Source organism: Neobacillus sp. PVCKKU3 (genome assembly GCF_058323225.1).
In genome coordinates this window covers 1-57,671 of sequence record NZ_JBLVQN010000038.1, presented here as the reverse complement: position 1 = coordinate 57,671, position 57,671 = coordinate 1, and the positions used below count along the sequence as shown (strand labels likewise).

Annotated in this window: 54 protein-coding genes, 2 pseudogenes and 3 riboswitches (1 of these 59 running past the window's edge); of the genes and pseudogenes, 34 read left to right on the top strand and 22 right to left on the bottom strand. The window is 38.9% G+C overall.

The window, feature by feature from the left end:
- Positions 1–470, bottom strand: partial view of an NADH:flavin oxidoreductase gene (locus ACNQGS_RS22105; protein ID WP_491489222.1) — the 5' portion only. 655 nt of this gene lie to the left of the window's left edge; 470 of the gene's 1,125 nt are visible here — the first part of the coding sequence; its start codon is at positions 468–470; its stop codon lies off the left edge, out of view.
- 591 nt (positions 471–1,061) lie between these two features.
- Between ACNQGS_RS22105 and ACNQGS_RS22100 the strand changes: the two genes are divergently transcribed.
- Together ACNQGS_RS22100 and ACNQGS_RS22095 are read left to right on the top strand one after the other, a co-directional pair.
- Positions 1,062–1,709 (top strand): DsbA family oxidoreductase, encoded by a 648-nt coding sequence (locus ACNQGS_RS22100; RefSeq protein ID WP_491489221.1) that lies wholly within the window; start codon positions 1,062–1,064, stop codon positions 1,707–1,709.
- A 387-nt stretch (positions 1,710–2,096) separates the two neighbouring features.
- The gene (locus ACNQGS_RS22095) at positions 2,097–2,744 is read left to right on the top strand and encodes an aspartate/glutamate racemase family protein (protein WP_491489231.1); all 648 of its coding nucleotides are present in this window, start codon (positions 2,097–2,099) and stop codon (positions 2,742–2,744) included.
- Positions 2,745–3,658: 914 nt separating this feature from the next.
- Here the strand turns inward: ACNQGS_RS22095 and ACNQGS_RS22090 are convergent.
- Entirely contained in the window at positions 3,659–3,964 is a 306-nt protein-coding gene (locus ACNQGS_RS22090) for a monooxygenase (RefSeq protein WP_491489220.1), read from the bottom strand.
- Between the two features lie 12 nt (positions 3,965–3,976).
- Positions 3,977–4,891, bottom strand: a complete 915-nt coding sequence (locus ACNQGS_RS22085; protein WP_491489230.1) for a DsbA family protein — start codon at positions 4,889–4,891, stop codon at positions 3,977–3,979.
- Positions 4,892–5,098: 207 nt separating this feature from the next.
- Here ACNQGS_RS22085 and ACNQGS_RS22080 point away from each other — a divergent pair, with 207 nt between their 5' ends.
- On the top strand, positions 5,099–5,668 hold the full coding sequence (locus tag ACNQGS_RS22080) for a TetR/AcrR family transcriptional regulator (RefSeq protein ID WP_491489219.1): 570 nt from the start codon (positions 5,099–5,101) through the stop codon (positions 5,666–5,668).
- Between the two features lie 295 nt (positions 5,669–5,963).
- On the opposite strand, the gene ACNQGS_RS22075 is transcribed toward ACNQGS_RS22080, so the two are convergent.
- The gene (locus tag ACNQGS_RS22075; RefSeq protein WP_491489218.1) at positions 5,964–6,776 is read right to left on the bottom strand and encodes an IclR family transcriptional regulator; all 813 of its coding nucleotides are present in this window, start codon (positions 6,774–6,776) and stop codon (positions 5,964–5,966) included.
- 459 nt (positions 6,777–7,235) lie between these two features.
- Between ACNQGS_RS22075 and ACNQGS_RS22070 the strand changes: the two genes are divergently transcribed.
- From ACNQGS_RS22070 to ACNQGS_RS22045, 6 genes and pseudogenes are all read left to right on the top strand, one after another.
- Positions 7,236–8,384, top strand: coding sequence for an acyl-CoA dehydrogenase family protein (locus ACNQGS_RS22070; RefSeq protein ID WP_491489229.1), 1,149 nt, complete (start codon positions 7,236–7,238; stop codon positions 8,382–8,384).
- Positions 8,385–8,407: 23 nt separating this feature from the next.
- The gene (locus tag ACNQGS_RS22065) at positions 8,408–9,685 is read left to right on the top strand and encodes an MFS transporter (protein WP_491489217.1); all 1,278 of its coding nucleotides are present in this window, start codon (positions 8,408–8,410) and stop codon (positions 9,683–9,685) included.
- Between the two features lie 21 nt (positions 9,686–9,706).
- The gene (locus ACNQGS_RS22060; protein ID WP_491489216.1) at positions 9,707–10,891 is read left to right on the top strand and encodes a thiolase family protein; all 1,185 of its coding nucleotides are present in this window, start codon (positions 9,707–9,709) and stop codon (positions 10,889–10,891) included.
- Positions 10,892–11,240: 349 nt separating this feature from the next.
- Positions 11,241–11,675, top strand: a complete 435-nt coding sequence (locus tag ACNQGS_RS22055) for an ester cyclase (protein ID WP_491489215.1) — start codon at positions 11,241–11,243, stop codon at positions 11,673–11,675.
- A gap of 88 nt (positions 11,676–11,763) precedes the next feature.
- The gene (locus ACNQGS_RS22050) at positions 11,764–12,456 is read left to right on the top strand and encodes an aspartate/glutamate racemase family protein (RefSeq protein WP_491489214.1); all 693 of its coding nucleotides are present in this window, start codon (positions 11,764–11,766) and stop codon (positions 12,454–12,456) included.
- Between the two features lie 28 nt (positions 12,457–12,484).
- A pseudogene (locus tag ACNQGS_RS22045) lies at positions 12,485–12,718 on the top strand (cytidine deaminase family protein); the annotation flags it as partial.
- An 86-nt stretch (positions 12,719–12,804) separates the two neighbouring features.
- On the opposite strand, the gene ACNQGS_RS22040 reads toward ACNQGS_RS22045, so the two are convergent.
- The 3 genes from ACNQGS_RS22040 to ACNQGS_RS22030 all read right to left on the bottom strand — a co-directional run bounded on the left by ACNQGS_RS22040 (position 12,805) and on the right by ACNQGS_RS22030 (position 14,696).
- Positions 12,805–13,296, bottom strand: a complete 492-nt coding sequence (locus tag ACNQGS_RS22040; RefSeq protein ID WP_491489213.1) for a CBO0543 family protein — start codon at positions 13,294–13,296, stop codon at positions 12,805–12,807.
- A gap of 134 nt (positions 13,297–13,430) precedes the next feature.
- A complete protein-coding gene (locus tag ACNQGS_RS22035) occupies positions 13,431–14,132 on the bottom strand; it encodes a hypothetical protein (protein ID WP_491489212.1) in 702 nt (233 codons plus the stop codon).
- 177 nt (positions 14,133–14,309) lie between these two features.
- Positions 14,310–14,696, bottom strand: a complete 387-nt coding sequence (locus ACNQGS_RS22030) for an ABC transporter ATP-binding protein (RefSeq protein ID WP_491489211.1) — start codon at positions 14,694–14,696, stop codon at positions 14,310–14,312.
- A 247-nt stretch (positions 14,697–14,943) separates the two neighbouring features.
- Here ACNQGS_RS22030 and ACNQGS_RS22025 point away from each other — a divergent pair, with 247 nt between their 5' ends.
- Positions 14,944–16,851: a 3'-5' exonuclease gene (locus tag ACNQGS_RS22025; RefSeq protein WP_491489228.1), complete on the top strand. Its 1,908-nt coding sequence runs from the start codon at positions 14,944–14,946 to the stop codon at positions 16,849–16,851.
- Positions 16,852–16,927: 76 nt separating this feature from the next.
- Here the strand turns inward: ACNQGS_RS22025 and ACNQGS_RS22020 are convergent, their stop codons facing one another.
- The 3 genes from ACNQGS_RS22020 to ACNQGS_RS22010 all read right to left on the bottom strand — a co-directional run bounded on the left by ACNQGS_RS22020 (position 16,928) and on the right by ACNQGS_RS22010 (position 20,620).
- On the bottom strand, positions 16,928–18,028 hold the full coding sequence (locus ACNQGS_RS22020) for a DUF4236 domain-containing protein (protein WP_491489210.1): 1,101 nt from the start codon (positions 18,026–18,028) through the stop codon (positions 16,928–16,930).
- A gap of 431 nt (positions 18,029–18,459) precedes the next feature.
- On the bottom strand, positions 18,460–19,914 hold the full coding sequence (gene cls, locus ACNQGS_RS22015; RefSeq protein ID WP_491489227.1) for a cardiolipin synthase: 1,455 nt from the start codon (positions 19,912–19,914) through the stop codon (positions 18,460–18,462).
- A 139-nt stretch (positions 19,915–20,053) separates the two neighbouring features.
- Positions 20,054–20,620, bottom strand: a complete 567-nt coding sequence (locus ACNQGS_RS22010) for an acetylglutamate kinase (protein ID WP_491489209.1) — start codon at positions 20,618–20,620, stop codon at positions 20,054–20,056.
- A gap of 301 nt (positions 20,621–20,921) precedes the next feature.
- Here ACNQGS_RS22010 and ACNQGS_RS22005 point away from each other — a divergent pair, with 301 nt between their 5' ends.
- The 8 genes from ACNQGS_RS22005 (at position 20,922) to ACNQGS_RS21970 (ending at position 31,207) form a co-directional block, all read left to right on the top strand.
- Entirely contained in the window at positions 20,922–21,413 is a 492-nt protein-coding gene (locus ACNQGS_RS22005; protein WP_491489208.1) for a GNAT family N-acetyltransferase, read from the top strand.
- Between the two features lie 118 nt (positions 21,414–21,531).
- Positions 21,532–22,710: a macrolide family glycosyltransferase gene (locus ACNQGS_RS22000; protein ID WP_491489207.1), complete on the top strand. Its 1,179-nt coding sequence runs from the start codon at positions 21,532–21,534 to the stop codon at positions 22,708–22,710.
- A gap of 89 nt (positions 22,711–22,799) precedes the next feature.
- Positions 22,800–25,106 carry an RNA polymerase recycling motor HelD gene (gene helD / locus ACNQGS_RS21995; protein WP_491489206.1) on the top strand — a complete coding sequence of 769 codons (2,307 nt, stop codon included), beginning with the start codon at positions 22,800–22,802 and terminating at the stop codon, positions 25,104–25,106.
- Between the two features lie 197 nt (positions 25,107–25,303).
- Entirely contained in the window at positions 25,304–26,365 is a 1,062-nt protein-coding gene (locus ACNQGS_RS21990; RefSeq protein ID WP_491489205.1) for an alpha/beta fold hydrolase, read from the top strand.
- Between the two features lie 39 nt (positions 26,366–26,404).
- Positions 26,405–26,869 (top strand): DinB family protein, encoded by a 465-nt coding sequence (locus ACNQGS_RS21985; protein ID WP_491489204.1) that lies wholly within the window; start codon positions 26,405–26,407, stop codon positions 26,867–26,869.
- Positions 26,870–27,480: 611 nt separating this feature from the next.
- The gene (locus tag ACNQGS_RS21980; protein WP_491489203.1) at positions 27,481–29,154 is read left to right on the top strand and encodes a thiamine pyrophosphate-binding protein; all 1,674 of its coding nucleotides are present in this window, start codon (positions 27,481–27,483) and stop codon (positions 29,152–29,154) included.
- A gap of 178 nt (positions 29,155–29,332) precedes the next feature.
- A complete protein-coding gene (locus ACNQGS_RS21975) occupies positions 29,333–29,731 on the top strand; it encodes a hypothetical protein (protein WP_491489202.1) in 399 nt (132 codons plus the stop codon).
- A 156-nt stretch (positions 29,732–29,887) separates the two neighbouring features.
- Entirely contained in the window at positions 29,888–31,207 is a 1,320-nt protein-coding gene (locus tag ACNQGS_RS21970) for an alkyl/aryl-sulfatase (protein WP_491489201.1), read from the top strand.
- Positions 31,208–31,289: 82 nt separating this feature from the next.
- Here the strand turns inward: ACNQGS_RS21970 and ACNQGS_RS21965 are convergent, their stop codons facing one another.
- Positions 31,290–31,916, bottom strand: coding sequence for a DUF2238 domain-containing protein (locus ACNQGS_RS21965; RefSeq protein ID WP_491489200.1), 627 nt, complete (start codon positions 31,914–31,916; stop codon positions 31,290–31,292).
- Positions 31,917–31,986: 70 nt separating this feature from the next.
- The gene (locus ACNQGS_RS21960) at positions 31,987–32,265 is read right to left on the bottom strand and encodes a hypothetical protein (RefSeq protein ID WP_213145971.1); all 279 of its coding nucleotides are present in this window, start codon (positions 32,263–32,265) and stop codon (positions 31,987–31,989) included.
- A gap of 270 nt (positions 32,266–32,535) precedes the next feature.
- Between ACNQGS_RS21960 and ACNQGS_RS21955 the strand changes: the two genes are divergently transcribed.
- The gene (locus ACNQGS_RS21955) at positions 32,536–32,769 is read left to right on the top strand and encodes a hypothetical protein (RefSeq protein ID WP_491489199.1); all 234 of its coding nucleotides are present in this window, start codon (positions 32,536–32,538) and stop codon (positions 32,767–32,769) included.
- A 106-nt stretch (positions 32,770–32,875) separates the two neighbouring features.
- Here the strand turns inward: ACNQGS_RS21955 and ACNQGS_RS21950 are convergent, their stop codons facing one another.
- Positions 32,876–33,187: a hypothetical protein gene (locus ACNQGS_RS21950; RefSeq protein WP_213145973.1), complete on the bottom strand. Its 312-nt coding sequence runs from the start codon at positions 33,185–33,187 to the stop codon at positions 32,876–32,878.
- A gap of 256 nt (positions 33,188–33,443) precedes the next feature.
- Here ACNQGS_RS21950 and ACNQGS_RS21945 point away from each other — a divergent pair, with 256 nt between their 5' ends.
- Entirely contained in the window at positions 33,444–33,827 is a 384-nt protein-coding gene (locus ACNQGS_RS21945; protein ID WP_491489198.1) for a VOC family protein, read from the top strand.
- Positions 33,828–34,051: 224 nt separating this feature from the next.
- The gene (locus tag ACNQGS_RS21940) at positions 34,052–34,816 is read left to right on the top strand and encodes an SDR family NAD(P)-dependent oxidoreductase (protein WP_491489197.1); all 765 of its coding nucleotides are present in this window, start codon (positions 34,052–34,054) and stop codon (positions 34,814–34,816) included.
- 73 nt (positions 34,817–34,889) lie between these two features.
- Here the strand turns inward: ACNQGS_RS21940 and ACNQGS_RS21935 are convergent, their stop codons facing one another.
- A complete protein-coding gene (locus ACNQGS_RS21935) occupies positions 34,890–35,330 on the bottom strand; it encodes a GNAT family N-acetyltransferase (RefSeq protein WP_491489196.1) in 441 nt (146 codons plus the stop codon).
- 329 nt (positions 35,331–35,659) lie between these two features.
- On the opposite strand from ACNQGS_RS21935, the gene ACNQGS_RS21930 reads away from it, so the two are divergent.
- Together ACNQGS_RS21930 and ACNQGS_RS21925 are read left to right on the top strand one after the other, a co-directional pair.
- Positions 35,660–36,586, top strand: coding sequence for an alpha/beta hydrolase family protein (locus tag ACNQGS_RS21930; protein ID WP_491489195.1), 927 nt, complete (start codon positions 35,660–35,662; stop codon positions 36,584–36,586).
- 151 nt (positions 36,587–36,737) lie between these two features.
- A complete protein-coding gene (locus ACNQGS_RS21925; RefSeq protein ID WP_491489194.1) occupies positions 36,738–37,304 on the top strand; it encodes a hypothetical protein in 567 nt (188 codons plus the stop codon).
- 415 nt (positions 37,305–37,719) lie between these two features.
- Here ACNQGS_RS21925 and ACNQGS_RS21920 read toward each other — a convergent pair whose 3' ends face one another.
- Positions 37,720–37,899, bottom strand: coding sequence for a small, acid-soluble spore protein, H family (locus ACNQGS_RS21920; RefSeq protein WP_491489193.1), 180 nt, complete (start codon positions 37,897–37,899; stop codon positions 37,720–37,722).
- Positions 37,900–38,034: 135 nt separating this feature from the next.
- Positions 38,035–38,799, bottom strand: coding sequence for a DUF3891 family protein (locus ACNQGS_RS21915; protein WP_491489192.1), 765 nt, complete (start codon positions 38,797–38,799; stop codon positions 38,035–38,037).
- A 138-nt stretch (positions 38,800–38,937) separates the two neighbouring features.
- Here ACNQGS_RS21915 and ACNQGS_RS21910 point away from each other — a divergent pair, with 138 nt between their 5' ends.
- Entirely contained in the window at positions 38,938–39,663 is a 726-nt protein-coding gene (locus tag ACNQGS_RS21910; RefSeq protein WP_491489191.1) for a hypothetical protein, read from the top strand.
- Positions 39,664–39,700: 37 nt separating this feature from the next.
- Here the strand turns inward: ACNQGS_RS21910 and ACNQGS_RS21905 are convergent, their stop codons facing one another.
- Both ACNQGS_RS21905 and ACNQGS_RS21900 read right to left on the bottom strand, forming a co-directional pair.
- A complete protein-coding gene (locus tag ACNQGS_RS21905) occupies positions 39,701–40,504 on the bottom strand; it encodes a metallophosphoesterase (protein WP_491489190.1) in 804 nt (267 codons plus the stop codon).
- A gap of 126 nt (positions 40,505–40,630) precedes the next feature.
- Complete coding sequence (locus tag ACNQGS_RS21900; RefSeq protein ID WP_491489189.1) at positions 40,631–41,434, bottom strand: alpha/beta hydrolase; 804 nt, start codon at positions 41,432–41,434, stop codon at positions 40,631–40,633.
- 198 nt (positions 41,435–41,632) lie between these two features.
- Between ACNQGS_RS21900 and ACNQGS_RS21895 the strand changes: the two genes are divergently transcribed.
- Positions 41,633–42,043 carry a hypothetical protein gene (locus ACNQGS_RS21895; protein ID WP_491489188.1) on the top strand — a complete coding sequence of 137 codons (411 nt, stop codon included), beginning with the start codon at positions 41,633–41,635 and terminating at the stop codon, positions 42,041–42,043.
- Between the two features lie 152 nt (positions 42,044–42,195).
- Here ACNQGS_RS21895 and ACNQGS_RS21890 read toward each other — a convergent pair whose 3' ends face one another.
- Complete coding sequence (locus tag ACNQGS_RS21890; RefSeq protein ID WP_213145988.1) at positions 42,196–42,501, bottom strand: DUF4257 domain-containing protein; 306 nt, start codon at positions 42,499–42,501, stop codon at positions 42,196–42,198.
- A 259-nt stretch (positions 42,502–42,760) separates the two neighbouring features.
- Between ACNQGS_RS21890 and ACNQGS_RS21885 the strand changes: the two genes are divergently transcribed.
- Positions 42,761–44,464, top strand: a complete 1,704-nt coding sequence (locus tag ACNQGS_RS21885) for an NAD-dependent malic enzyme (RefSeq protein WP_491489187.1) — start codon at positions 42,761–42,763, stop codon at positions 44,462–44,464.
- A 160-nt stretch (positions 44,465–44,624) separates the two neighbouring features.
- Here the strand turns inward: ACNQGS_RS21885 and ACNQGS_RS21880 are convergent, their stop codons facing one another.
- Positions 44,625–45,404 (bottom strand): alpha/beta fold hydrolase, encoded by a 780-nt coding sequence (locus tag ACNQGS_RS21880; protein ID WP_491489186.1) that lies wholly within the window; start codon positions 45,402–45,404, stop codon positions 44,625–44,627.
- A gap of 398 nt (positions 45,405–45,802) precedes the next feature.
- On the opposite strand from ACNQGS_RS21880, the pseudogene ACNQGS_RS21875 reads away from it, so the two are divergent.
- From ACNQGS_RS21875 to ACNQGS_RS21860, 4 genes and pseudogenes are all read left to right on the top strand, one after another.
- Positions 45,803–46,444 (top strand): annotated as a pseudogene (locus ACNQGS_RS21875) (flavin-containing monooxygenase); the annotation flags it as partial.
- A 1,020-nt stretch (positions 46,445–47,464) separates the two neighbouring features.
- Complete coding sequence (lipP1, locus tag ACNQGS_RS21870; RefSeq protein ID WP_491489226.1) at positions 47,465–48,406, top strand: LipP1 family hormone-sensitive lipase; 942 nt, start codon at positions 47,465–47,467, stop codon at positions 48,404–48,406.
- Positions 48,407–48,739: 333 nt separating this feature from the next.
- On the top strand, positions 48,740–49,957 hold the full coding sequence (locus ACNQGS_RS21865; protein ID WP_491489185.1) for a metallophosphoesterase family protein: 1,218 nt from the start codon (positions 48,740–48,742) through the stop codon (positions 49,955–49,957).
- 152 nt (positions 49,958–50,109) lie between these two features.
- Positions 50,110–50,193: riboswitch (cyclic di-GMP riboswitch) on the top strand.
- A 29-nt stretch (positions 50,194–50,222) separates the two neighbouring features.
- Positions 50,223–50,438, top strand: a complete 216-nt coding sequence (locus ACNQGS_RS21860) for a hypothetical protein (RefSeq protein WP_491489184.1) — start codon at positions 50,223–50,225, stop codon at positions 50,436–50,438.
- Between the two features lie 89 nt (positions 50,439–50,527).
- On the opposite strand, the gene ACNQGS_RS21855 is transcribed toward ACNQGS_RS21860, so the two are convergent.
- Positions 50,528–51,394 (bottom strand): TIGR03943 family putative permease subunit, encoded by an 867-nt coding sequence (locus ACNQGS_RS21855; protein ID WP_491489183.1) that lies wholly within the window; start codon positions 51,392–51,394, stop codon positions 50,528–50,530.
- A 13-nt stretch (positions 51,395–51,407) separates the two neighbouring features.
- Complete coding sequence (locus ACNQGS_RS21850) at positions 51,408–52,301, bottom strand: permease (RefSeq protein ID WP_491489225.1); 894 nt, start codon at positions 52,299–52,301, stop codon at positions 51,408–51,410.
- Between the two features lie 201 nt (positions 52,302–52,502).
- On the opposite strand from ACNQGS_RS21850, the gene ACNQGS_RS21845 reads away from it, so the two are divergent.
- From ACNQGS_RS21845 to ACNQGS_RS21830, 4 genes are all read left to right on the top strand, one after another.
- Positions 52,503–53,180, top strand: a complete 678-nt coding sequence (locus ACNQGS_RS21845) for a potassium channel family protein (protein WP_491489182.1) — start codon at positions 52,503–52,505, stop codon at positions 53,178–53,180.
- Positions 53,181–53,349: 169 nt separating this feature from the next.
- Positions 53,350–54,531: a methyltransferase domain-containing protein gene (locus ACNQGS_RS21840; protein ID WP_491489181.1), complete on the top strand. Its 1,182-nt coding sequence runs from the start codon at positions 53,350–53,352 to the stop codon at positions 54,529–54,531.
- A gap of 32 nt (positions 54,532–54,563) precedes the next feature.
- Positions 54,564–55,343: a hypothetical protein gene (locus ACNQGS_RS21835; protein WP_491489180.1), complete on the top strand. Its 780-nt coding sequence runs from the start codon at positions 54,564–54,566 to the stop codon at positions 55,341–55,343.
- A 174-nt stretch (positions 55,344–55,517) separates the two neighbouring features.
- Positions 55,518–55,618: riboswitch (glycine riboswitch) on the top strand.
- A 2-nt stretch (positions 55,619–55,620) separates the two neighbouring features.
- A riboswitch (glycine riboswitch) is annotated at positions 55,621–55,680 on the top strand.
- A gap of 168 nt (positions 55,681–55,848) precedes the next feature.
- Positions 55,849–57,237 (top strand): amino acid permease, encoded by a 1,389-nt coding sequence (locus tag ACNQGS_RS21830; protein ID WP_491489179.1) that lies wholly within the window; start codon positions 55,849–55,851, stop codon positions 57,235–57,237.
- The last annotated feature ends 434 nt before the right edge of the window (positions 57,238–57,671 follow it).

Here is a 57,671-nt window from a genome sequence, read left to right as displayed (position 1 = left end):
TATGCATTAATCATTTCCGTGACTTCTTCTTTTGTTAGAGCCTTTATTTTCTCATTTCTTTGGCCTCTTAAAGTATATCCAGACGGGCTCACAGGAGGTGCGTCAATATTTGGTTCACTTCCTGCTTTCCGTGCGGCACCTACATGCCATAATTGTGGAATGATTTTCCCACCTGCTTCATGTACTTCCTTCACTACATTTGCCCAGCCATTTAAGGCGTCCTCACCATAAAAACGGGGGATATCGGGGCTCACTACTGCAGCTGGGTGGTTGATCGCTGTTCCTTCAGTTATGATGAGTCCAATCCCATTCTCTGCACGTTTGCGGTAATATTGTGCAACGTTTTCCCCTGGGATACCTTCTGGTGAAAACATTCTTGTCATTGGGGCCATCACTAACCGGCTTGCTAACTTTTTATTTCCAAATGGTACAGATTGAAACAATGTATGACCTGCGTACTTTTGATCCAAGTCGGGCACTTCCTTCCATTCATTCGTTATATAGTGCTTCCTTTATTCTACAGTTCCTATATAAAAATATAAACTTATAAGTCTTAGGAGAAAAAGACAAGTCTAAGATCATCTTTTAAGCCGTTCTCTTTTGGAGTACCAACAAAGGACAACACAAGTATAAATGCAATGTATTTCACGATTGAAATCACATTCCTTTTTTTTATAGGTGAAATAAATTAGCGGTTCCGTAATGCAACTTCATTAAATATAATAAGAAGCTTTGTCCTTAATTTAGTAACCAGCAGAAGTAGAATAAACGGAGATTTTTCGATTAAATGCAGAATGGAACTTGTTTCAGTGTAAATAAGGGAAGGTTTTCCGATTATGCAATGCAAAATCCCCCATTTTCGCGTTTTTCGATTCAATAGGCGGAATCTTTCCGTCTATTTAAGCTGTTTTTTATTATTTTCACTAATTAAGCGAAATTTTTCCGTCTATGATTATTGAGTCATTATTTATAATTGTTATCATTGCATTAGTGGTATCATAGGGAGCAAGAAAACACGATTTTTTTGTAAAAGTAAACAAAAATACAAGGAGGAAGATCGCATGACAGTTAAAATAAAAGTTTATTCGGATTATGTTTGTCCATTTTGCTTCTTAGCAGAACAACCTCTTGAGGAAGCCATCAAAGGAAAAGATGTAGAAGTGGAGTGGATGCCTTTTGAGCTTCGTCCGTACCCAAACGAAACGTTAAGACCAGAGGGAGATTACTTACAAAGAACATGGAAACAGTCCGTTTATCCGATGGCTGAACGAATGGGAATAAATATCATTTTGCCAAATGTATCCCCACAGCCTTATACACATTTTGCATTCGAAGGTTATCAATTTGCAAAGGAAAAAGGTAAGGGGAATGAGTACAATATTCGTATGTTTCGTGCCTTTTTCCAAGAAGAGCAGGATATTGGCAACATTGATGTGCTTACAAAATTAGCTGGTGAGATTGGGCTTGATGAAAAAGAATATCGAGCTGCACTTGAGAGCCGAACTTATCGGGAAGCCCACCAAAAGGCTTTGCAACATGCATATAATGAAGCTGAGATTACGGCAGTTCCCACATTCATAATTGGAAATACAGGTGCAGCGGGTATTCGGTCAAAGGAAAACCTAGAACAAATTATTAATGAAGAAATAAACAAACAGAAAGTTAGCGGAATTACCGAAGGAATGGCTTGTGGGATTGATGGATGTTAATGTTAATTATGCAGTATGTTTAGGAATTTGTGAAAAAAAGTAATATTGATAAGAAGACTTTCATTCATCAGTTGAAATAGCTGCCAGACGGCAGCTATTTTATCCCATAAAGAATAACGGCCAACTATCTTAAAGGTAGTTGGCTTTATTCATGGTTTTGGAAATATATGGGGTTAATTGAATAAAAGGTAAAGACAGGATCGCCAGGGCGATTTTTTTCTTATATGGCCAAAGTGGCAGTTTAAGAAGAAATTGTTTGGTTAGTAACGAAAATAATAGTTTACTCGTCAGAAGTTAAAGGACTTTGTTTGAATACTTATGCATTAAATGGAGGAGAAGCATTTGAAAACAATAGGTTTAATAGGCGGAATGTGTTAGGAGTCTTCCATAGAATATTACCGAATTATCAATGAGGAAGTTAAGCGGCAATTGGGCGGATTACATTCTGCAAAGTGTATTTTATACAGCGTTGATTTTGAAGAAATTGAACGGTACCAGGCTAGTGGGGAGTGGGAATCCGCGGGGCTTGTCTTGGCTAAAGCCGCTCTGTCTTTGGAAAAAGCAGGAGCAGATTTCATTGTGATTTGCACAAACACCATGCATAAGGTCATCGATTATATTTACGAGAAAATAACTATACCGATCCTCCATATAGCAGATGCAACCGTTAAACAAATACAGAATATGAAGTTTAATAGAATTGGGTTACTTGGCACTAAATATACAATGGTGGATGACTTTTACAAATCTAGAATTGTGGAAAATGGGATAAAGGTATTGATACCAGATAAAGAGGAGATTGATCGAATAAATAGTGTCATTTATGATGAATTATGTCTTGGTACAATCATCCAAACCTCTAAAGAATATTATAAAAAAGTGATCAAAAATTTAGTGGACAGGGGAGCCGAAGGGATTATATTAGGATGTACGGAAAATGGAATACTGGTGAAACCAGAGGATTCCGTAGTTCCATTGTTCGATACAACTATCATCCATGCTATTGAATCAGTAAATAAAGCGTTAGAGCTATGAAAATAATTACACGGGTTTAATAAATCGAGTTAAAGAGTATTTTTCAATGACCTTGGACGGTTCTCCTTCCTTGCTTTGGGACTACAGAACCGTCCTGATATTAAATTTTGAAACATATGGAAATATCATACAAAAAATCTGCCACTATTTTTATGACTTCAACCTATTCGTAATTTTTGAAATGCTAATCCACATAGAAAGAAACATGAATATTCCAAAGATATCAGAAACAATAACATTGTGACCGAAAAATAAGCTTTCATAATGAAATAATGGTGTATTGTAAATCGCGATAAAAAATGAAAATGCCAAAAAAATAAGGCTTAGTTTGCTTTTTGTTATTCTATAAAAGACGTATAGGAGAGCAGTATAGGTCCAAAACTGTGAGTCAAACCATGCGTGAGATAATCGAATTTCAGGTTTACTATGGAAATACGTCGAAACTAAAACTAATAAAACGAGAAAGGCAAGAATCGGGGCAAACTTCACGAATTGTAAAAGCCTAACAAAACTATTTTTTATAACTGGGGTTGGATTTTCTGCAAGTAATTTTTTCGTAATAGAATGATTGAAAAAGATAACCAATAAACTACAACCATAGATGATGAACTGCATGACTTTTCCTCCAAACTTTTTCACTTAAACTATGAATAAAGACTAACATAATAAAAGGAAATTTTACATTATTTTTCCTAAATTTAAGTATAAGTGATCATTTCTTGCTTTATTGTATAGAAATTTGTGAAATTTTAGTTGGAGCGCTGGTTATGGCTGCACTATTTCAGATTTAACAATGGTTCGTATCGATGGTGGCATTTCTTCCAATTAAGCACAATAATTAATTAAGGGGCTGTACCAATAGTCCGAAGATTTTTGGTACAGCCCCTTTTCTCTATTTTCAACATCCATCCAGTTTATTTTACTGGACCCTTAGTAATCTCAGTAAGTTTAGAATTGACGGCAAAGATTTTCGCGTTTAAATCAGTTATTCCAAAGCCGGCTAATCGTTTAGAGTGCATATCTAAATACTGTTCAGCTGTTTCTTTTGTTTCGAAAACATAAATTCCACCTGCTTCATTTGTTTCAGGACTTTCTGTCCAGATCTTCCATATGAAGCCAGGTTCTTCATTAATACTATTCGCTAAATCAGAAAACGCCTCTGCCATTTCATCCCCGAATGGTCCAGTCATGTTGAAATCCACTTGTAATACGTATGCCATTGTCATTCTCCCTTATTTTGAAGTAGTGGTAAAATACAATTCTCCTAGAATCTCCTTCACTTGATAACTATCTTTTGAAAGTTCTTTTTCAATAAAGTTGTTAATCTCCGATTTTTCAACATCATACATCACTTCAATTTCTTTTGAAAAAAGAAGTTTCTCTTTTTCAAGCAAGGTCGAAAGAGGTGGTTGTTGTTTTGGTTGTAGTTCTTCCAGATTTAGAACCTGCTTTAATCCGGCAGCATAGTTTTCCAATGGACGTGCACCGACAATTTTTACCCCTTTATTTTCTTCATTGACGATGATAATGGTCGGGAATCCACGAACACCGAGGTTTCGGGCCAACATGAAATCCTCATTTAATAATTGCTGTCCGGTTTGTTGTTCCGCTTCATTTACAATAGCTGTTCCATCAAGTCCAAGCTTTTTGACAATCTCGATTAAAACGGATTCATCTGAAATATTTTGATTAAATGCGAAGAGGGCTTCTCTTGCACGTCGTAAATATTCAAAGGTCAATATGTCGTTATGATTTTTTTGAATCACTTTAAAGACACGAGACGGGGGATAGGATGATTCAACGGGATTGTTAATCATGAGCGAACCATCAATTGGCATGCGGGAATATTCGCCAACTTCTCTCCAGTGACCAGCCACGTCTGCAGGTTTAAAGATGCCATTTGCAGGATCAATGGGGCCATCATGCCATTTTTCCAGCAGCCCGCCCATAACCGTATGGAAGTTAAAATGCTGGCCATACTGTTCTACAAAACGGCGAAGCACTGGCTCGAGTGCCCAGCAATGAGAGCAGATCGGGTCCGTCACATAATATACATTAACGGTTTTCTTTGGTTGATTGAAATCAATGATTTCCATATTTTCCTCTTCCACTGACCCACATACACCTGTTTCTAAATCACAAATCATGTTATTATTTTCTTTCAAGTCACCATACCGCCTTTCTTTTTTTAAATAAGGTCAGGCCAAAAAGCTGACCATTAAGATTTGATTTTATATTTGTTGTACAATTGCATTGTAGTACATAACGAAAAACACAAATACCGATAGTTCATTGGATTTATCGTATATACAACACATTTTAAAAATTGTCGTAAAAGTAGGAGGTACTTTTGAATGGATCAGGAAAAAACGGACCCCCGTATTCTTCGGACACGTAAATTAATCATGGATTCTTTTATTGAACTTTCAAGTAAAAAGGAATTCAAGGATATTACCATTAAAGATATTACAACAGAGGCGATGGTCAATCGTGCGACGTTTTATTATCATTTCGAGGATAAATATGACTTGCTGGAAAAAGTATTATCAGAGGTTTTGCTGATCAATTTGAATTCCGAACAGGTCGAGCAAAACGAATTAAATGAAGAAGTGCTCGTTAGTATTTTTCTAGCCATTACGAATTTCCAAAATTCTTTATCGAATCGCTGCCATAGAGGGTACGAAGACACCATAGCCCACATTATCAGGGATCAACTAGAAGTTATTTTTTACAAAATGTTACTAAAAAGGCATTCAATAGACGAACATGAAGCACTAAAGAGAACAGCCGTAATGTTAAGCTGGGGAACCTATGGAGCGTCTGTAGAATGGAGAAGAAATAGAGAGGTACCACCGGAAGAATTTATCAAATCGCTTATTCCGTTTATTATATATGGGATTGATTTTGAGACTATCAATCAATAGGTGAAGCATGGGGACGGTTCTCGTGCTTCATTTATTGGCAGACTGGAGCGATTTTCAATCTGAGGATTAAGAGATTAGTTACATGTACTAGGGAGAGGTAAAAGCTAGATTTTCATTATCGTCACATAAAGAATAAACGCCAACTATCCCAAAAACCGGGAAGTTGGCATTATTCATTAGTCGGAAATTCTCTTTTTCCAAACCATTTGTAAATGTCCTCTGGACGGAGAACAACCTATAGTTGGACTAACTCAACTAAAAAAAACGGAGGTAAGTTTATTAAATATGTAATTTATCATCCTTTTAAGATAGGTTCTTTTCCTCCCAGTGCTTCTGTAATACTTCTTGCTGCCTTTTTAAGTTTGTCTCCACAAATAGAAACATAATTTTCGTCAAGATTTGTAGCAAAACCGAGACAGGCAATAACCATGGCGATTTGGCCGCTAAAATCAAAAATGGGGGCTGCAATACCGAATACCCCTGGTGTATGTTCTTCATAACTTACTGCAAATCCCTTGCTACGTACTTCTTTTAAGGTCTCCTTATAGGTTTCTAAGTCGGTAATCGTCTTATCGGTAAATTGTTTCAAATTTACTTTTTCAAGAATTTCCTCCACCCTAGAATCTTCCATATAGGCCAAGTAACACTTACCGAAGGAGGCACTCGTGATTGGGAAATGCTGCCCTAATTTAACAGACACATGAACATGGTAATCTGGAACATCCAGTTCTTCCTTTGCGACGTACATTAAGCGATTATCGGAGATGGGTTCAAGTAAAACACTTGTCATCCGCGTTTCCTCACACACCCATTTAAGGTGGGGCTGAGCCAGTTTGAGGTAATCAATAAATTCCGATGCACGAGAACCTAATATGATCAGATAGGAGCCAAGACTATACTGTTTTGAGTCCGCATCATACGAGACGAATCGATTATGATTTAATAATTTTAAGATTCTATGACAAGTACTTTTGTTGATTGATAAATTTTTAGAGATTTGCGACAACGAGCGTTCTTTACTCTTATATCTACTTAAATATTCTAAAATCTTAATCGCTGCCTCAAGCGCAGGGACCTCCGATTTTTCTCTTTCATTGGGTTTATCCATACCGTAAACTCCTTTTTATAATCTTCCGTAACTCAATTATACAAGCTTAAAGGAAAAAGCAAATATGCCGTACAATTATTCCTTATGTATATTTTCAGAAAAAACAAAAAGATATAATGTGTCAAATTATAAATTGTAATCCTTTAATTGTCTAATATTTTATTTTATTAAAAAAATTAAAAATATTATTGACGAATTGATTGTGCGAATAGTATTGTTGTTCCAATAGTGGTACACAATTCCCTGTGTGAAACAACAATATGAATCTCTTAAAGTATCTATTAGCCCAACCATTTTGGGAATAGAAATTTTTTTGGGATTAATGTTCCGTATACGGAACATTTGGATTATATGTGGAACATTTACATCCGATTAACTCTCTCCATCGGATGTAATAGTTGAACTCATCAGGGCAAAGGATTTTAAGGATATTTAAATTAAGGAAGGAAAGTGAAAAAAGTGGATTTTCGATTATCAGATGACATTCAATTTTTAAAGCAAAGTATTCGTGATTTTATTGATAGTGAAGTAGATCCATTGGCAATGGACATTGAAGAGAATAATGAAATTCCTGAAAAAATTATGAACATGTCCAAGGAAATGGGATTGTTCGGATTAAGTATCCCGGAGGAATATGGCGGTATCGGTATTGGTATGGTGGGGAAATGTGCGATTTATGAGGAATTAGGAAGAACCCATAATGGCTATACCACTGTCATTGGTGCTCATACCGGGATTGGGTCCGTAGGGATTGTCGAAATGGGGAATGAAGAACAAAAGCGGAAGTATTTGCCGCCGATGGCAAGGGGAGAAATGATTGGTGCGTTTGCTTTAACGGAACCAAGTGCTGGCTCAAATGCAACAAATCTAAAAACAACTGCTGTAAGAAAAGGCGACAAATACATACTGAATGGGAGCAAACATTATATTACCAATGCTCCGATAGCCGATGTCTTTACCGTCATGGCGGTGACAGATCCTTCTAAAGGTGCAAAAGGCATTACGTCCTTTATTGTTGAAAAGGACTTTCAAGGCTTTACAATTGGAAAAAATGAAAAGAAAATGGGTCTCCGTGGATCCCATTCAGCCGAAATTTTCTTTGAAGATTGTGAAGTTCCAGCAGAAAATGTGCTCGGTCAAGAAGGTCAAGGTTATGTAAACGCTTTAAAAATCCTGGCCAATGGTCGGGCAGGACTTGCAGCACGTAACTTAGGTTCTTGCGAAAAGCTGTTGGAAATGTCGATCCAACATGCCAATTCGCGAATCCAATTTGGCAAACCAATTTTTGAACAGCAAATCATTCAACATTATTTGGCTGATATGGCTCTTGATATCGAATCATTACGGAGCATGACTTATCGTGTGGCTTGGATGGTGGATCAAGGGATGAAGGTCATCAAGGAAGCAGCTATGGTAAAACTTCTTGGTTCCGAAGTTTATAATCGTACCGCAGATAAAGCAGTACAAATTCACGGAGGCCTTGGCTATATTGCGGAATTCCCAGTGGAACGTTTTTATCGGGATGCTAGAATAACGAAAATTTATGAAGGAACCTCCGAAATCCAAAAAAATATTATCGCGGCACAGTTGAAAAACGAATACCTTTAATCAAAGAAAAGAGGAGATTGATGATGCGTTGGTTTATTCTTCTGCTATTATTCTTAGGGGCAGTCGTAAATTTTGCAGATAAATCCATCATTGGACTTGCAGCTGCACCAATTATGAAAGAGTTTAATCTTAGTCCTGTGGAGTGGGGACTAGTAGGAAGTAGTTATTACTGGCTTTATCCCGTAACAGGTATCTTTGGAGCAGCACTTGCGGATAAATATGGAACTAAAAAAATACTTGCAGTGGTCATGCTGTCGTGGACAGCTTTACAATTTGGTGTTTTGGCCATTGCTGCTTTACCGATTTTAATCGTTTATCGAGTTTTGTTAGGGGCATTCGAAGGACCGTATAGTCCAATTGCCTATAACCATGCAGATAAGTGGTTTCCGCCGAAACTAAAAGGTTTTGCTAATTCCATGATCGTTGGCGGCGGTACTGTTGGAGCCATGATTGTTGCGCCAATCCTCGTTTCTTTAATTACCATTTTTGGATGGAAGGTCGCATTTGCGATTCTGGGTGCAGTAAGTTTTGTCTGGTTCTTGTTGTTCCAATTCTTCACCAAAGAAAATCCAGTTGAGGTCTATAAGGAAGTACAAAAGAATAAGAAAGCGAAGATTGAGAAACTCAAATTAAAAGATTTCCTATTACTTTTGGCGTCGCCAACTGCCTTATTTACCACGCTTGCTTATTTTTCAACTTATATCCTTGTTGTTTGGTTTTCGGTTTGGCTGCCTATTTATTTAGTAGAATCTATTAAAATGTCTCCGGCGCAAATGGGATATGGCGTAATGGTCATTGGGATTGTTTCTGTGGTCATTTATACAGGTATATCCATGCTATCAGATTATTTATTTAAGAAAAATCAAAATTGGCGTTCATCTAGGGTATTCGTTGTTGGAGGCTCCATGATCGTGGGTGCATTATTGTTTGCGTCTATAATGATTTTCCAAAATCCATTCTGGGTTATTGCGGCATTGTGTATAGCAAAAGGTCTTGCCTATACCATTTTACCAATCGGGCCAACCATTATGATTAATGAAATGCGTGAACGCGGAGGTCTCATGACAAGTATTTTAACATCGTCAGGTAATCTCGCTGGTATTGTTGCCCCGCTTTTAACCGGGTATATTATCAGCTTAGCTGGGGGAGATAAATTGGCAGGCTATAATCTATCTATCTTGTTTATGGCTGGAGCTGTATTTATTTTCGGGTTACTATTTACCATTTTTGTTAAACCTTCTAATTTAAAAGGCAAGGACAAGGATCAAGGATTGGATTATTTAGAAGCGAAATCTTCGTAATGTGTAGAGGAGAGGAAAAACATGAGTGAAAATATTGTGATTGTGAGTGCTGTTCGAACACCAATTGGACGTTATGGCGGTGCATTTAAAGATATCAGTTCAGGCCACTTGGCGAGTATTGCCATTACAGAAGCCGTTAAGCGAGCAAATATAGCTCCAGAACAAGTAGATGAGGTTATTTTCGGAGAGGTTAGACAAACCACCGAATCCTCGAATGTAGCAAGGGTTGCAGCCCTCCGTTCAGGTATTCCTGAAACGGCCCCTGCCTTTACCGTTAATAGATTATGTGCCTCTGGGATGCAGGCTATTGCTTCTGCTGCCCAGCAAATCAGTTCAAATCAGGCTAAAATCGTCGTTGCCGGCGGTACGGAAAGTTTGAGCAATGGCCCCATTTATTTAAGAAATGCACGTTTTGGCGGAGATCGTACGATATTAGTAGATTCCAACGCAGAAGCCGGACAGCAGCCTCAAGAAATATATGGAAGAAACTTAGGGATGGGAATTACCGCAGAAAATGTAGCTGAGAAGTATCAAATTTCAAGAGAGGATCAAGATGCTTTCGCAGTGGAAAGTCAAAGAAAGGCTGCAAAAGCTATAGCTGATGAAAAGTTTAAGGCAGAAATCGTGCCAGTCGAAGTGAAGGAAAGAAAAGGTACACGGATCATTGATACAGATGAGCACCCACGCCCAGACACAACATTGGAAAAACTATCAACCCTAAAGCCGGCTTTTAAGGCAAACGGAACCGTTACGGCAGGGAATGCATGCGGTAGGAATGACGGGGCTTCTGCATTAGTTCTAATGAAAGAAAGTGAGGCAGAACGCCTAGGGGTAAAACCGCTTGCGAAAATCGTGGATTGGACAGCTGTAGGCGTCTCACCTGAAATAATGGGGATTGGTCCGGTTCCGGCTGTTACAAAACTATTAGAACGTACAGGGAAAAAAGTAGAAGATATCGGTCTTTTTGAATTAAACGAAGCTTTTGCTTCTCAGGCTCTGGCTTGTATTCGTGAACTAAAGCTAGATGTAAACAAGGTCAATGTGAACGGGGGCGCTATTGCGCTTGGTCATCCGGTTGGATCAACTGGTGCCCGTATCGTGACAACGCTCATTCATGAAATGATCGACCGTCAAGAGAAATATGGAATCGCCACACTATGTGTTGGTGGCGGCCAAGGCATGGCGATTATGGTTGAGAGGATGTAAGAAAGAGTATTTCAATTTGAAGCTTTGTTGATTTAAGAATAAAAGCCGACTATCCCAAACAGGGTAGTCGGTTTTTTCGCTTGGGGATCTTGAAGGTATTGCTGCATCTACATTATTTTCGGTAAATTTGGGACCACTTCTTTGGGTATATTTGAATCACTGATTTCTTCATGGAGTAAATAATTTTTTCTGAAAAGAAATTTTTTTCTTGTGGCTAAGGTGAGGGAGTTTAAGAAGGAAATTGTTTTATTAGTAACGAAAATAATAGTTTAACGTTTTTAAAGTATAGGTAGAGAAAAACTTTGGTATTAAATTAACCTATGTATAAACCGAGAAATGGAGTCAGATTATGATTAGTGAAGAGAAAAAGAATGTAGTGGAGCGGTGGTTTTTTGAATTTTTTACAAAAGGAGATTTAGGCGTTATAGATGAAGTAACCACAGAGGATTTCATTTATCATGGGTCTAGTGGTGATTCTACTCGTGAGAAGTTAAAGGATTTTATGAGGTGGTATCGCACCTGTTTTCAAGACGATCAATGGGAATTAAACGATTTGATTGAACAAGATAATAAACTAGTTGTAAGGTATACAGGTTACAGCACCTATAAAGGTGGTTGGTTTAATATCCCTTCTACAAATCAAAGGATTAAGGAAACTGGCATCATGATCTATTATTTTGAGGAAAAAAAGGTAAAAGAGCTGTGGTGCGAGTTGTCAGATGCAAATGTGCTGTATCAATTAGATGCACTTCCAAAGGGAACGCATGATACTTTCGAAAATTAATAGCAAAATGAGACATACCTCAGCTATAGGAATGGGAAAGATTTAAGAAACATTTAGAATACTTATCCATTAAATGGAGGAAAATCATTTGAAAACAATAGGTCTAATAGGCGGAATGAGTTGGGAATCTTCCATAGAATATTACCGAATCATCAATGAGGAAGTTAAGCGCCAAATGGGCGGATTACATTCTGCAAAATGCATTTTATACAGCGTTGATTTTGACGAAATCGAACGTTACCAGGCTAGTGGAGAGTGGGGATCCGCGGGATTTGCTATGGCTGAAGCCGCTTTGTCCTTGGAAAAAGCAGGAGCAGATTTCATTGTGATTTGCACTAACACCATGCACAAGGTAATCACTTATATTACTGAAAAAATAAATATACCAATCCTACATATAGCAGATGCAACCGTTAAACAAATACAGAACAAAAAGCTTAATAAAATTGGCTTACTTGGCACGAAATATACGATGGTAGAAGACTTTTATAAATCAAGAATTGAAGCAAATGAAATAACCGTTTTGATACCAGATAAAGAGGAAATCGAACAGATAAATAGTGTGATTTATGAAGAATTATGTGTTGGCTCAATCAACCGAGCTTCGAAAGAATATTTTAAAAAAGTGATCCAAAACTTAGTGGCAAGGGGAGCACAAGGGATTATTTTAGGTTGTACGGAAATTGGTTTGCTCGTGAAACCAGACGATTCTGAAGTTCCGTTGTTTGATACCACTGTCATCCATGCGATTGAATCCGTAAACAAAGCATTGGGTATATGAAAAAAATAGCAATATTTCTGGAAAAATGAGAACAGCTATTTTCACTGCCGTGACCAATGGTTACAAAAAAGGTGATTTCCAAGCTATCGTTGTCGCCGGCGATACTGTCGATTATCTGCCGCCCTGCAGCATTTGCCGACAAGTTTTAGCGGAATTTTGTTCGCCTGACATGCCAGTTTATTTAACAAATGAGAAGAAAGAAATTCTTGAATTGACGTTAAGGGAACTATTACCTTATGCATTCACAGATTTAAAAATGTAATGATAAAACCAGTAAGGGCGGTTCTCCCATATGGAGAGCGCCTTTTATTTTTGGGCTAATTGGCTTGTTTGCTATCACGTTTCTTTTTACGTGATTGAGACTTTCCCTTTGTTTATTTTTCTAATCAATGCAATACTCCCTCTGCAAATTACCAGTTTTAACAAAAGGCTGCCGAATGAGTGATACCAATTCCATCCGTTTTTCCATTTAATTAAGTTCGTTTTCTTTGCCGCTATGGTCTCTATGATTGTTTGCGGTACAACAAAAGGGAAAAGTTTTAAAATCAATCCGGCAGGTTTGCTGTTCAATGTCCACTGATTATAATAAAGCAGCATCAAAGGGTAAAGGATAAAATCAAATGGAAGATGGATTTTATCCTTTGTGAAAATCTTTTTCGGATACTTTAAATATCCTCTCGTTACTAAATATTTATCTAAGAAAAAATTACCAATAAAACTCACAAGATACACAATAACCCAATCCTTAAAAGAACGCTTAACAATAGCGAACGGTAACAAAACCAACCCAGCTACAGTAATCACAACTAAGAAATAATACGGAAAATCATTTCTCCTCATACTAACACCTCCTCATATTATAATTTGTTCAAATACACTTTTTATGTAATGAAGCATGGGGACGGTTCTTTTGCCTCATTTTCTAGTAAAAGTGATGCACGAGAACCGTCCCCGTGCATCAGTTATATTTATATTTATTGTTTTGGCAGGAAATCACCGATTTCATTTGATACTATCGCTGTATCCCATGGATGCCAATAATAGGTATAGCCATCAAAAAGCAAATCATATTTATAGGCAATAGGTTGATCCGTATAAAAGACCATGTTATAAACAGGAGGATCACCTTTATCCATATTCGGCTGGAAATTTGGACTGACCTCACCTTCATTTAAAATTTGAAGAAATTTCTTTATCTCTTCTGGGTTATCTATGTTTACCAATTTTTTTGGCCCTTCCGGCTGGTAAGCAAGATAAATCCCTATTCGGTTCACTTTCTCGCTTGGCATATCTTTATAATGCCATTTATAATCGAAATCTTTTCTTGAATAATAAACACGATACCCATTAATTTCGCGGGAAGATTTAACGGCAATAAATTGTGGAACCCCTTTAATCGCATAAATTTCTGTGCCTCTTTCATGAAACGCTGCATCTCCATCGCGAATTTTATAATTTGGATTCGTGACATTGTCTGCTACCTTGAACTTTACTGTCCCAATTTTATCTCCAAGGTACTCTTCGTCAGCTAAAACACCCGAGTAAATCCCATCGTATTCAATACCATCCCATTTTAAAAAATCAACCCAATCAATTACCGCATGTCCATCAAATGGTGTAGATCTGCAACCTGTTAAGGCAAATAAAATCAAAATAAAGATAGTCCATTTTTTCATAGACAGCACCCCTTTTAAGATTAGACGAATTGATCATTAACTTTGTTTCTAAATGAGGTGTTGAATACAAAAAGAGCGGAGAAAGAAGAGTTTTTTTAAAACGAATTCGCTAAACGAAAAAAATCCCCTTGGCTAAATAGAACCAAGGGGATTTTTTTGAAGAAAATATTGAGATTATTATTTTTTCTTTAATACTCCCTTTTTCATAAGATTAATTAGCGTCCCTTTATTCTTATACCTTTGATAAGCAATTAACCTATTCAAATCTTTAACGGTTAATTCAGTCGGGGCTATTGCCAATTCGAATTCGTCCTTCACTTTATCAATTATAGAAAGGGCATACTCTATTTGTTTGGCGGTTAATTTATATTCATCTTCGCCGGCTGTTTGTTTTTCGCTGACTTTTTCCGCAACAACATTTTCAATAGTTGCTGCATGCTCTTTCAGTTTTGCATTAATTAATGCCTCGACATCCGCTTGGCTGATGGGCGGTTCCTTTGGTTGAGGTGTAGTTTGTGTTGTCTTAAAAAATTTATCAAGGATTCCTTTAATCAATATTTCCACTCCACTTTCATAAGAGTTCTCATATTTATCAATTTTACTAGGATATATCTTCCATTCTATTATGAAATAAGTCCTATCGAAATGACAATACTTTTGTTGAAACATGGGGACGATTCTTGTGCCTTATATTCTAGCAAAAGTGAGGCATGAGAACCGTCCCCATGCATCTTCCCATGCATCTTTTATTTAGGTCAATCGCACTATTTGTAGTATAATGGAGAAAATTGAAAATTTTGGAGCGGTTGTTATGGCGATTACGATTCCTGAGACTATTCGATCATCAGCCACGGCGGGAGAACGGTTATTTTTTCGAACGTTAAAAACTTATCTTCCAGATGATTACATAGTGTACTTCGAGCCTGAGATACAAGGGAAAAGGCCTGATTTTGTGATTATAGGTCCGGACCTCGGTATCGTTGTGCTGGAAGTGAAAGATTACACAAAAAATACACTTTTCCAACTTAATCACGATGAATGGCATATTGTGACGACTTCTGGAGATCAGGCGGTCATTAAAAGTCCGATGAAGCAGGCAAGAGATAATATGTTCCATGTTGTGGATGTCTTGAAAAAAGATAAAAACCTTATTCAATTGGATGGAAAATATAAATTTCAATTAAAATTCCCGTACGGCCATGGGGTTGTTTTTACGAGGATGTTTTCCAAGGATTTTGTACAAGAGGGACTTTACACGGTTATCGAACCTCATCTTTGTTTAACGAGGGATGAAATTGACCCGGATAAAGAAGGATTTTCTGAAGAGATTTTAATGGAAAAGATCCTGAATATGTTTGTCGTCCCGTTTCGCCTAAGGGAACCACTTTCATTAGAGGACATTAATGCGATTCGTTATCATTTATTTCCTGAGGTCCGCATCAGCGCCGAATTTAAGGCGCCAGTCCCATATCAGGATCAACTTTTATTATCGCTGCATGATATTAAAACGATGGATCTTCATCAGGAGAATTTGGCCAAGCAAATTGGTGATAAGAACCGTTTGATTCGCGGGGTTGCCGGGAGCGGGAAAACGATTATTTTAGCAAGTCGGGCGAAAATGTTGTCAAAACAAAACCCTAATTGGAAAATCCTAATTCTCTGTTACAATATTTCGCTGGCTAATGCCATCCAGCAAATGATTACATACATGTTGAATGAACCGGAGGATCTTTTCGATTTTGATCCAAATGTGAAGAATGTGCAAAATCAAAACATCATTGTTCGCAACTTTCATTCTTGGTTAAAGAATGATTTAAAAATCAGGGAGCAGCAGCTACCTGAAATCATTGAAAAAATAGAGCGGAAGGAAGCGATTCTTCCAAACTATGATGCAATTTTGATAGACGAAGGACAGGATTTTGAAGCAGACTGGCTAAAGTTAGTGAGTTTGCTCATCAACGCTGATACTCAATCACTCTTATTAGTAGAAGACAGGGCACAGACCATTTACAAACGCAAACGCTCCTACCTTCAAGACACAGGTTTGAGCTTTCAAGGACGTTCTAAGGTGTTGTCCATCAACTACCGAAATACCCAGCAGATTGTCAAGTTTGCCTGGGATTTCTACCGTGAACATTCCATGTTTAAAAATAAAGTCGTCAATCGTGAATTGGAGGGGGAAATCATTGCCCCACAAAGCACAAAGAGAAAAGGACCAGAGCCGGGCATTTTAAAGGCAGCCAACTTCTTTGATGAAATGAGACTCGTTGCCCGACAGATTAAGAAGTTAAATGAAGATCGAAAAGTACCATTTGATGAAATGTTAATCCTTTATCGGGTGAAACGCACACATCAGTATCCGATTATAGATATTATTAAGCGTTCTTTAACTGAAGTTGATTTGCCGTTTTTCTGGATTACGGAAAATGATGTTTCCAAGCGTTCCTATAAAAAGGACGATGGCAAGGTTAAAATTAGCACTATCGACAGCAGCAAGGGCCTGGATTTTCGTGCCGTTTTTATTGTCAATGTAGATTCGATGCCATTTCCGCTCGAAGAGGATAAGGAGAGGGAGGTTTCGCTCCTTTATATTGGGATGACAAGAGCCAAGGAGTATCTTTGCTTGTCCTATTCGGGAGATTCGGAGTACACGAAATACTTGGGTCAAATCCTCATGTTAAGAAACCAGAAGAGGGATGGAATGGAAAAAGTCAATTAATTTAAGTATGTAAAGGTACGGTTCTTTGGCCTCTTTTTCTAGTGAAAGTGATGCACGAGAACCGTCCCCGTGCATCTTATTCAACCGTTAATTTTTCCACTTCACTAAATCCAGCGGTTTTTTTGAATTTCATATTATGTTTGAAGTTTTGCATGGAATCAGAGCAGTCAATGTGTTCGAAGTTTAATTTGTTTAATGTTCTTTTATCGATTTTTACAGAAAGGATTGTCATCTGCCTTTGATATCCCGTTATGGTATCCAGTATCGTATCAGTAGCGTGGATATAGACAGTATCTAATGGAAGTAGGGCAAACATATCACGGGCGATTCTTAGAACACAGCTGCAGACGTAATCTTGTTGGATATCATAATATTTGCTCTTTGGCATAGGTTTTACAGATAATTTACCGGTTTTGGTTATTGAAAGCTGTTCTTTGGGAACTACTGTATCACTATGAACGTCAAATTCTACTTCCATTACTTTTGGGGTATCGGCTATGAATTCAAAACCGCTTCCAAACTCGGTCAGGTCATCCAATGGGTCAAATTCTTGAATGACTTCGAAGTATGTATCAATATCACCCTCAATGACCTTTGTCGCTATTCTAACGTCTCTTTCCCACGAACGGTATTCTTCGTCATCTTTTTTTCTAGCTTCCATTACTTCTTTTTGCAGCTTTTCTAGCTCTTTCTCTTGTTGGCCAAACAATTTTATCACTAAATTCGGTTTGTAATTATGTAATTTTTCAATTGCAGCATTTTCATGGGGACCCATTTCTCCTTCATTTTTTCGAAAAGGAGGGTTCGCACTCCTTACTTTGATCCAATTAATCGGATCATCAGCTTCCTTATGAATGGAATGTATTCGGTCCAATGTATTTTGATAGGCATCAACCGCAAGAGCCGCTTGTTCTAGTTCATTTAGTCTAGCAGCTTCCTTTTGTCTTGCTTGGATTTCTCTTTGTCTATTATATGCTGGTGTTCTTCTACTTTTTCCACCGCTGGTTGTGTAGTATATTCCTGTATTAGGAATACTTGCAGTCATTCTGGTCCCGCCTCTAGAATTAACACTATATCGTAATCCCTTTACACCAGCGCTTATCCCAATACTTTTAGAACCAACATTCAAACGAACTCCTGGAGCAATCTTGAAACTTTTCCTAAAACCAAAGCCCACAGTAACATTCCTCCTTTTTACAAATTATATCAAAAATGGGTTATGGGGAAAAAGTCCTAACGAAACCACCTAATACATCGTTATTTATTTATTTAATTAATGAATAGAACCTTTGATAAAGCTGAATGTTAATTGCCAGAAACCTCCTATTGATTAGTGATATCTGGCGATTTTTAGCAACTATTTATTAATCTATAAAATAAGGTTTTCAAACTCATGTTGGGTATTTTCATTAGAAAAAGATCTTTCATGGGAATAAAAAAATGTCGCATAAAAAAAATCCCTATAGTTCCATAGAACCCAAGGGATTTTGTCGACCAATGTATTTTTAGATAATTAATTGGAGCCAGAGGGACGTTCCCCTGGCCCCTTCTTTTCCTAAAAATCGCCACCAAAACCTTTTTTCTGGTTTCACTTCTGATCATCCTGATTCATAAAATCGGCGACAGAAGGCGGGATATTGATTCTTTGAATCGCACGTATCCGGATCGTTCCTGGTATTCTGTAAGTGTTAGTTCGGAGCTATAAACGCAATCTTTAACGAACAAATCATATAAATCCTGAGCAATCTTTTCATCATAGATGAGGGCATTGACTTCAAAGTTTAGCCTGAAGCTGCGCATATCGATGTTGGTGGTACCGACAGAGGCTACGTCTTGGTCAACCAATATCGTTTTTGCATGTAAAAAACCATTTTCATATAACAAAATCTTGGCACCATATGATAATAGCTCGCCGGCATAGGCTAAGTTTGCCCAGTACACAAAGGGATGGTCAGGCTTGCTGGGAATCATGATCCGAACATCAACACCGGAAAGTAAGGCGATTTTGCATGCATCCATAAAGCTGCTATCTGGAATAAAATAAGGTGTTTGGATATAGACATTTTTTTGCGCCGACATAATTAGTTTCAAGTACATATTTTTCAGATGTTCGGTCGTGGAGTTCGGACCGCTGGCGATAATCTGGATTGCACTGCTTCCGCATTGCCGCTCCTGATTCATAGAATAGACTTCATGGTTGATCGTTTCTTGGTTCGTAGCCTGCTTCCAATCCAGCACAAATCTCCCTTGAATATGATTAACAGCCTCCCCAAGTATTCGCAGATGAGTATCACGCCAATTTCCGAACTTTTTATCCAGCCCCAAATATTCATTACCAATATTGAATCCGCCAATATAAGCAATCTCGCCATCAATAATACAGATCTTCCGATGGTTTCTTGTATTAATCCGGAAGTTGATTAATTTTAAAAAAGAAGGAAAAAACACTTCCACTTCGCCGCCACACTCGATAAGTTCCTTGAAAAAGGACCGATTCATCCGCCGTGAACCCACTTCATCGTAGAGAACGCGAACACGAACCCCTTCCTTTGCTTTTTTTGTCAGCTCATCCCGTAATTTTTCCGCCAAGGAATCACGCTGAATGATGTAATATTGCAGATTAATCTCGATTTTTGCATTTCGAATATCTTGAAACAACGCAGCAAACTTGTCCTTTCCATGATGAAAAATTGTTACATCATTATCATTAGAAACCAAGGCGTTCGATGACTTCATGTTCATTTTTATAAGATCCCCATACCTTTTAAGCAAAGGGTTATGTAGAAAATCAGAACGGGTTAAGTGGTCAAGCTGTACGTTGACAGCTTCATTTAAAAAACGTCTCTCTTCTTCTGATAGTTTGTAAAAATTCTTTTGCTTTAATTGGCGGCCCAAAAAGATATAGACCAAAAAGCCGAGAATGGGAAGAAAAAATAAGACCAAAAGCCATGCCCAGGTAGAACTGACATCCCGTCTCTCAACAAAAATCACCACTATGGCAAATAATATATTCAAAACAGTAATAAGTGCGATGAGAATAATATTAATATTTTGTAATTCCATTGGTACCTCTCCAGCGCCAAGATCCTTTATTTCAATATATATAATTCTTGCAGCAAAAGCCAAGGAAATACCACAAGGACGGTTCCCATTGCTTATTCTTTCTTAAAAAAGAGCTGGCCGAACCGTCCTCATGATCTATTTAAAACTTTCTAGGGAATTGTTTAACAATGGCAAATGTGATGGTGTCCGCCATTTCTAAAGCTTCCAACTCAATTTTATCAAATACTGCAATACTTTCTTTAAACTTTTGTTGGAGTATTAATACTGCTTCCCTTTCAGTAAGGGCTAGGTGTTCGAAAAACATTTCTTGGAACTCTTTTCTTGATATAAATGGATTGATCCTACTTAGGAATTCGGCAATTTCTGCTCCATTTGCATACCATCTTCTCCGAGCATCTGCCACAGCTCTCTGGTTGTCTGCTTTCGCAGCTGTAACCAGTTCTGCAGCAATGACCAGGTGCTCCCTTATTAGGTTGGCGAACTGTGCTGCTATTTTATTTCCATAGAAAGGCTTTAATAAATTTCCCATATCTGTGGCATTCCGGAGAAGTCGTGCAGTATTCGCGGCTAGATCAGGCAAATTAAAAGCGATGCTATTGATTGTCAATCTTGTCCAATATACGTGTTGTTCCCAAACCATGCGCATGGAACTTTTCAAACGATCTTCCCGTTCACTAATACCATCAGTGTTGAACCATGGATTCATAGTCTCACCCCCAAACACTCAAACTCGGTTTCAGTATATTCCATTTCAAAAAAAGTGCTTGTACATTTTAATGCATGGAATGCATGGGGACGGTTCTTTTGCCTCATTTTCCAGTGAAAGTGATGCACGAGAACCGTCCCCGTGCATCATAAATGTAAAACTTTACTTTTGTTCTGAACAAAAACCTATTATAGTAGTAGATGGAGATAAATATTAATTTATAAAGTGGAAGTCTTATATTTTGTAGGGGCAGATGGGAATTAGCATCTAGAAGTTATTGGAATTTGGAGGCAAATTGAAAATGTTGAATATCCGTAATGTTAAAATGGAAGATCTATCTGAGATAACTATCATTGAAAGCCTGTGTTTTCCAATAGAAGAGGCTGCGACGAAAGAAACGTTTGAAAAGCGGATTCGAGTAATACCAGATAGTTTCTTTGTGGCTGAAAGGAAAGGTGCGATTGTAGGTTTTGTTAATGGACCTGTAATCGAAACACCATTTATTACAGATGACTTATTTCGGGAAATCAAGGCTAATCCACTGACTGGCGGACATCAAAGTGTTCTTGGAATTGCGGTTACCCCGCATTTTCAAACCCGCGGTGTAGCGGCAGCGCTACTTGCCCATATTGAAGAAGCGGCAATTGCCAAAAAACGTGAGACTATCACACTTACTTGTAAAGAAGACTTAATTGGCTTCTATGAAAAATTTGGCTATGTCAACATGGGAGTTTCAAAATCAGAGCACGGCGGTGTAATTTGGTATAATATGGTTAAAATATTATCCATATGATTTAACTCAATTTAGATGGAGAGAATGAAACATGGGGACGGTTCTTTTGCCTCACTTTAGTCGATAAAGTGAGGCGCGAGAACCGTCCCCATGCCTCATTAGCGAAGGAGTGTTGATTATGGCACGCGTTTTGTTTATTAATGGTGGTTCTGAAGGACATGTTAATCCGACTCTTGGAGTTGTGCGGGAGCTTGTTTCGCGTGGAGAAGAGGTAGTATACTTTACAATAGAGGATTTTAGAGAACGTGTTGAGAAGACGGGCGCCACCGTAAGAACGTTTGATGGTGAGAAATTTATAAAAGCTTTTATTTCAGGTGGAAGAAAGTATTTACTCGAAAGAATCAACGGTCTTTTGCGTACATCGGATATCGTGATTCCTAGTGTTCTTGGGCAAATCGAAGGAGAACAGTTTGATTATATCATCCACGATTCCATGTTTGGCTGTGGACGAATACTAGCACAAATACTGAAGCTCCCGGCCGTTAACTCTTGTACTTCTTTTGCACAGACAAAAGCATCATTTGATCAAATGCTGGAACATCTTTCTTTAAATATCCCAACAGAGATTCATGATGAGTATCAGAATCTCACAAAAAAAATAAAAGAAAAATATGATGTGGAGATCCATTCTCCATACGAAGTTTTTTGTAACCCGGCACCACTTACAATCGTTTATACAACAAGGGAGTTTCAACCTTTTGGAGAAACATTTGACCAGTCGTACAAATTTGTAGGTCCATCCATTTCTTCACGACCAATGCAAGAAAACTTCGAACTACCAGCAATTAAGGGAAAAAGCCTAATTTACATTTCACTCGGTACTGTCTTTAACCAAGCAATTGATTTCTATAAGCTTTGTTTTCAGGCATTTGGGAACACTGATCATACTGTTGTCATGTCTATTGGGGAAAAAACACAACTATCCGATTTAGGGGAGATTCCTAAGAACATCATTGTGAAAAATTCCGTTCCACAAACAGAAGTATTGAAATACACGAGGGTTTTCATCACACATGGTGGAATGAACAGTGTCCATGAGGGTCTCTATAACGGGGTTCCACTCATTGTCATCCCGCAAAGCGCGGATCAGCCAATCATCGCAGGGGAAGTTGCCAAACTCGGAGCCGGAATTACACTACAAATGCAAAACCTGACTGCAGATCAATTACATGAAACAGTGGATCAAGTATTAAAACAACCATCTATCCAAAACGCTGCTGTAAACATTGGAGAATCTTTTCAAAAATCCGGTGGATACCACCAAGCTGTGGATGAGATTTTCAAATTTAAAAATTGACGCATGGGGACGGTTCTTTTGCCTCATTTTCTAGAGAAAGTGAGGCACGAGAACCGTCCCCGTGTGTCACTTAGTGAGGTGACTATAGGATGGGTACTAAAGATCAAGTTTCTGTGAGTGGCCATAAAGATTACCAAGCAGAACTGGAGCGCTTAGAGTTTACGAAGGAATATATCCGGACCGTATTGGAAATTTCGAAGGGCAATAAAGAATTTTTCGTAGAAAGTATGAAACAATCTTTTGCCGATCTCAATTCTAAAGATAGCAGTACGAGTTACACGGATCTCCTCGCCAATGCCAGTTTTCTTGAATTAGCGGAAAGTGAATTGAAACGGCTGGAGAGCGTGATTGGCAAACCATATTTTTCAAGGATTGATTTCACGAGTGACATTACGAAAAAAGAAGAAATTTTGTACATCGGCAAGGTGTCACTGTTTGACCGTGTCACACAGCAACCTATTATTGTGGATTGGCGGTCGCCGATTGCGAATGTCTACTATGATGGTCGTCTCGGAGAGGTGTCCTATGACGCCTATGGGGAGACACAAACCGGTTATCTATCTTTAAAGAGGCAATATGACATTGTTGAGGGCTTATTAAAAGAAATCAGTGACATCGATTTAACCACCCACGATGAACTCTTGCAGAAATCCTTGTCAGGTAAAGCGGACAATCGTTTAACAGAAATCGTGGCGACCATTCAAAACGAGCAAAATGAAGTAATCAGGGCATCTCTGAAGCACCCTATTATTGTTCAAGGAGCGGCCGGAAGCGGGAAAACAACGATCGCACTCCATAGAATATCCTACTTTCTCTATTCCTTTGGATTTCAATTTCCTCCAGAAAAATTAATGATTCTCGCGCCAAACCGACTGTTTATTGATTATATTTCTGCCGTCTTACCAGAACTCGGTGTCAACAAAATCAACCAGACTACCTATATCGATTTTATGAGAAGCTGCTTGGGGCAGAAAATAAAACTTTTTTCACCTAACTCCAAGCTGATGAAGCTCCTTGAAAATAACGGGTCCAATAAATCGATGCAATGGGTTTCTAGTTATAAAGGTTCACTTGAATTTAAAGAATTAATCAATCGATATATCAAGGAATTGGAAAGCAATCTTGCCCCAGAAGAGGATTTTGTGATAGAAATTTCCGTGCTCATGAAGGGGAAAAAGCTTAAAAGACTATTTTTAAAAGAATATACGTACTTACCAATCTACAAAAGGCTTGGAAAAATAAAAAACCTTTTAGAAGATGATCTAAAAAGGAAAAAATCCATTATGTTATCGAAATTGAACAAGAAATACGAAGAAGCACTCGAAAAGGTCCTTTATAACTGGAGGCAGGATCCTGAAAAAAGAAAGCAAAAAGTGGTCACTTTAATGGAGCGGAAAGAGCAACGGAAAAAGAGGATCGAGCAGGAGGCAAAAGTCGCTGTAAAAAAATATATGGATGCATTTGTCATGAAAGATATTTTTACCCTGTATAAGGAACTAATGACTTCTCCAGAGTTGCTTCACAAGCATTCCGCAACTCTGACTGAACAAGAATGTAAGGTTCTAAGTAAATATTGTCAGCGTATCTTTGAACGGAGTGCATACGAACTTGAGGATTTAGCCCCGCTATTTTATATGCAGGCAAAGCTAGAAGGCATCGATGAAAAACATAAAATGCGCAGTATTTTCATTGATGAGGCGCAGGATTACAGCTATTTTCAATTTGCTGCTTTAAAAGAAGGCTTTGAAACAGACTTGTTCACCATTGTGGGGGACTTGGCACAAGGCATTCATTCCTATCGCGGCTTGAATAGCTGGACACCTGTACTGAATGAGATTTTCCCAAATGCCAATTATCAAGCCTTGCAAAAAAGCTACCGAACAACCGTCGAAATCATGAACTTGGCAAATGATATCCTGATGTTGATTGATCAGGAATTGCCGAAGGTCGAACCGGTCATTCGTCATGGACAAAAACCGAGCTATAAAAAAATTGATCCTGAGAATTTGGAACAGGTTAAGCTGCAGTTGGAAAAAGATATATCCTCACTCAAAGAGGAAGAGCTGCACTCCATTGCGATTATTGGACGTACCGATAAAGAATGCCAGAGAATACAAGAACTCTTGGAAAATAGCCAACTTCCAATTCAGTTATTAGAAGAAAAACAAGAAATGAAGAAGGGGCATATCGTGATTTTGCCTTCTTATTTATCAAAAGGTCTGGAGTTTGATGCCGTTTTGCTCGTCTGCTTGGAAGAACCATATTCACAAGCTGACCTGGACATCAAATTGTTGTACGTATCGATGACAAGACCGATGCATCGATTGTATCTGTATGGGAGAGACCAGGCAGACTTTTTATTAAATAGGGCGGATTCATTGCATTTTGAAAATTGAAGCATGGGGACGGTTCTTCTGCCTCATTTTCTAGCGAAAATGAGGCACGAGAACCGTCCCCATGTCTCTAAACTGCGAGAAATATTCTGGCAGTTTTTTTGTGTTCTATTTTGAAAGATATTAATTCCATAAAGTGTTAATAAAGTTATAATTAGGTTAAAAGACATATATTTAATGATTGAAAAGGGGGAGAAAGTTTGATAAAAGCACAATATAAAAAACGAATGACACTATTTAAAAAAAGTGATTATACGATCTCAGAAAACGGAATCAGCCAAATTGAAACCATTCCCATTGGCGGTATTCAACAAAGCATCCTGATTCAGACAGAAAAACCAGGAAGTCCTGTCCTGCTATTTATACATGGAGGTCCCAGTATGCCTGTTCCTGGTGTATCAGGTCGGGGCACTGATTACGCATTGGTAATGACCACCAAAGAACTAGTCAAACATTTTACCTTGGTTTTTTGGGACCAACGCGGTACAGGGAAATCTTTTTCCAAAAATATACCGAAAGAAACGATGCACTTAAAACAATTTATCGATGATGCCAGAGACGTTACAGATTATTTAAGATCTCGGTTTAATCAAGATAAACTGCATCTAGGAGCTCATTCCTGGGGAAGTGTGATTGGTCTATACCTTGCGTACAAATATCCGGAAAAATACTATTCTTATACAGGTTTTTCTCAGATTACAAACTGGGTTGAAAATGATAGGTTAAGCTATAAGTGGCTGGTTCAGAAGGCCACTGAGACAAACAACAAACGGGCGCTAACGGAGCTTGCTGCGGTAGGAGAACCGCCTTATACGAAGGATTTTAAACAGTGGTCTGTTATTAGGAAATGGCAATTTAAATATAATACTATATTCTACGATGCAGGTGACAAAAAATCTGCTACCTTTTTTTCAGGGCTAAAAATCATGCTGCGTTCGCCGGATTATTCTCTACTTGATATTTATAATTCCCTTGTGAGAGGTTTTAAGCTTTCGTATACAGACGCTTTGATCCACGATATCAATACATTTGATTTTTTCAGCGAGGTGCCAGATTTAAATGTACCTGTGATGTTTATCCACGGTAGCAAAGAAAAACATGTATTGCCTGAACTAATCACTCGTTATTTCGAAGTGCTTGATGCCCCCAAAGGAAAATCATTATATTGGTCTGATAAATCTTCCCATGCTTTTCACACTGATGATGCAAGAGAAAATGAGCAAAGACTTATAAGCAATTTATTAGAGGCGCAAGGTTCTTAACAACACCAGAAATATTAGAGTTAAGGAGAAGGAGGAAAAATGAGAAAAGATCAAATTTTCAAAGAAAAAATAAGTTTAATAGAATGGGTTGATTCTTTAAAGGAAATTTCAAATGATCTTTGGTTTAGGCCTTTTAAAGAAGGGGCATGGGGGATTGCGGATGTCATTTCCCATTTTATTTCATGGGACAAATTTTTAATAACCAATAGAGTATCCTGCATTTATCATAATGAGGAATTTCCAGAGTTTACTATAGATGTAGAAGATGTAAATAAAAAGGCATCACAATACGCAAGATCAGGTATTTCCAAAGAGGAACTAATTACGGAGTTTATCACTGTTCGTAAGGAACTTGTGTCCTTTTTACAAAAGATCCCAGAAGACACATTCACCGAACCTTACCCCGGAAGAGAACACATGACTTTAGGAGAGTACTTTGCAGGAATGATCGAGCATGACTTAAAACATAAGGAACAAATAGAGGAACATATTAAAAAGGAATGAAACACGGGGACGGTTCTTCTGCTTCATTTTCTAGCGAAAATGAGGCATGAGAACCGTCCCCAAGCATTAGATGCCTCGCAAGTGTATAGGAAAGCTACTTATTGCACGATAAAAGCCCTGTCTCGCTTGAGACAGGGCTGAAATCTTACTAGTCCTTTAATGAAGGCTGTTGTTTAAAGCCTGGGGCAATCTGCTCCAAATCTAATGACTTATAATTATCCCAATTTCCTTTATTAAATGTTTCTTCGTCAATCATGATAGCTAAAAAGATATAGCGAATATAATCCCAATGATTTTAAAAGCTTTTTTCATATTGATTCTTCTTCCTTTTTATGTATTTTTTTGTTCTAAATTTAAGTATTATCCTTCGAAAAATTCTAGATAATATCCAGTTCTTTAACTTTTTCAGTAAATGCCACAGTAACCTTAGCAATAATCCTTTCAAAATGATCTGGAAAAGGATGTTGTATTTAGATTCATTTGAAAAATTGATTGAGACAACATCTTCCCGACCCACATATTTTTTAAATATATAAAACTTTCAAAAATTTTATAGTATAATATTTTCTGAAAAGAAAAAAAACTACTAAACTGTGTAGAGGGTGAAAGAGATGCTTGCTAGAGATTTTATTTTAAAGACTTTTCAAAAATATGAAGTAGAGTATTTGTTTGGAAACCCTGGGACAACTGAATTGCCATTGGTTGACGGGTTGGTGAACTATCCGGATCTTAAATATATTCTTTCCTTACACGAAGATGTGTGTGTGGGGATGGCTGCAGGTTATGCCCAGGCAACCGGAAAACCAGGGGTCGTTAATCTTCATGCTGCTCCCGGCCTGGCTCATGGATTAGGGAACGTCTACAATGCCTATCGTGCAGGAGTACCGTTGATTGTCACCGCCGGCCAGCAGGATACTAGACTTGCTATCCAGGAACCTGCATTATGGGGAGATATGGTAAGTATGGCCCAAAATTACACAAAATGGAGCTGGGAAGTCAAAAATGCACAGGAATTGCCTATTGTCCTGCATAGGGCCTTTAAAGTAGCCCTTACCGAACCGATGGGTCCTGTTTTTCTTTCTCTTCCTTCGGATGTGCTTTGGCAGGAGATTGAGGAAGAAACAATCCCGCTTACCGTTGTTTCTTCCAATATTAGGGGAGATCTTGAAGCAGTGCAAAAGGCGGCCGATTTGATTCGGCATGCAAGCAGCCCTGTCTTTTTAGTCGGGGATCACTTGGCCAGCTGCCAAGGGTTGGACGAAATGGTTCGACTTGCGGAGATGATTGGCGCTCCTGTATATGTAGAGCATCAGGCCTCCAGATTAAATTTCCCTTATGGTCACCGTCAATACGTAGGAAGATGCCTGCCAAACGGTCCTTTTATCAAGAAAGCTCTTTCGGAAGCGGATGTTGTGATTTTCGTGGGAGTCACAAGTCAAGCTCCACTCCTTTACTTTGACCAGCCGATTATCCAAGAGGGAACAAAGGTAATCGCTATTGACAGTGGTGAATGGGAGCTTGGCAAGAATATGCACGTAGATATTGCCATTTCCGCCAGCCCAAGGATTGCGATTCAGGAGATTACACAATTAATCGAAACTCAATCAAATAATGAGGATAAAGCCCGATTCGAAAGGTTAAAAGAAAAGACTATACAGAAGAAAATACATAGTGATGAGCTCCGTTTAAAGGAACTAGAAGATACTAGAGGCCAGTTTCCTTTATCCCCTGCCGAAGTCATGTATGAATTAAATAAAGCACTGCCGGAAAATGTTTTAGTCGTTGACGAATCCGTAACGTCCGGTAGATATACCCACAGTTATTTGGAACTGAACCAGCCTGGTAGCCTTATCGCATTGAAGGGCGGCGGTCTGGGATACGGCATGCCGGCCTCCCTTGGCGCGCAGTTGGGGCGTCCTGATCAGAGGGTTGTCAATATCATTGGGGATGGTTCTTCCCTTTACTATATTCAATCATTATGGAATGCTGCCAAGTATCAACTCCCAGTAGTCTTTGTGATTATGAATAACCAAAGTTACATGATTCTGAAAGGTGGAATTCTTAATATCAAAGGGGAATCGGCAAAGCATAACGTGTTCCCGGGCATGGATTTAAATGAACCTCCAGTAGATTTTGTCAGTGTCGCTAAGGGGTTTGGAATTGATGCTGTCAGAATTGAAAGGGCAGAGGAACTTCAACCTTCTTTTGAAAAAGCCTTTCAAGAGAAAAAGCCGATTTTGCTGGATGTGGTTATTGATTCTACGGTGAAGGTTTATCTTCAGTAAAACTACTATAAGTCAGCTTGATTGGTACAAAGCAGTATAGAGGTATGAAATAAGAAGCCGATCTTCCAGTTTGCTGGTTGAAGCATGCTTTCGGTAATAATTTGGTTGAAAAAGTAGATCAATCTATTATTTTTATCGGCTTTTTTTTTAAAATTTGCTACCCTTGGAGGAATGTAACATGGCAAATCTTACATCAAATCAATCAAAGCCTGCTACCTCTTTTACAAAAGAGGTACAGAGGAGATTTAATGAAACCTTAAATTTTGAAGATATACAAGATTTTATTGATGCAGATAGAGGCTTGATTGCTTCAACTGAAAATAAAATCCAACATTTTATTGACACTACAGGAAGAGTGCCCGAAACTGTCAACCCAAGTTTATGGAGAAACGTGCAATTACAAGCAAAAGCTGGGTTGTATAAAGTCGTTGATGGTATCTATCAAGTACGTGGACTTTCCATCGCTACTACTATATTCGTAGAGGGAAAAACCGGAGTGATTGTCATAGACACTTCAAGTGGAATGCCGCCTGCTAAACAAGCAATTGAATTATATTTCAGTCATCGTCCCAAATAACCTGTAACTGCCATCATTATTAGTCAAAGCCATAGTGATCATTACGGCGGTACTAAGGCCATTCTTGAATATGCGGATAATCCTGACATTCCGATCATTGTCCCTGATCATTTTACTAAAGAGGCATTCAGTGAAAACGTTTTATTGGGCCCCATCATGAATCGCCGGGCCTGGTATCAGTTCGGTATCGGTTTGCCAGTGGGAGAGGGCGGGTTTTTATCAACCGGCATTGGATCGGTTTTCGGTACAGGCAATGCGCATCATGGTTTTGAAATGCCGAATGTTGAAATAAAAAATGAAGTGGAAACGCTAGAGGTTGACGGGATTAAGTTTGTCTTTTTGTTGACTCCGCATACAGAAGCACCTGCTGAGATGCATTTCTATATTGAAGATTACAAAGCTTTATTTGTTTCGGAGAATGCCAATAAAACGCTTCATCAAATTTATGCTATAAGAGGGGCGAAAACGCGGGATTCACTGGAATGGGTGAAGGCACTTGATAGAACGATAGATTTATTTGGTGAAAAAGAAATCGATGCTTTGGTGATGATTCATGCTTGGCCGGTATGGGGGAAGGAACGAGCGTTAGAACATTTAAAATATCAACGTGATCTATACAAATATATCCATGACCAAACTGTTCGATTAGCCAATCATGGATATACCATGGATGAAATTGCCGAATTAATTGAACTTCCGGAATCATTAGGTACATACTGGGGGAACCGTGGCTATTATGGTACGTTAAAACACAATTCAAAAGCGGTTTATAATTTTTATTTAGGCTATTATAGCGGCCATCCTGCTGACTTAGATCCACTTCCACAAGTTGAAGCGGGTAAAAAGTACGTCCAATACATGGGCGGTGCTGCCAATATCTTAAAACAAGCAAAGGTAGATTACGAGAATGGAGAATACCGTTGGGTGGCTCAAGTGTTAAGACATGTGGTAATGGCGGACCCGGATAATACGGAAGCAAATGATTTATTAGCCGATGCTTTTGAACAATTAGGTTACCAGGCTGAGTCATCCAACTGGCGAAATGCTTATCTATTAGGGGCATCAGAACTAAGAAATGGAGTCCGTCAAGGGCGAGCCGCATCAAAAGAAATTTCGCGCTTAATCCTTAGGACTTCCTTTGACGAATTCTTTAAGTTGATGGCCGTTAGGTTAAATGGACCAAAAGCAGAAGGTAAGAGGATCGTCGTTAATGTAACTCTAACAGATGTAAATGAACTTTATTCGATTTACTTAGAAAATTCTGTTTTGAATAAGAAGGAAAGGCTGGATGCTAATCCGGATGTTTCAATCGTAGCTGACAAGAAAACATTTTTTGAATTTTTACTTGGAGCAATAGACCTAGAACAAACAATTGCTTCAGAAAAATTAAGACTATCAGGTAATACGGACAAGCTAAAAGAATTATTAAACCTGTTGGATGACTTTAATCATACTATTAATATTGTAACTCCTTAAATGTGAAGCACGGGGACGGTTCTTCTGCATCATTTTCTAGCGAAAATGAAGCCGAGAACCGTCCCCATGCATCACCCACGCATCACTTTTCTAACTCTTTTCGCAACAACCTATTATGCAGTTTGGAAAGCAATAGTAAGGATATGATGGTACCAGCTAGGGTTAATACCATATCCCATTGTGCATCCCATATATCACCTTGGTTCCCTAGAAAGTTTTTAGCTGTTTTTCCTCCCTTGCCTATAATAAAACTTATCCATTCAATGATTTCATACATCGCGGAAATGGCAAGAGAAATACTTGTCACAATCCAAAACAACCATTTACCTTTTTTCAATGGAGTTTTCCTTAATAATAATTCTCTTATCACAATGCCAATCATGCCTTTTAAAAAATGTCCAAATCGATCGTAGTGATTTCTTTTGAAATCAAAAGTATCTTTTATCCAATTAAATAGAGGAACCTTTGAATAGGTGTAATGGCCGCCGACAAACATCAAAACCGCCATAATAGCAATAATGACGTAAGAAAGGGTAGTAAGACGAAACTTTTTGTACGTTAATAGGGTGATAATTAAAATGATGATGGCAGGAGTGGCTTCCAATGTCCAGGACTTGTAGCTTGCAGGCTTGATAAGTGACCAAATTAAAACGGCGATTACAACCAGTAATAGCAGGACTTGAATCGTCTTGACACTTTTTCCTTTCACTTCTAATATCACTCCTATATAGTTTCCTCGCAGCGGTAAAAAGGCTGTTGAACCTATTTTTTCAACAGCCCTAAATAGTTTGATTATTTTGGTCTAAAAGGTTGGAAAGGATAACCGAGTTTTCTTGGTCGGCATCATATTGCACAACATCATCATACTCGAATAAACGAAAGCTATCTGGGAAATGTTCGCGCATGTATTTCACAAAAGCCTGAGGATCATTATTTCCTCCACGCCGAAATTCCATCATAATGGCCCGAAATTTATGCGGTGGCAATTCGGTTTGGATATGATAAGAGTTTGTAAATCCCAATTGATCCGAACTGTATAGGTTATAGGTATAAAACATCCTAAGCCCCTCTTTCCTTAGTATTCAGTTATATTATTTTGCCCTATTTATTGATTGTTATCTGTGTATATTTTCGCAAATCATTAAAAAAATATAAGGGTGAAACACGGGGACGGTTCTCGTGCTTCATTTTCGAGAACTAATGAAACACGGGGGCGGTTCTGGTGCTTCATTTCGAGCGCTAATGAGACACGAGAACCGTCCCTATGCATCTAAATAGGGGAGCGAGATTAATTGTACGATGATAACACGGAAAAATTCAGATTTAGGTTGGAGAATGATGATGGGGAGGTGGAAGTTGAAGGTGAAATCTATGGGGCAAGCCAAATCCCATTTTTGGATGATTTAAAGTTTAAAGCAGTAATTGGGCTGCTTAATTCAGTTGATAAAAAGAACTTTAGTGATTCAGGGAATCATCAGGTATTTAAATATTTTATCAGGGAAATTGAAGAGACAATTCATGAAATGAAAAAATATGATCAATTTCAAGGAAAACTTAAGTAATTCAAATTGTGGTCTAATTAATAAATCAAAACTGCCTCAAATCACACTAAAATAAATACAGACTAGGAAGGTATCGGTTCTTCCCAGGCTGTATTTATTTGTATAATTATTTTCGCATATCATGCCATTTTTGAAATTTTCCATGTTCAAAGTGTCCCTTGTGTACTTGGTCAAAGTGATGCTCTGAATGAGTTGCCCTTCCACCGCCAAAGCCAATTAAAACACCGAGTGCAAAGACACAAACAGAATAAATTATTCGATGCTTTCTTTTCTTGCGAGAATGGATGAATTTTTCTTTTAATTCTTCTCTAATTTCATTTTTAATCTCATCTTTAAGAGTTTTGATGTTTTCTTGATTCCGTTCTAAAGGTTGCTCTTGAGGTTCTTCCTGAGGTAGTTCTTGTGGTTCATCTGACATTCCTGCACACACCTCCTTTTCTCCTAATATATAGAAATCGTAATTTATCATTTCTTAACAAATTGTTAAATTTTATGGAATTATTTTTCGTTTTTAATCTTACTGTTTGGGATTAAAGAAAAATCAAGATTAATTTCTATATTGGCAGCTGGAAATAATTGTGATATTTTTGAGCTAATCATGAAAGATTTTTAAGTATCAGCATAGATTCAGTACGTTTTTGAATAAAATTAATTGTTTATAAGAGGTGTGTGAGATGAATATTAAGGGGTTAGATCATTTAGTTTTAACAGTTAAAGATATTGAAGTTACATGTAAATTTTACTCTTCAGTTATGGGTATGGAGGTTCAAACCTTTGGTGCAGGGAGAAAAGCACTTAAATTTGGAAATCAAAAAATAAACCTTCATCAATATGGGAAGGAGTTTGAGCCAAAAGCAATTCGGCCTACACCTGGCTCGGCAGATTTATGTTTTATTACGGATACTCCAATAGAACAAATAGCAGAATCCTTAGAAAAACACGGAATTGCCATTATAGATGGCCCTATCGAACGAACTGGTGCATTAGGAAGTATTAATTCAGTATATTTCAGGGACCCGGATTTTAACCTTATTGAGGTTTCTAATTATATTAGGTAAACCTGTTCTTGCTTCTCCAAATCCTTACCAATTATGGTCATGTAATCAATGTTCAAATTTGGGTGCCTTCTTATTACTTTAAAAGGATTTCTATACCATGCGTCGAATAAAGAATAACATTAATAATTACCCTAATCTAGGAAGGAACAAATAAGATTCAAAGAATCATTATCTCGAATCAGATTTTACTAGATTAATAAAAAAGTCGGAAGTAGGGAATTTAGATGCTATTTGATTTAACCGGAAAAGTAAGTATTGTTACAGGGGCTAGTAAAGGGATTGGTAAAGCAATAGCTGTAGGTTTGGCTGAAGCTGGCAGCCACGTTGTTCTCTGCAACCGCACAAAAGTTGAGTTGGATGAAGTTGCAAAAGAAATTGAACAAAAAGGGGTTGAGGCCTTAGTTATTCCGTGTGATGTTTCGAATCCTAAAGACATTCAAAATGTAGTAGATGAGGCAGTTAATAAATTCCATCAAATTGACGTTCTCATAAACAATGCTGGAATAACTGTAAAGAGGCCGGCAGAGGAATACGACCTAAATGATTGGAATAAGGTGATCGGTGTTAATTTAACGGGTGTATTTTTATTCGCCCAGGCAGTCGGCCGTCAAATGATTAAGCAAAAGAAAGGAACCATCATAAATGTTTCCTCCATTGGAGGGGAAACGGCGCTTACCGGGTCAATAGCTTATTGCGCTAGTAAGGGCGGCGTCAACATGCTGACCAAAGTATTGGCGGTTGAATGGGCTCCTCATGGCATAAGGGTAAATGGGATTGCACCTGCATATATTGAAACCCCTTTGGTAAAAGCCATTAAGGACCAACGAAGTGAGTTTGCCCAAAAGATTGAGGCAAGAACACCACTAAATCGATTAGGAATGCCTGATGAATTAATAGGTTCGGCTATTTTCTTAGCCTCTGATGCTTCATCTTATATTACAGGTGAAACCTTAAAAGCTGACGGAGGTTGGACAGCTTTAGGACTTTAAAGCATATTGCAGAAGGAAAAGCCAGGGGACCGTTCTCCTGGCTTTTATATGCTAGCAGAACCGTCCCCATGTCTCACCTTACATATTCTAACAACACTTCTCCATGTTCCCTCCGTCCAGTATCACGAAAACCAAATGTTTGGTAAAATCGATTGGCGTCTGTATTGTCTTCTTTTACGCCAAGGACAATGGAGTCGCTGCAGTCATCGAGCTTTGCCAGAAAGGTGATGGCTTGCAACAAAGCCGATCGGCCATAGCCCTTTCCTTGGAAGGCCTTATCAATCATAAAGCGAATAATCCAATAGGTTCCATCCTCCGGGTCCTTGCCGTACATCAGAAATCCTATCATTCTATCATCTAAATAAATACCCATCGGAACAAAGGATTGCTCAAATTTGGACTCTGCCAGTGAATATAAATTTGAGGCAATAAAGGACTGCTGATGGGGGGCAACTTGCAATTGAATGCAATCCTCCCAATTTTCGTTAGTTATTGGTCGCAATGAAATAGACATGTGCTTTTTATTCTCCCTTTTAGTTTTAAAAAATAAATTCCAATCCATTAGGAAAATTATAAATTATTAGGTAAATACTGTATATATTTTTTATATAAGCACACCTTTGAAAAATAGAAGTACATATAAAAGAATTTGGCAGCAAATTACAACTCAAGTTCGAATATCGCACGTGCCCTACAAGTCATTGTTTATTTCTTCTAACAATCTAACAAATTCTTAATTTTATGGTAAAATAATCCTGTATTATGCGATAGGCCAAACTAACTATACTTTTAAAACAAAAATGCTAAGTGATTAAATTGAGATAAATAGTGGGAGGACATAAAATGGTTGCAGAAAAAATTGTGGTTGGCGCAGGAACAAAGTACCCGCTTAATGGGATGTTGAGCATTCCTGAAGAGAGGAATGGTACCATTCCGGCGGTAATCTTGGTTCACGGTTCCGGGCCAAGTAATATGGACGGGAAAGTAGGAAATAATTTTATTTTTAAAGAATTTGCCGAAGGATTGTCGGAAAGAGGAATTGCCGTCATTCGCTATGACAAGAGAACCTTCGTTTACGGTAAAGAGATGAAACACGATAATGGAATGTCTGTTAGAGAAGAAACCATTGAAGATGCCATTCTCGCCGCTGATTTGTTACGAAATGACCCACGGATTGATTCTAATAAAATCTTTATCATCGGTCATAGCATGGGCGGAATGTTAGCTCCAAGAATAGACGCGGAAGGCGGAAATTTTGCCGGAATTATTATTATGGCTGGTTCACCGCGAAAATTAGAGGAAATCATGATGACGCAAAATGACCTCGCATTAAAGTCGTTGAACAGGGTTATAAGATTCATTGCAAAGAAGCAGGTAGCTGCCTTATCATCCAAGTTAGATAACATTTACAACCTAACAGATGAGGAGGCAAAATCAACCCCCGTTTTAGGCAAACAAGTAAAAGCTTATTATCTTAAAGAAATGGGTGAACACCCAGCAATTCATTATCTTAAAGATTTAGAAAAACCGGTTTTAATCATGCAAGGAGAAAAAGATGTTCAATCATCCGTAGAAAATGATTTTGAAGCTTACAAAAAGCTATTGGACCAAAAGCCGAACGTAACATTTAAACTATATCCAAACTTAAATCACCTATTTATGCCAGCCATCTACGGGACTATCCTAAAAGTCCAAAAAGAGTACAAGATTGCCCAAAAGGTAGACAGCCAAGTACTAAATGATATCTCTGATTGGATCCATTCACTTTGAGGCATGGGGACGGTTCTCATGCATCATTTTAAGGTCCTTAAGGGAATCTGCCGAATATCAGACCGACATGTTGCTGCATGTTCGGTCTTTTGTTTAATATGGTAAAATATTGAAACAATGGGGCAGTAAGGTTTTTCGGAGGGGGATTACTGTGTATTATTCTAATGACGAACTTAAAAGAATCATTGAAACAAAGCCAGTAGGCGATTTCTACCCTTTTAACCTCAAAGAATACGATGATGCTGCTGTAGATGAATATATCTCAAGAGTCGTTGGCTCGTTGGCAGCTATCAAAAATCTTGCTTATCAAGCTGAATTTGATAGCTATGGGAGCGGATATGCTTCCTATGTAGAAGTTTTTTGCTACAAAAAGGATGGAAGCTCTTCTGAAGAACGAGATGGTGTATTAGAGATTGTTGGAATTAGAATTTATATATGCCGCCTTACTCCAGTTGCAGTAATTGGGAAGGGGAGAGTGACCAAACACGATAGAGGAGGAAGCAGTGATTTCCTGCCAAGTCAAAATGTAGATGTATTACCATCAGGCGACTGGGAAGAGATGGCAGCAGGAATTAGGGAAGTGTTACGCAGGTATCATTTCAAGGTTCTAGACAGTAATTATGTTAGCCAACCACTGCCTTTTGAATCGGATATCCCTACGCTCTTGGGCGATCCACCGTATAAAATTTTCGATGCTTTATTTTACTGGGAAGATTAAATTGGTATTCTTTTATGTCAGCTAGGTCCATTTTAACAACTTGGGGTGAGCAGTTATTCTCATTATTGACTTTCTAATAGATATTGCAGGCGAATTTATTGAACATTTAATCCCAAATCCTACCCCCAAGTTTGACAAGAACATCATCCGGTTAAAAGACGAGGCTTGGTTTTCAGAGCTAGAAAAAGATTATCGATACCAATATATTATTTATAACAACCGAAAAGTAAAGCGCTTTTTAAGCAACGAAACAAATGTTAAAAAGATTACAAGTATGGATTCAGAAAGGGAGCAATTCATTCTTCTGATAAAAGAAGAGCATGAAAAATTCGTGGGCCTGCGAAAGCAGTAAAATCGTCCTGTAATAAAAAGGCTGTATCGCCATTACGATGCAGCCTTTCACTTACCGGTCTTTTCATTTTTCAGCCAGACCATCAATTGAAACAAGCCGCTTTTCATCATGCGTCCCTCTTTGGGAAACTAACGCCATACTCGAAGTGTCTTCAATGCTTTCAATCCAAACTGGAATACCGTGGTACTGAACCGCTATTTCATTTTCTGCTGCCAATATTTCCTTGACCCTATTTAGATCCATTTACATCACCTCAATGTTATTTTTCCAAAAAGTCATAACATTATAAGGAAATAAAACAAACACATATGAAACATAGGGACGGTTCTTTTGTCTCATTCTCTAGCGCAAATGAAGCATGAGAACCGTCCCCATGCATCAGAATGTGACTTTTCTAATGGTTTCCGGTGTTTCTGCATAAGCTTTTAGTAAACCGTTGAAGCTTATTTCTTCTTTGTTAACTTCTTTAAAAGGTAAATAAACCTGTAATTGCTTGGAGAGGGGAGAATGTGAAAGTTCAACCGTTTTCGGATCCGTCCAGTGCGCATGGACGGGCTGGTCATTTGCGAATGGAAACGCTTCCGGAAAACCGTTTCGGAAAAAGGGGTGCTCATCTGCTTTTTCTACCCCAGGTTTGTTCAGGCAGATATAGAGGGAGAGGTTATCACAAAACTTAAGAATCTTGAGGTGATACATGAACAGGTTTTCCATGTCTATATTTCCCTTGATTCCCAAATTATCAAATAGGTACTGGAGCCTCTTTCTTTCATCGGCAACAAATTCCTTAGCAAGTGGATCTACCTCGTTCTGCAGAAATGAAACAAAATGCAAACTGCAAAGAAGACTGGCATACTTGCTCATACATTCTACTTCATCAATTCCTTTTTTATAAATAGCAGTCTTTAACTTCATGGGGTGATCGATAAATGAGTATGGTTTGTCTTTTTCGTTATTCCATAAAGGCCATTCGTCAGCCTCAATCCAGCCACGATCGTGTTCACTTATGGCTAGAACCACTTCATCTTTCAAATCCACTCCGTAGAAATAATCATTTTTCCAGGACTGTGCAAATATGCCTGATATCCTAGCGTGGTCATCCTGTTTTATCATAATAAAGCTATCTTCCTGCTCATAAATAATCATTTTCCCTCACTCCTTTCTAGAAATGCTCTTTCTTAATAAATATTTATAGGATTAGTAGAAATGCATAAAATAAATTCTATTTGTAAACGATTCGGCTATATGTTTATGATTATTTAAATACAATAGGAGGAAGTCATGATGCCAAACTTATCAGAGTTTCGACCTAGCTCAGCTGGGTTTAAATTCGGTAACAGCTTTCCACGTGTTCCTTTAAAAAAATTGGATATTTGGGGTAGGCAGATTACATTTGGTGATGCATCTTACGGCCTTTGTGGCGGAATGGTTTTTGCAGTCATGGACTACTTTGAAGCAAATATGCCACTCCCGTCAAATCAGGCAGCCCCTTCAGAAGGTCCGTTATTTGACTTTATCGTTAACCGGCAGATTAATAGTTTAAATTTGCCCTTAGGTTTTATTAAATATTTGTATTTGATGAATCCTGTACTACCGGACGATGAAACCATGGCTAGTAAAATAGGGGCTGCACCGCACGGAAGGTCCTGGAGAATGATAACAAAGGAATGGCCTCGAATTAAAAATGATCTTGATCATGGAAACCTATCGCCACTTGGTTTAGTAAGAGTAAAATCCCTCAATCCTTTTCAGTTTGGAAAAAATCATCAAGTTCTTGCATACGGATATCACTTGAATAAGAACGATCTGTCCATTAATATATATGATCCTAATTACCCAATCGATGATCATGTCACGATCTCCTTAAATATTGGAAATCCCGCGTCCGCAACAACCGTTGTGCATTCAAAGTCCTCAGGACCTATTTATTGCTTTTTTAGGACAGATTACAAATTTAAAAGGCCGGTGGAAGCGTCCGAATCGATCAATAAAATAAGCCGTTTTTTCTAGCTATTGAAAAAACGGCTGTTACTATCGATCGGAGACATCAAATCTCAATAACTTTAATCGTAGAAAAAATCTCTCCTTCCGCTGTTTGGTGATGCCATTCATGTGGATAGTATCCTAATGGGTTGCAGATGATTTCAATTCCGTTATAGTGCTCATGGTGTCTGGTATGGATATGACCGAAAATATACTTTTTTACGCCATACTTCAATGCCAATTCACCGAAACGTTCGCTGCCCATCATGGCATTGAAAAAGTCCCAAGATGGATCGCCCTTAACTTGTAAATATTTTTTAAAGGGAACCACATGTGTGACCATGATGATATTTTTACCGTGGTACTCCTTTAACCGGTTCTCGAGCTTTTCAACGTAACGGTCCGTTTCTTCGCCATCCGAACCTGGCCAATGGGCATATTGCTTATCCGGCCAGGTAAAGTCGTTGAACGTGCCGATCCTAAATTGTTCTTCCGTGTACCCATCGATTTGAAAACTATAATCATACCAACCGCCGTCACCAATAACGACCCAGTCCTCATTTAATTCAACCGGGCCATTTCCAAGATTCCCGGGGAATTGAAGCAATTTTTCATAAGCGGCCTTTGAATCTTCATGATAGATATCATGGTTACCGTGCACAAATAAGATCTTTGTTGTTGGAAAATCATTTTGAAGCTTATTCAAAAGAGCAAGGCTTTTATCTGGACCCGCTGTCATATCGCCGCTGATTATAAACACATCGGGGTGATTGGTTTCTATCCATTTATTTAACACTGCCATAATTTCGCTCTGAGTCCGTTTTCGATTCAAGCCTTCATGAATATCTGACAAAATAGCAATTTTCACTCCCAGTCCTCCCTGCAAAAATAGTCCTTCATACAATTTCTTTAAAACCAATCCATTTTCCTTTATTAAAGCAAAAAAGTACCGGGCACCACCCATTTTAGAGTAGTGCCCGGCACCTTTTAAAAATCACCACCATATCTGCGGTGCTTCCGTTTCTTGAAGAGAAGGAATAATTTGTTCATCATTTTCCCAATTCAATTGCTCCAAAAATTGAAAAACATCTTCCTCGACGCGATTTCGTTCATCATCAAGTGTAATGATATGGCCCGAATTCTCATACCACTTGATTTCTTTATTGGTAGATTGAATCCCGTTGTATAGTATTTGCGGGCTCTCCATATCAATTACCTCATCATGCCTGCCTTGAATGATGCAGGCTGGGACGGAAATTTTATTTAGCCGAGAGGACACCCCTGATACCAGCCTCATTAACCCTTGAACTGCCGGCATACTGTTATCCTGAAATGCACTCAATTCGCTATTGATGTCTTGTTCTGACTTTCCTTGCAACTCCTTGTACTTTTGAGCATAGGCACGTACCATATTTGGCAGTGTTTCTTTATTTTTAAAACCCATAGGTGCACACATTGTGACAACCCCTACCAGTGGGTACTCAGTTGCCAGCTTCAAGGAAAAAACTCCCCCAAGTGATATACCCGCTGCAGCAATTTTTTCGTAGCCTTTATTCTTTAACAGCTGGTAACCCTCCAATACACTTTTCCACCAATCTTCCGGGGTGGAGTTCATAAGCTCTTCAGGCGAGGCGCTGCCATGTCCTTTATATAGAGGTGCATGGGAGGAATAGCCTTTCTCTTCTAAAAAGCGGCCTAACATACGTACATCTGCTGTGTTGCCAGTAAAACCATGAAGAAGCAAAACAGCGCGGTCCCCGCCTTCAAACGTAAATGGTTCGGGTGCTTTTAATTGCATGTCCAAACTCCTTTTGCAGATTTATATTATGTTTGTTAGTTTTTGTCTTCCTTGGGTAATTCATTACAAAAATTAATCATTGGTGGTATTGGTTCTGTTTAATGTGAAAAAGAGTAGCGGACTAGGGAAGTTCTAAAGACACTCCTATTTCTGTTTTACATAAAATAATTTAGATTTGAGATTTGGGGGACGGTAATCATGAATGATCCAAAACAAATCCATAAAGTCAGCAGGAGCAGGAACGATGAAAAAAGTAAAGAAATAAAAAAATTGGAAAAAGAGGTTGCCCTAGGCCTTTGGATTCAAGTAATTGGTCAGCTCATCGAATTAAAAGGTTTAACTGGGCTTTACCATTTGGAGGAAGATCAAAATAAAGTGGGAGAACAACAAATATTGACGGGGGTATGGATTAGGACTATTGGACAACTTCTGGAGGCGATATCTGTCTCAGGTCAAATAAACGAAACAGACCTCATTAAACTTCTGCAGGAGCAAAAGCTTGCCATAACAGGGGATATGCTTGTTTCAATTGGCTCCGCCTATGAAGTTATCGGAGGAATTAATGTGCTTGAAGAGGAGTCCATTAAGCCTACAATTATTGTTCCATAGAAACAAGGCATGGGGACGGTTCTATTGGCACCTTTTTACTGTTGTTGGAGATGGTTTACAAAAAGGTAGGAGATTCGAAGTTGATTGAATTGCAAAAAACAGCACCAGTAGTTAAGACTGATGCTGTGCAGTTGAAAGCAATTCTATTGCCGTTATTGATTGTTGGATTTTGCTTTCTCTTCATTGTGCTGTCTGATAATTTTATAACTTGTAAGAGCTGCATCACCTGAAATTCCGGCAATTAGCGAGAAGAAGATATTTTCTATAAAGGAATTAGGAGCGGTATAAAAAACGAGAAGAAGCGCAGCAATGGCACCTAGAAGCATTTCCTCAAGAAACCCGAGATAAAGAAATTTTTTTGTTCGGCGCGGCATGACAATTTTGCCATGCTTCCGAACATGTCCAAGAATTCCGACTGTCCCACCAATTACTAAAGAGAAAATAATGTCATCCAACACTTGTTTCTCACTCTCCTTAAGCCTATTTTTTTTGACCTAAGGTAAATCTTGGTGTATTACCATTATACTAAACTTGGAGACACAATAAAATTGGGAAAAATTCCAAGTTTTTGGTGAAATGAGGCATGGGAAGAGGCATGGGGACGGTTCTTTTGCATCATTTTCTATAGTAAATGATGCACGAGAACCGTCCCCATGCATCAACTCATCGAAAAAGAACAAAGATAATTATTATGAGTAAAAGAAAGGGGGAGAATTCATGAATATTCCGGAAAATGTTATTATTACATCGCTTAGAGGTAAAGAAGTTCTTTCTAATCCTTTTTTAAATAAAGGAACGGCTTTTACGAAAGAAGAAAGGGAGGATCTTGGACTCGATGGTTTGCTGCCGCCTCGGGTGCTCACGCTTGAGGAGCAGGTGAAAAAGGTCTATGAGCAATATTCGATGCGGACCACCAATCTATTCAAAAACGGCGTGCTTTATGATTTGTATAACCGCAATGTTGTTTTGTTTTACCGTCTTTTGAAGGAGCATTTAGCAGAAATGCTTCCGATTATCTACACTCCGACTGTAGGTGAAGCGATTGAGACATACTCTCATACCTACCGTCGACCGGGTGGTTTGTATCTTTCCATCGATGACCTGGATGGCATTGATACGGCATTTTATAATCTTGAACTTCCTAAAAATGGGATTGATTTAATCGTTGTTACGGATTCGGAAAGCATTCTCGGAATAGGGGACCAAGGGGTAGGCGGCATTAATATCGCCATTGGTAAACTTGCCGTCTATACAGCAGCTGCCGGTATTGATCCAAGCCGCGTTCTGCCAGTTGTCCTAGATGTTGGTACGAACAACCAGACGTTGATTTCTGATCCGATCTATATCGGTAACAAATTCGCCCGTGTCCGCGGCGAGAGTTACGAAGAGTTCATTGATTTATTCATCCAGACGGCCAGAAAGTTTTTCCCAGAAGTGCTTCTTCACTGGGAGGATCTTGGAAATGTGAACGCACGCAATATCATGGCCAAATATGGTGACAAAATCCTTACCTTCAACGATGACATCCAGGGAACAGGTGCGGTTACCCTTGCGGCGATTAAGTCTGCTTTGAAAGTCACCCGCACTCCCCTGAAGGATCAGCGGATTGTAATTTTCGGACCAGGGTCGGCGGGTATCGGAAATGCTGACCAACTGGTAGATGCGATGATTCTTGAAGGTCTAACTAAGGAAGAGGCCTATGACCGTTTCTGGGCAATTGATTACCGTGGGTTGTTGACTGACGAGTCTGGGGACGTCTTGAATTTCCAGAAACCTTATTTGCGGAAAGCAGAAGAAGTGAAGGACTGGGATAGGAATGAGGATGGCATCATTTCTTTAATCGAAGTAGTCGGGAGGGTAAAACCGACCATTCTAATTGGTACTTCGGGACAAGCCGGCGCCTTTACAGAAGAAATTGTAAAAGAAATGGCCAAACATGTTGAACGGCCGATTATTATCCCGATGTCCAACCCGACTGCACTGGCGGAAGCAGTCCCAGAAAACCTGATCAAATGGACGGATGGCAAGGCGTTAATCGCAACTGGCAGCCCATTTGATCATGTAGAATACAATGGAGTTTCCTACGAAATCGGGCAGGCAAACAATGCATTTGTATTCCCAGGGCTTGGCCTTGGAGCCATTGTGGCAAAAGCTGAAATCATTTCAAGAGGTATGTTTACAGCTGCAGCAAATGCAGTTGCCCAAATGACAGACACTAGCACATCAGGTGCATCTCTCCTGCCACCTATTGAAAAATTGCATGCGGTATCAGTATACGTCGCAGTTGAAGTAGCCAAAGCGGCCATAAACGAAGGAATAGCGAGGGCGGACATTCCGAATGTGGAGAAAGCAGTTGCCGAAGCCATGTGGGAACCTGAATATAAAGAAATAAAAAGTATAGGAATTTGGACAAGTATTTAAAAAAGTGATGCATGGGGACGGTTCTCGTGCATCATTCTTGGTGCGAGGATTTTAAGTAACCCCTAAGATGAAATCAGACCGGACATGTGGCTGCATGTTCGGTCTTTCAAATTTTGTTTGATTTTATTCTATAGCAGTTCGGCCCCATTCATTTATTCCTTCAGGCAGAGACAGATGTTAAAAAGTGTAATACCACTCGATTAAATTCATCTGACCTTTCAATTTTCCCCACATGGCCCGCTTTTTTGATCGTATAAAACGTGGAGTTTGGTATTAATTTATGCATTCTTTTTTGATTGAACGGGGGACAAATTCTGTCATTCTGACAGGAAATGACCAAAGTGGGAACATTCATTTTTTTCAATGTTTGCCGATAATCAATTTCCAAACATGCGTTTACTCCTGGTAGAAATCCATCAAGATGTTCGGACCAGATTGGCATGACTTTTTGAACGGTTTCTTCATTTTTATCATGCAAACATCTCGAAGTCGCTCCTGTGTGGAATTTTTCAATCGTCAAGTTACTTGTAAATTTTTTGTTTGTCCGCAGCAATAGTTTTTTTAACCACTTCGGCACGTAAAAAAGAGTGTTTGCAAGGATGAGAGACTTTATTTTTTCCGGACGTAACTTATAAATTTCCTGCGCAACCATTCCTCCCATGGAAAAGCCGAGGATATGCGCTTCGTTCAAGCTTAATTGATCCAATAACTCAACAATGTCTCTTGCAAACGCGTTGATGGTTATTTCTTGACTTTCTGAACACCTGGTTTTTCCAAAGCCCCGTAAATCAGGGATAATTAAATCGAAATGTTCTGCCAGCTCATGTTGAAATTTCCAGCCTTCTTTTCGTTCCCCCAACCCATGAATGAGTACTAGCGGATCGCCGCTGCCTAATCGATCATAGTAGAGATTGACTCCGTTTACCGACGCGCAAAGCAAGATAATCCCTCCCGTTTTAAATTAGTAAAGTATTATTCTTTTATTATAGAACAAAGAATCACGGGTATTGCGTTGTTTTTACTGCCATTAGGACAAAATTCAAAAAGATGGTGCATGGGGACGGTTCTAATGCATCACTTTTGTCGGTTCGTTCCACGGATAAGGGCAAATGGAACGAACCAAGCCGATATTTTACCATGACTTATCCCTAATAAATAATTTACAAAAAATAGAAGAAACCAAAAGGAGTTTTAAACATCGAGAAAGAATATTATTTGGGAACGCTTACAATTAGAACACGGGGACGGTTTCTCTTCCATCATTTTGTTTGATGCTGTCAAGGGTAAGGAAAATGAGGCATGAGAACCGTCCCCATGTAACAAAGGAGGCATTTGTTGATGGCTTTGAATCAAGGTAGTGGTCAGGTGTTTGATGCTGTGGTGGTTGGGGCTGGGTTTTCTGGGTTGTATATGCTTCATAAGCTGCGGGAGGCCGGGTATTCGGTTCGCGTTTATGAGGCAGCGGATGATGTTGGGGGCACCTGGTATTGGAATCGCTACCCGGGTGCGCGATGTGACATCGAAAGTATTTACTACAATTATACTTTTTCAAAAGAGATTTTGGACGAGTGGACGTGGTCAGCCAGATATGCTGAGCAGCCGGAAATCTTAAGCTACATAAATTTTGTGGCAGATAAACTGGACCTAAGGCGCGACATTCAGTTCAACACAAGGATTACAGCCGCCCGCTACAATGAAGAAACCCGAAACTGGGAGATCCGCATGGATGATGGCGCTTCAGTCGCAGCTGAATACTTTATCACCGCATTAGGCTGTCTTTCTTCTTCTAACATCCCGAAAATTAAAGGCTTGGACAGCTTCAAAGGCGAGATGTACCACACGGGAAGATGGCCGCACAAAAAGGTGGACTTTAGCGGCAAGCGTGTCGGGGTGATTGGAACTGGTTCAAGTGGCATTCAAGCAATTCCTGCTATCGCCAAAGAAGCAGGCCACTTAACCGTCTTTCAACGGACACCGCAGTATAGCTGTCCAGCGCAAAATCATCCACTTGAGGCAGAAGAAATCCGCAAGACTTGGGAAAATTATGATGAGATTAAACAGCTCATGCGTTACTCGCAGCACGGTGTACCATATGGACCTCGGATGCGGTCTGCTCTCGAGGATAGCCCTGAAGAACGGGAACGTTTATATGAAAAAGCCTGGCAGGAGGGCGGCCTATTTACACTTACCTACAATTACAATGATATAGCTTTGCTCCCAGAGTCGAATGAAACAGCCGCATCCTTTATCCGCTCCAAGATTAAGCAAATTGTTCGTGACCCCGAAGTAGCACAAAAGTTAATGCCGACCTACTACTACGCTACTAAACGACCTATCATAGATACCAACTATTATGAAACCTACAACCGAGAAAATGTCTCACTTGTTGATATTAAGGCAGCGCCAATTATGGAAATTACAGTAGATGGAATCAAGACGACAGACAACGAGTATGAATTAGATGTCCTTGTGTTTGCGACTGGTTTTGATGCGATGACAGGCCCTTTATTTAAAATTGATATTCGTGGAAAAAACGATGTCTCGCTCAAGAATAAGTGGGCAGACGGCGCCGAGTTGAAGACCTATCTTGGACTAGCCACTTCCGGCTTCCCGAACATGTTTATGCTGACTGGTCCGCAAAGCCCATCGGTACTAAGCAACATGATGGTTTCGATTGAGCAGCATGTGGATTGGGTTGCCGATTGCATTGATTATCTTCGTGAGCATCATTTGGAAGCATTTGAGGCCACTGAAGAGGCGGAAGCATTTTGGAGCCGGCAATGCCACGCCATTGCCGACATGTCTCTGCTAACTAAAACAGATTCCTGGTACATGGGTGCGAATATCGACGGTAAGCCCCGGGGATTCCTTGCCTTTGCGGGTGGAGTAGGGCTATATCGATTAATATGTGATGATGTTGCAGCAAGAGGCTATGAAGGGTTTACCTCTCTGCTAGCACACGATAACCAAGATGATAGCAAAATTAAGGAGGGATTTTTCATGTCAAATATTGATCCGCAGGCATGGTTTATTTTAAAACAATTAGAGTCCGCCGGTGCGCCGCCTATGGAGCAGCTTACCCCTGAACTAGCCAGGATGGGTGATTTTAGTTTATTAGCAGGTGCGCCTGAAGAGGTAGCCAAAGTAGAAAACAGGACCATTCCAGTACAGGGAGAGGAAATTCCTGTCCGCATTTACACGCCGGCGGGTGAAGGGCCATTCCCTGCATTGGTTTATTACCATGGCGGGGGCTGGGTTATCGGCAACCTGGATACTGTAGACGTGCCTTGCCGTATGTTGGCAAACAGGGCGGGTTGTGTCGTTGTTTCTGTCGATTACCGATTGGCACCTGAGCACAAATTCCCGACTGCCGCTGAGGATTCGTATGCTGCAGCTAAGTGGGTGGCGGAAAATGCTGCCGAGATTCAAGTAGACCCTGAGCGTATTGCAGTAGGAGGTGATAGTGCTGGCGGAAACCTTGCAGCAGTTGTGGCCTTAATGGCTCGTGAACAGGGAGGCCCTTCATTTGCCTATCAAATGCTTATCTATCCTGTTACCAATCACGCTTATGACACGGACTCTTATCGTGATAATGCCGAGGGTTATTTTTTAACAAAAAATACAATGGTCTGGTTCTGGAATCATTATCTTCGTAATGAAGAGGATGGCCAAAATCCGTATGCTTCGCCATTATTGGCAGAGGACTTAAGCGGACTTCCGCCAGCGCTGGTGATTACGGCAGGCTTTGACCCGTTACGCGATGAAGGGGAAGCCTATGCGGAACGGCTGAAATCAGCAGGCGTACCGGTGGAAGCGACACGCTATGACGGAATGATTCACGGTTTCTTCTGGATGCCAGGGGTGTTAGCGGAGGCGCATAACGCCATCAACCAGGCAGCCAATGCCTTGAAGGATGCATTTAATGCTATAAAAACTAGATAGATATATTGCAGATTTTTAGGAGGCTAAATCAAAACAGGAAGGATATATTTAACCATTGTAAAATTGACCTTAAAATAATCAACTGAAAACAGGGTGGTCCTACCAGTGGCTACTCTGTTTTTCTATTAGCACCTAAATTTTGGTGTGATTTTTTACGATTCTTTTTAATGTATTTTTCATAATCATTAGATGGATTATCTTTGTCTAGAATTCTTTACCAATTTATAATCAACAATTTACATAACCTATACAGAGAATTAAAATCTCCTTGCTATGTTATTAATAGATATATTTTTTAAACTGTGAACTTAAAAAACTAGAGGAGGTTTTGTTATGAGTAATCTGGATTCACAAAAAGAAATGGACAGAAGGAAATTTATCAAAATCGGAGGTATAGGTACACTTGCATTAACACTCGGAGCAGCTGGCCTTCCAAAAGATTTGTTTACTGGGACAGCTTATGCTGAATTAAATGATGATATGAAGCTTCAATTTAATCCAGACGGCAAATTCAAGATTGTTCAGTTTAATGATACACAGGATGATGAAAATATTGACCGCCGTACCATACAACTGATGGAAAAGGTCCTTGATACAGAGAAACCGGATTTTGTAGTCCTTAACGGAGACAACATCACTGGGGGCTGTGACACTCCTAGCGAAATGAAACAAGCCATCAACAATGTGGCCCAGCCGATGGAGCAAAGAGGGATTAAGTGGGCCATTACATACGGAAATCATGATGAGGATTCCACTCCAAAAAGCGGCCTAAATGAGGAAGATATGCTGGGCATTTATATGTCTTACCGATACAATATGAACACACCTGGGGTAAAAGACGTTACAGGTACGGGTAACATGAATCTTCTTATCAAAAATTCAAAAGGGACAGATGCAGCGTTCAACCTCTGGCTGCTTGACAGTGGAAGATATGCCCCTCAAACGATTGCGGGTCAAGATTTTCAAGGATACCCAACCTGGGACTGGCTCCGTATGAACCAAGTCAGCTGGTATTATGAGACGTCAAAAAAACTGGAACAGCAATGGGGTCATAAAGTTCCATCGCTAGTATTTATTCATATACCGCTTTGGGAGCACAGATTTATGTGGTTTGGAAGTGTTGACGGAAGAACGGATGCCCATCACGCAAAGGCCTTGATTAAACACAATATTGTGGGTGAAAGAAATGAAGAGGAATGCCCGGGTCCAATCAACAGCGGAATGTTTTCAGCAATGCTAGAAAGAGGGGATGTCAAAGGGGTCTTCTGTGGACACGACCATGTCAATACTTATATGGGTAATTATTATGGAATCTTGCTTGGCTATTCAGGCAGCACAGGTTTTGGCGCATACGGCCTACCAGGGGCTGACCGAAATAGATTGCGCGGTGCCCGAGTTTTCAATTTAGATGAAAACACGAAGGACGTTCTTGTGGAAACTCATATGGTGTTTGCTAAAGATTATGGCATCGATTTGACTGCCAATGACCAAAGTACTGCGCCTGCACCAATAGATGAAAGCAAAAAGAAAGAAAAAGTAATCAAAAGCTAATTTTAAGATGATGCATAGGGACGGTTCTCGCGCCTCAATTTCTAGCAAAAATGAGGCATAAGAACCGTCCCCATGCATCTTCCCATGAATCTTTATAATTTTTGTTATGTAATATTTGAAAAAATTGTAATATAATATAAATAATTAGTTTATTTAGATAAAGGCAAACTTCTCGAAAGAGTGGGACGCAAAGCTACAGGTCTAAGGTTTGAAACTATGATGGCTGAGCTGCCTAAAATAGTATATATTTTAGGGGGATTTCATTTTGACTACATATGTTTATGACAACGAACTTGAAATGGATGTGGTGGAACTTAGTGATGAAAATATTATAGAGGGGTACATAACAGCTTTACTAAAAATGGCCGACAAAAATTATAAATTCTTAGAAAAAGAATTGTTGAAAAGAAGGTTATTTTTGGTTGCCTTAGAACGTTACGATACAAGAAAGGTGTTATTCCATTCTGGCTTTGCTGACTAGGGTTCATCTAAAAAAGGGCAACTCTAGAAGCCACTTGAAAAAGAAAGCTCCATGGACTTTTTAAAGTGCTTGGAGCTTTCTTTTTTATTTTAAAAACTATTCCTATAAACATAAGCATCTTTCGGCTGCTCGATGATTTTATAATCCGTTACTTTTAAAATAGGAATTTTCATTTTAAAAGGCTGATAATACATCGTGTCCATCGTTCCTGTTACTTCGTACCACTGATCATTTGGGATGTGGACATTTTCAGGGAATTGAATCATCATTCCGAACACACCAGAGTCGGCAATACAGTGAATAATCCCAAATCGGAATAAGAAGATTTGGTTGCCGTTTAACCCCGGACCGTTATATGAAAAACCCTTCATCGTCATGGTTTTCCCAACAAATTCGCCGGAAAAGTTGTAGATGACTTCCAGACCTTTTAAATAGTCCTCATCTGTTAAGGTAATATGGTCATTTCCTTTATACGATTTGAATTCCTTTTTGACTAAATCCGTAAATGCATCTTGGCCCATAAATTTACTCATGTCGGGATTTAATATTTGGTGCATGCCATAACGGTCGGCCCCGTCCTCTAACGTAGGAAAACTAAATCCTTTGGCATTAACTAATTGTGAATCTAGGGTCGCTACCGGCAAAAACACACCTGTCAAAGCGGGAAGAACAATCATCGTATACGAAACCGTTCTTTTTAGCTTTTTTCCAAAAGAAGGCTTTTTATGGTCATGTGAATGATCGTGATGGCATTCATGACATTCCAATTCTATCTCTGATTTTTTCTCTTTAAAGTACCATCTGATTCCTTCTACAATAGTTAGGAAGAATAGGGCATAAATCATACTGTAGGAAAGAAAGGAATACTTCATATTAATATACTTCGAAATGTTTCCTGATAAATGCAAATAGAAAAACAAGTTGGTAAACAATAATAAAATCACGACGCGAAACATATTCTTCCCTCCTTTACAGTAATAGTGAACCGATAAATACGAATGCTGAAATTAACGAAACAAGCAGGATAACGAATTTTGGCTTAAACGTTCCGAACATCATCAGCAGGTTCTTGATGTCAACCATTGCACCAAACACCAAGAATGTCACAATTGAACTTTGTGAAAATGTGTTTCTGAAAGACGAAGCAACAAACGCATCCGCTTCAGAACAAATTGATAAAATGAACGCCAGCGCCATCATGACAAGAACACCCGCTACTTTGGAATGTCCAAGTGCAGCCAACGTAGAAGTCGGGATAAAGGTTTGCATCGCTGAAGCGATTAACGAACCCATCACCAAGTACTTTCCGACGTGGAAAAATTCATCGATGGTATGAGTGATCACGCTGACCAATTTTTGCTTCGTATTTTGTTTCGAATGGTCATGGACATGACCATGTTCATCGGCATTCAGCCTTAACTGGTTCGTCTTGACCACGAAAGAAAGAACAATCCCGACTAAAATCGAAACCACAATGGCAAACCCGGCACGATACCAAACCATCGTCCAGCTATTGCCAAAGGCGATATACGTTGAAAAAAGAACAATCGGATTGATAATTGGTCCGGTGAGCATAAACGAAATCGCGGCGGGAAGGGCCACACCTTTTTCGACTAATCTTTTCGTAATTGGAACAATTCCACATTCACAGCCTGGAAAAATTGCGCCTACGAAACTAGCAGTTATCACTGAAAGAATCTTATTTTTCGGCATGATCCGGACAATCATATTCTCTGAAACAAACACTTCAATCAGTGCCGCAACAAACGCGCCGATCACAATAAAAGGAATTGCTTCTATTATTATACTAATAAATATCGTGTTTAATTGTAACAATTGATTCATAGGAGAACCTCCTGAAATAGAAAAGCGATAAAAAACATAGCAATTATAACAGATAGTAAGACAAATAGTGATATGTTTTATTTCCAAAAGTGGAAGTGATGCACGAGAACCGTCCCCATGCATCATTTAACCTTGTATTCTACAAAGCTTTTCCCTTAAAATTAATTAGGTAAGGGGGAATGTAGGCTGAAACGGAAGATTGGTTTTGTTTATGAATGTTTGTTAGCTGGACTTATTATTTTTTCTTTGGTTGCTGAATTGCCCGAGCGGGAAGATTATGTTTTGGGCTGGTTTGTATGGGGGCTTTTCGCTGTCGATTATGTGATACGGTTGTTGTTAAGCAAAAATAAATGGGAATTTGCTAAAAACCATCCGATTGAACTTCTTGCACTAATACCCGTCGATCAATTATTTAGAACCCTTCGTTTAATCCGCCTAATCCGCTTGGTCCGGCTCATCCTCGTCGTGAAAAGAAATAATTCGCTTCTAGATCTTTTGATTGAAAAATACCGTTTTGATAAATTATTTATAACCGTTATTGCGTTGTTATTTCTAACAGCCATCCCAATGGCCTGGATTGAACCTAACTTTGACAGTTATGGTGATGCCCTGTGGTGGACTGTTGTGACTACCACAACAGTAGGGTATGGGGATTTATACCCAGAGACAACTGTTGGACGATTAATTGCAAGTGTACTTATGTTCGTCGGAATCGGTTTAATTGGGGTTGTAACAGGAACGGTGGCCTCGCTTTTTTCAAATAAAAAAACGGATCTGCCCGACCAATTAAAATACGTAAGAGATAAAATTGACGAATATCCAACCATTAGTGAACCAGAGCTTCTCGTGATGATCGAGCAGTTGAAGGCTTATCAAAAAGAACAAAAGAAGAGCTAACGCTTTTCATGAAAAGTGCCAGGGACGATTAGTTAATCGCACCTGGCACTTTTTTTATTAAGTAAAAATTTTTTGATAAAATAACAAAAACCATTTAATATTAAACTAACTAAATTTAATACCAAGTCCTAATAATAAGTAATAATTTAGATAAACTGGAGATTATTGTATGTCAATTGAGACGAAACAAAAGAAACCAAATATTGACGACTATTTTAATTCACTCGGAATCAAAGAATGCAAAAGCAAGCTCGCCTTTTGGAAGCACGTTACTGCTGTAGATTCCGTCTTGGCAGAGGAACTGGAACCGCTTATTTCCCGCAAAAGAAAAGGGAACATTTATGATGTAAAGAATCAAACCCTGCCATTTAGTTTAGCTGCAGAATCGTGGACGATGTCCTTTCACAAATCATTGCTCACCTGGGTAAGCCAGCAAAAGCAATTAAAGCCAAAGAGAATTTTGGAAATCGGGTGTGATAATGGATTGTCGGCATGCTGGTATGCAAAGCTTTTTCCTGATGCGGAAATCGCCGGAGTCGACCAGTCGGAAAACGGAATCCATTGTGCCCGGCAGTTGGCCAAGCAGCTAGGGCTCTCAAACGTGAGTTTTTATCAAATCGGCTTTATGGAGCTCCTTGACCATTTTTCTAAGCATTCTTTTGATATGATTATTTCGGTACGCAGCTTTCATGAGATTATGGGGCCCATTTTCATTCAAAACTATTGGTCGCTGCCTGACCACCTGAAGGAAAAACCAACGTTTGGTGACAGCTGGTATTTACAAATCGTTGACTTCTTTTTAACCCCGAACGGAACCTATCTCTCTTGTGAGCGATTGGAAAACCCGGCAGATGTCGGGAAGTGGGCCAATTTGCTAAAAGAAGCCAATCTCCATGTCCAATGGAGTGACAGTGAAATCATCGACTATTATGAATTTAGAACAAAAAAGCAATCTCCTGTCATCGTAGCGACAAAAATAGAAACAGGACTTTCCACTTTGGAAGGGATGGAACACCTATATTCGAAAAATCAGCCGCTCATATTAGAGGCTGGCCAATCCTATACCACGGTGAATGCAGAGTTTGCCTTCCACCGACTAGGAGAGAAAACATTTCAATTTGGACAGTATTTAGCTGTACCCAACCACTGGTTTATGTATCGATTTGAAGTTTGGGAAACGAATGATTTTCTGCTCGTCTATTGCTATGGTAATATGGGGTATCGTCAGTTGGACATTCTTCCTGCCGGGGCATATGAAGAAGCCCAATTGCTAATGGAGCAGGCAGCAGGGCAGTTCAGTCACCTCGGACCGATTGTAAAGTACGACAGCCTGAAAGACCGTCCAGAATAAAAACTTCATTAATAAGGAAGGGGGAGTCATGGTTGAAATCCAATGCCCTAAAAGGTTATCGGAAATTAAGAGATATCTATGAAAATAATCTGACAGTGGAATTGCTTTCAGAAGAGATTAAGACATGCGAAGCGGAAGATGATGCTGCCGCTGTTAAAAAGGAAATGTTTGATCGCGATTTTGATATTTATGGGGTTAAACAGGGCGGAAAACTTATTGGATATGTAAAAAGAGAAGATATAAAAAAAGAAGGAAAAATAAGTGAGTTTGTTGAGGATTTTCGTGCCGATAACCTTATCTCAGATTCCACTTCTTTGATTGATTTGCTGGATATTTTTCAGGAGAGAGAATTCACCTTTATCCTTGAAAAGAACAAAGTTACCAGGATCGTCACGGTGGCCGATTTGCAAAAGCAGCCAATTAGGATGTTGGCTTTTAGTTTCATTTCACTTCTGGAAATGTACATCATTTCAGTGATTAAAGAATTTTATCCGGATGACAGCTGGGCTGATAAGTTAACAGAATCAAGATTAACCAAAGCAAAAGAGCTTTTGGAAGAGCGGTTAGCAAAAAATGAAGCCCTGACTTTGGTGGACAATTTACAGTTATCCGATAAAGGCACGATCATTCGGAAAACGCCAAAATTAGTCGAGCTGCTAGGCTTTGAATCAAATAGTCAATGCAAGGAATTTTTTAGAAAAATTGAGGAATTACGAAACAATACAGCCCATTCTCAGGAACAAATTTACCATGACTCAAAGGAGTTTATCACTATACTTCTACAATTACAAAAGATACTAAACGTAGATTGATTGGGTTGAACTATGAGCCAGAGCAGAAGAGTTCAATGGAAAAAAACTCCTTATATCTGGGCAATCAATCTTATTTTTATAATAAGGAATTTTTCCCGAATTATATATATTCTGAATATTCAATTGACATTGTTTATTTGATAAACTAATATGAGATTAAATTCATATTAGCGGATGAATATTATGGGAGAGACTAAACGCATCGTTTAGCACCGAAGGAGCAAATTCCAAAAATCAGGTATCAATCTCTCAGGTAAAAGGACCATAATAGGACGCATCTCTGGAGAGAGCCCATGGGCCGCCAAAGGAGTCAAACTCTCAGGTAAAAGGACAGAGAAAAGTAGGAGAACCCCTATTTTTCTCTGTCCTTTTTTAGTTGAGAAAGATGGGAATAAGTAAATAAAGGGGCTGGATAATTAAAGAAAAAATGAAAGCGCTTTTTTACGCCGATTTATGAAACCTATTTTGGATATTAAAATTGCAAGCATCAGGAGGGGAAAATGATATGCAGGAACAAAAATTGGCTAGAGGATTAAAAAACAGGCACGTACAGCTAATCGCTATTGGCGGGGCAATTGGTACAGGTTTATTTCTTGGGGCGGGAAAGTCGATCCATTTAGCTGGACCATCGATTTTATTTGCTTATATGATTACAGGCGTCATTTGCTTTTTAATCATGCGTTCATTAGGTGAACTACTTTTAAGCAATTTGAACTATCATTCTTTTGTTGACTTTGTTCAAGATTATTTCGGTAATATGGCAGCCTTTATCACAGGATGGACCTACTGGTTCTGTTGGATTACGATTGCAATGGCGGATTTGACAGCAGTTGGAATTTATACTCAGTATTGGTTTCCCCATGTGCCACAGTGGATGCCAGGATTAATTGCCCTCGTTTTTTTGCTCATGATGAATCTTGCAACCGTAAAACTATTTGGCGAAATGGAATTCTGGTTTGCATTAATTAAAGTCATCGCCATCCTAGCACTCATTGTAATTGGTATTTTTATGATTTTTAAGGGCTTTTCTACAGATTCAGGACCATCGAGTTTTACGAATCTATGGAGCCATGATGGGATGTTCCCGAATGGCATAAATGGTTTTATCCTCTCATTCCAAATGGTTGTCTTTGCGTTCGTAGGCATTGAACTTGTAGGACTTACAGCTGGGGAAACAGAAGACCCAGAAAGAGTAATTCCAAAAGCAATCAATAATATCCCTATTCGTGTGATCATTTTCTACATTGGTGCACTTTTAGTTATTATGAGCATCTATCCATGGAACGCTATCAAACCAGCCGAAAGTCCATTTGTCCAAGTATTCGTGGCAGTTGGTATCGCAGCAGCAGCAGGTATTGTCAATTTTGTTGTTCTCACATCTGCAGCTTCGGCATGTAATAGTGCCATCTTTAGTACAAGCCGTATGGTATACTCACTTGCAAAAAATAATAATGCACCAAAATCACTTTCTATTCTTACTGTACGTAAAGTACCCTCCAATGCATTGTTCTTCTCAACTGTTGTTATTTTAATTGGCGTTGCTTTAAACTATATAATGCCAGAAGGAGTATTTACACTGATCACTAGTGTTTCTACCGTGTGTTTTATCTTTATATGGGGAATTACTGTTATTGCCCATTTAAAATATCGTAAAACAAGACCGGATTTAGCGAAAGCAAACAAGTTTAAAATGCCGTTTTTCCCGATTGCCAACTATTTAATCCTTGCTTTTCTTACGTTCGTACTTATCGTACTTGCACTTGCAGAAGATACCCGTATTGCTTTATTTGTCACTCCGGTTTGGTTTATTTTGCTGATTGTAATTTATAAAATGCAAAAAACGAAAATAAATAAAGCGGATGAAGTGAATCGTGGGCCGGTAGTAGAAAATTAATCAGAACTAGTGAAATTGTGTGGACTATTTATAGGAAAAAATAAAACACTAAACTCTTTCTTTTTCGAGTTTAGTGTTTTTTTACCTAATGCTTATTAATAGTCATGGAAATAATTACTTGTTGAGAACAATATGAAAAAGAGATATATTATAATTCCTGTCGCCAATCAGGTGACTGAAATACATTGGGTGAGCTTTTAAATCATGATGTATTGGAAAAAACTTTCTGTTGCATCAAAATAACAATGATGTTATGATGTGAAAGTCGCTCTTAAACAGAGTGTTCCGGTCAATCTCAATTGGAAAAAATTGATGATTGATAGATTGTTAGAAATGCGATATGATAGTCATTGTCGCTTCTGAAAAAAGCTTAGACAAAAGCATTGATAGTTCTTTGAAAACTAAACAAACAAAAACGTCAACAAACAATAATT

Excerpts from the sequence above, each read along its gene's own strand:
- ACNQGS_RS21865 (WP_491489185.1), top strand. The coding sequence starts at position 48,740 with ATGAGTAATCTGGATTCACAAAAAGAAATGGACAGAAGGAAATTTATC.
- ACNQGS_RS22025 (WP_491489228.1), top strand. The coding sequence starts at position 14,944 with ATGGCGATTACGATTCCTGAGACTATTCGATCATCAGCCACGGCGGGA.
- ACNQGS_RS21975 (WP_491489202.1), top strand. The coding sequence starts at position 29,333 with ATGGCAAATCTTACATCAAATCAATCAAAGCCTGCTACCTCTTTTACA.
- ACNQGS_RS22080 (WP_491489219.1), top strand. The coding sequence starts at position 5,099 with ATGGATCAGGAAAAAACGGACCCCCGTATTCTTCGGACACGTAAATTA.
- ACNQGS_RS21900 (WP_491489189.1), bottom strand. The coding sequence starts at position 41,434 with ATGCAATTAAAAGCACCCGAACCATTTACGTTTGAAGGCGGGGACCGC.
- ACNQGS_RS21895 (WP_491489188.1), top strand. The coding sequence starts at position 41,633 with ATGAATGATCCAAAACAAATCCATAAAGTCAGCAGGAGCAGGAACGAT.
- ACNQGS_RS22075 (WP_491489218.1), bottom strand. The coding sequence starts at position 6,776 with ATGGATAAACCCAATGAAAGAGAAAAATCGGAGGTCCCTGCGCTTGAG.
- ACNQGS_RS21930 (WP_491489195.1), top strand. The coding sequence starts at position 35,660 with ATGGTTGCAGAAAAAATTGTGGTTGGCGCAGGAACAAAGTACCCGCTT.
- ACNQGS_RS21935 (WP_491489196.1), bottom strand. The coding sequence starts at position 35,330 with ATGTCTATTTCATTGCGACCAATAACTAACGAAAATTGGGAGGATTGC.
- ACNQGS_RS21885 (WP_491489187.1), top strand. The coding sequence starts at position 42,761 with ATGAATATTCCGGAAAATGTTATTATTACATCGCTTAGAGGTAAAGAA.
- ACNQGS_RS21980 (WP_491489203.1), top strand. The coding sequence starts at position 27,481 with ATGCTTGCTAGAGATTTTATTTTAAAGACTTTTCAAAAATATGAAGTA.
- ACNQGS_RS22055 (WP_491489215.1), top strand. The coding sequence starts at position 11,241 with ATGATTAGTGAAGAGAAAAAGAATGTAGTGGAGCGGTGGTTTTTTGAA.
- ACNQGS_RS21950 (WP_213145973.1), bottom strand. The coding sequence starts at position 33,187 with ATGTCAGATGAACCACAAGAACTACCTCAGGAAGAACCTCAAGAGCAA.
- ACNQGS_RS22035 (WP_491489212.1), bottom strand. The coding sequence starts at position 14,132 with ATGAAAAAATGGACTATCTTTATTTTGATTTTATTTGCCTTAACAGGT.
- ACNQGS_RS21830 (WP_491489179.1), top strand. The coding sequence starts at position 55,849 with ATGCAGGAACAAAAATTGGCTAGAGGATTAAAAAACAGGCACGTACAG.
- cls (WP_491489227.1), bottom strand. The coding sequence starts at position 19,914 with ATGGAATTACAAAATATTAATATTATTCTCATCGCACTTATTACTGTT.
- helD (WP_491489206.1), top strand. The coding sequence starts at position 22,800 with ATGGGTACTAAAGATCAAGTTTCTGTGAGTGGCCATAAAGATTACCAA.
- ACNQGS_RS22000 (WP_491489207.1), top strand. The coding sequence starts at position 21,532 with ATGGCACGCGTTTTGTTTATTAATGGTGGTTCTGAAGGACATGTTAAT.
- ACNQGS_RS21940 (WP_491489197.1), top strand. The coding sequence starts at position 34,052 with ATGCTATTTGATTTAACCGGAAAAGTAAGTATTGTTACAGGGGCTAGT.
- lipP1 (WP_491489226.1), top strand. The coding sequence starts at position 47,465 with ATGTCAAATATTGATCCGCAGGCATGGTTTATTTTAAAACAATTAGAG.
- ACNQGS_RS21970 (WP_491489201.1), top strand. The coding sequence starts at position 29,888 with ATGAATCGCCGGGCCTGGTATCAGTTCGGTATCGGTTTGCCAGTGGGA.
- ACNQGS_RS22065 (WP_491489217.1), top strand. The coding sequence starts at position 8,408 with ATGCGTTGGTTTATTCTTCTGCTATTATTCTTAGGGGCAGTCGTAAAT.
- ACNQGS_RS22100 (WP_491489221.1), top strand. The coding sequence starts at position 1,062 with ATGACAGTTAAAATAAAAGTTTATTCGGATTATGTTTGTCCATTTTGC.
- ACNQGS_RS21960 (WP_213145971.1), bottom strand. The coding sequence starts at position 32,265 with ATGTTTTATACCTATAACCTATACAGTTCGGATCAATTGGGATTTACA.
- ACNQGS_RS21840 (WP_491489181.1), top strand. The coding sequence starts at position 53,350 with ATGTCAATTGAGACGAAACAAAAGAAACCAAATATTGACGACTATTTT.
- ACNQGS_RS21985 (WP_491489204.1), top strand. The coding sequence starts at position 26,405 with ATGAGAAAAGATCAAATTTTCAAAGAAAAAATAAGTTTAATAGAATGG.
- ACNQGS_RS22040 (WP_491489213.1), bottom strand. The coding sequence starts at position 13,296 with ATGAGGAGAAATGATTTTCCGTATTATTTCTTAGTTGTGATTACTGTA.
- ACNQGS_RS21910 (WP_491489191.1), top strand. The coding sequence starts at position 38,938 with ATGCCAAACTTATCAGAGTTTCGACCTAGCTCAGCTGGGTTTAAATTC.
- ACNQGS_RS21920 (WP_491489193.1), bottom strand. The coding sequence starts at position 37,899 with ATGGATCTAAATAGGGTCAAGGAAATATTGGCAGCAGAAAATGAAATA.
- ACNQGS_RS22010 (WP_491489209.1), bottom strand. The coding sequence starts at position 20,620 with ATGAATCCATGGTTCAACACTGATGGTATTAGTGAACGGGAAGATCGT.
- ACNQGS_RS22090 (WP_491489220.1), bottom strand. The coding sequence starts at position 3,964 with ATGGCATACGTATTACAAGTGGATTTCAACATGACTGGACCATTCGGG.
- ACNQGS_RS22085 (WP_491489230.1), bottom strand. The coding sequence starts at position 4,891 with ATGATTTGTGATTTAGAAACAGGTGTATGTGGGTCAGTGGAAGAGGAA.
- ACNQGS_RS21945 (WP_491489198.1), top strand. The coding sequence starts at position 33,444 with ATGAATATTAAGGGGTTAGATCATTTAGTTTTAACAGTTAAAGATATT.
- ACNQGS_RS21855 (WP_491489183.1), bottom strand. The coding sequence starts at position 51,394 with ATGTTTCGCGTCGTGATTTTATTATTGTTTACCAACTTGTTTTTCTAT.
- ACNQGS_RS22060 (WP_491489216.1), top strand. The coding sequence starts at position 9,707 with ATGAGTGAAAATATTGTGATTGTGAGTGCTGTTCGAACACCAATTGGA.
- ACNQGS_RS21915 (WP_491489192.1), bottom strand. The coding sequence starts at position 38,799 with ATGATTATTTATGAGCAGGAAGATAGCTTTATTATGATAAAACAGGAT.
- ACNQGS_RS22005 (WP_491489208.1), top strand. The coding sequence starts at position 20,922 with ATGTTGAATATCCGTAATGTTAAAATGGAAGATCTATCTGAGATAACT.